The sequence below is a fragment of the Pseudooceanicola sediminis genome, from assembly GCF_003575965.1.
Lineage (GTDB): Bacteria > Pseudomonadota > Alphaproteobacteria > Rhodobacterales > Rhodobacteraceae > Pseudooceanicola > Pseudooceanicola sediminis.
The window spans coordinates 1-57671 of sequence record NZ_QWJJ01000015.1 but is presented as its reverse complement, the minus strand read 5'-3'; the positions used below and the strand labels follow the sequence as shown (position 1 = coordinate 57671).

Annotated in this window: 48 protein-coding genes and 2 tRNA genes (1 of these 50 running past the window's edge); 23 read left to right on the top strand and 27 right to left on the bottom strand. The window is 63.2% G+C overall.

Annotated features, from left to right (window positions below):
* Positions 1–141, top strand: the end of a protein-coding gene (locus tag DL237_RS16025; RefSeq protein WP_119400103.1) for an acetyl-CoA carboxylase carboxyltransferase subunit alpha. It extends 822 nt beyond the left edge of the window; the window shows 141 of its 963 coding nt (coding positions 823–963); its start codon lies off the left edge, out of view; its stop codon occupies positions 139–141.
* 101 nt (positions 142–242) lie between these two features.
* On the opposite strand, the gene DL237_RS16020 is transcribed toward DL237_RS16025, so the two are convergent.
* The 10 genes from DL237_RS16020 to DL237_RS15975 form a co-directional block, all read right to left on the bottom strand.
* Positions 243–815: an NADPH-dependent FMN reductase gene (locus DL237_RS16020; protein ID WP_119400102.1), complete on the bottom strand. Its 573-nt coding sequence runs from the start codon at positions 813–815 to the stop codon at positions 243–245.
* 27 nt (positions 816–842) lie between these two features.
* The gene (locus DL237_RS16015) at positions 843–1436 is read right to left on the bottom strand and encodes a hemerythrin domain-containing protein (protein ID WP_119400101.1); all 594 of its coding nucleotides are present in this window, start codon (positions 1434–1436) and stop codon (positions 843–845) included.
* Between the two features lie 494 nt (positions 1437–1930).
* Positions 1931–2626, bottom strand: a complete 696-nt coding sequence (locus DL237_RS16010) for a YoaK family protein (protein ID WP_119400100.1) — start codon at positions 2624–2626, stop codon at positions 1931–1933.
* A gap of 218 nt (positions 2627–2844) precedes the next feature.
* Positions 2845–3231: an ester cyclase gene (locus DL237_RS16005; RefSeq protein ID WP_119400099.1), complete on the bottom strand. Its 387-nt coding sequence runs from the start codon at positions 3229–3231 to the stop codon at positions 2845–2847.
* A 126-nt stretch (positions 3232–3357) separates the two neighbouring features.
* Positions 3358–4137, bottom strand: a complete 780-nt coding sequence (locus DL237_RS16000) for a maleate cis-trans isomerase family protein (RefSeq protein ID WP_119400098.1) — start codon at positions 4135–4137, stop codon at positions 3358–3360.
* Entirely contained in the window at positions 4128–5441 is a 1314-nt protein-coding gene (locus tag DL237_RS15995) for a TRAP transporter large permease (RefSeq protein WP_119400097.1), read from the bottom strand. The genes DL237_RS16000 and DL237_RS15995 overlap by 10 nt, the downstream gene beginning before the upstream one ends.
* Before the next feature lies 1 nt (position 5442).
* Positions 5443–5988 carry a TRAP transporter small permease gene (locus DL237_RS15990; protein WP_119400096.1) on the bottom strand — a complete coding sequence of 182 codons (546 nt, stop codon included), beginning with the start codon at positions 5986–5988 and terminating at the stop codon, positions 5443–5445.
* 13 nt (positions 5989–6001) lie between these two features.
* Positions 6002–7012 carry a TRAP transporter substrate-binding protein gene (locus DL237_RS15985; protein WP_119400095.1) on the bottom strand — a complete coding sequence of 337 codons (1011 nt, stop codon included), beginning with the start codon at positions 7010–7012 and terminating at the stop codon, positions 6002–6004.
* Between the two features lie 39 nt (positions 7013–7051).
* Positions 7052–8542 (bottom strand): aldehyde dehydrogenase, encoded by a 1491-nt coding sequence (locus tag DL237_RS15980; protein ID WP_119400094.1) that lies wholly within the window; start codon positions 8540–8542, stop codon positions 7052–7054.
* A 178-nt stretch (positions 8543–8720) separates the two neighbouring features.
* Positions 8721–9893, bottom strand: coding sequence for an FAD-dependent oxidoreductase (locus DL237_RS15975; protein ID WP_119400093.1), 1173 nt, complete (start codon positions 9891–9893; stop codon positions 8721–8723).
* Between the two features lie 148 nt (positions 9894–10041).
* Between DL237_RS15975 and DL237_RS15970 the strand changes: the two genes are divergently transcribed.
* Both DL237_RS15970 and DL237_RS15965 read left to right on the top strand, forming a co-directional pair.
* On the top strand, positions 10042–10839 hold the full coding sequence (locus DL237_RS15970) for a GntR family transcriptional regulator (protein WP_158585667.1): 798 nt from the start codon (positions 10042–10044) through the stop codon (positions 10837–10839).
* A 72-nt stretch (positions 10840–10911) separates the two neighbouring features.
* Positions 10912–11520, top strand: a complete 609-nt coding sequence (locus DL237_RS15965) for a cysteine hydrolase family protein (protein WP_119400091.1) — start codon at positions 10912–10914, stop codon at positions 11518–11520.
* A 64-nt stretch (positions 11521–11584) separates the two neighbouring features.
* On the opposite strand, the gene DL237_RS15960 is transcribed toward DL237_RS15965, so the two are convergent.
* Positions 11585–12445, bottom strand: coding sequence for an isocitrate lyase/PEP mutase family protein (locus DL237_RS15960; protein WP_119400090.1), 861 nt, complete (start codon positions 12443–12445; stop codon positions 11585–11587).
* Positions 12442–13266, bottom strand: a complete 825-nt coding sequence (locus tag DL237_RS15955) for a GntR family transcriptional regulator (RefSeq protein WP_119400089.1) — start codon at positions 13264–13266, stop codon at positions 12442–12444. Before DL237_RS15955 ends, DL237_RS15960 begins: the two co-directional genes overlap by 4 nt.
* Positions 13267–13419: 153 nt before the next feature.
* Here DL237_RS15955 and DL237_RS15950 point away from each other — a divergent pair, with 153 nt between their 5' ends.
* The 5 genes from DL237_RS15950 to leuD all read left to right on the top strand — a co-directional run bounded on the left by DL237_RS15950 (position 13420) and on the right by leuD (position 18710).
* A complete protein-coding gene (locus tag DL237_RS15950) occupies positions 13420–14433 on the top strand; it encodes a tripartite tricarboxylate transporter substrate binding protein (protein ID WP_119400088.1) in 1014 nt (337 codons plus the stop codon).
* A gap of 213 nt (positions 14434–14646) precedes the next feature.
* Positions 14647–15138, top strand: a complete 492-nt coding sequence (locus DL237_RS15945) for a tripartite tricarboxylate transporter TctB family protein (protein WP_158585666.1) — start codon at positions 14647–14649, stop codon at positions 15136–15138.
* 53 nt (positions 15139–15191) lie between these two features.
* Positions 15192–16703, top strand: coding sequence for a tripartite tricarboxylate transporter permease (locus tag DL237_RS15940; protein WP_119400086.1), 1512 nt, complete (start codon positions 15192–15194; stop codon positions 16701–16703).
* Positions 16704–16716: 13 nt separating this feature from the next.
* Positions 16717–18093, top strand: coding sequence for a 3-isopropylmalate dehydratase large subunit (gene leuC, locus DL237_RS15935; RefSeq protein ID WP_119400085.1), 1377 nt, complete (start codon positions 16717–16719; stop codon positions 18091–18093).
* A complete protein-coding gene (gene leuD / locus DL237_RS15930; protein WP_119400084.1) occupies positions 18090–18710 on the top strand; it encodes a 3-isopropylmalate dehydratase small subunit in 621 nt (206 codons plus the stop codon). The genes leuC and leuD overlap by 4 nt, the downstream gene beginning before the upstream one ends.
* Before the next feature lie 163 nt (positions 18711–18873).
* On the opposite strand, the gene DL237_RS15925 is transcribed toward leuD, so the two are convergent.
* Positions 18874–18950, bottom strand: a tRNA-Arg gene (locus DL237_RS15925).
* Positions 18951–19206: 256 nt separating this feature from the next.
* Between DL237_RS15925 and DL237_RS15920 the strand changes: the two genes are divergently transcribed.
* The 3 genes from DL237_RS15920 (at position 19207) to DL237_RS15910 (ending at position 24023) form a co-directional block, all read left to right on the top strand.
* Complete coding sequence (locus tag DL237_RS15920; RefSeq protein WP_158585665.1) at positions 19207–21585, top strand: methyl-accepting chemotaxis protein; 2379 nt, start codon at positions 19207–19209, stop codon at positions 21583–21585.
* Between the two features lie 187 nt (positions 21586–21772).
* Positions 21773–22798, top strand: coding sequence for a LacI family DNA-binding transcriptional regulator (locus DL237_RS15915; RefSeq protein ID WP_199672121.1), 1026 nt, complete (start codon positions 21773–21775; stop codon positions 22796–22798).
* A gap of 13 nt (positions 22799–22811) precedes the next feature.
* The gene (locus DL237_RS15910) at positions 22812–24023 is read left to right on the top strand and encodes a winged helix-turn-helix domain-containing protein (protein ID WP_119400082.1); all 1212 of its coding nucleotides are present in this window, start codon (positions 22812–22814) and stop codon (positions 24021–24023) included.
* A 35-nt stretch (positions 24024–24058) separates the two neighbouring features.
* On the opposite strand, the gene DL237_RS15905 is transcribed toward DL237_RS15910, so the two are convergent.
* The 3 genes from DL237_RS15905 to DL237_RS15895 are packed head-to-tail and all read right to left on the bottom strand — an operon-like array spanning position 24059 to position 27807.
* The gene (locus DL237_RS15905; RefSeq protein WP_119400081.1) at positions 24059–24844 is read right to left on the bottom strand and encodes an FAD binding domain-containing protein; all 786 of its coding nucleotides are present in this window, start codon (positions 24842–24844) and stop codon (positions 24059–24061) included.
* Positions 24845–24897: 53 nt separating this feature from the next.
* On the bottom strand, positions 24898–27264 hold the full coding sequence (locus DL237_RS15900; protein WP_119400080.1) for a xanthine dehydrogenase family protein molybdopterin-binding subunit: 2367 nt from the start codon (positions 27262–27264) through the stop codon (positions 24898–24900).
* Positions 27265–27324: 60 nt separating this feature from the next.
* The gene (locus tag DL237_RS15895) at positions 27325–27807 is read right to left on the bottom strand and encodes a (2Fe-2S)-binding protein (RefSeq protein WP_119400079.1); all 483 of its coding nucleotides are present in this window, start codon (positions 27805–27807) and stop codon (positions 27325–27327) included.
* Between the two features lie 233 nt (positions 27808–28040).
* On the opposite strand from DL237_RS15895, the gene DL237_RS15890 reads away from it, so the two are divergent.
* Genes DL237_RS15890 through DL237_RS15880 form a run of 3 tightly spaced genes read left to right on the top strand, consistent with a single transcriptional unit; the run spans position 28041 to position 31723 of the window.
* Positions 28041–28709: a LuxR C-terminal-related transcriptional regulator gene (locus tag DL237_RS15890; RefSeq protein WP_119400078.1), complete on the top strand. Its 669-nt coding sequence runs from the start codon at positions 28041–28043 to the stop codon at positions 28707–28709.
* A gap of 36 nt (positions 28710–28745) precedes the next feature.
* Positions 28746–29921, top strand: a complete 1176-nt coding sequence (locus tag DL237_RS15885; RefSeq protein ID WP_119400077.1) for an FIST N-terminal domain-containing protein — start codon at positions 28746–28748, stop codon at positions 29919–29921.
* The gene (locus DL237_RS15880; protein ID WP_119400076.1) at positions 29918–31723 is read left to right on the top strand and encodes a sensor histidine kinase; all 1806 of its coding nucleotides are present in this window, start codon (positions 29918–29920) and stop codon (positions 31721–31723) included. The genes DL237_RS15885 and DL237_RS15880 overlap by 4 nt, the downstream gene beginning before the upstream one ends.
* A 55-nt stretch (positions 31724–31778) precedes the next feature.
* Here DL237_RS15880 and DL237_RS15875 read toward each other — a convergent pair whose 3' ends face one another.
* Positions 31779–33041 (bottom strand): glycosyltransferase, encoded by a 1263-nt coding sequence (locus tag DL237_RS15875; protein WP_119400075.1) that lies wholly within the window; start codon positions 33039–33041, stop codon positions 31779–31781.
* Positions 33028–33948 carry a glycosyltransferase gene (locus tag DL237_RS15870; RefSeq protein WP_158585663.1) on the bottom strand — a complete coding sequence of 307 codons (921 nt, stop codon included), beginning with the start codon at positions 33946–33948 and terminating at the stop codon, positions 33028–33030. Before DL237_RS15870 ends, DL237_RS15875 begins: the two co-directional genes overlap by 14 nt.
* Before the next feature lie 278 nt (positions 33949–34226).
* On the opposite strand from DL237_RS15870, the gene DL237_RS15865 reads away from it, so the two are divergent.
* Positions 34227–35543: a glycosyltransferase gene (locus DL237_RS15865; RefSeq protein WP_119400073.1), complete on the top strand. Its 1317-nt coding sequence runs from the start codon at positions 34227–34229 to the stop codon at positions 35541–35543.
* Positions 35540–36874 carry a glycosyltransferase gene (locus tag DL237_RS15860; protein ID WP_158585662.1) on the top strand — a complete coding sequence of 445 codons (1335 nt, stop codon included), beginning with the start codon at positions 35540–35542 and terminating at the stop codon, positions 36872–36874. The genes DL237_RS15865 and DL237_RS15860 overlap by 4 nt, the downstream gene beginning before the upstream one ends.
* A gap of 407 nt (positions 36875–37281) precedes the next feature.
* Here DL237_RS15860 and DL237_RS15855 read toward each other — a convergent pair whose 3' ends face one another.
* Positions 37282–38160, bottom strand: a complete 879-nt coding sequence (locus DL237_RS15855; protein WP_119400071.1) for a sulfotransferase — start codon at positions 38158–38160, stop codon at positions 37282–37284.
* A gap of 251 nt (positions 38161–38411) precedes the next feature.
* Here DL237_RS15855 and DL237_RS15850 point away from each other — a divergent pair, with 251 nt between their 5' ends.
* Positions 38412–41273 (top strand): S8 family serine peptidase, encoded by a 2862-nt coding sequence (locus tag DL237_RS15850; RefSeq protein ID WP_158585661.1) that lies wholly within the window; start codon positions 38412–38414, stop codon positions 41271–41273.
* Between the two features lie 52 nt (positions 41274–41325).
* Here the strand turns inward: DL237_RS15850 and DL237_RS15845 are convergent, their stop codons facing one another.
* Entirely contained in the window at positions 41326–43878 is a 2553-nt protein-coding gene (locus tag DL237_RS15845) for a CheR family methyltransferase (protein ID WP_233545022.1), read from the bottom strand.
* 132 nt (positions 43879–44010) lie between these two features.
* Between DL237_RS15845 and DL237_RS15840 the strand changes: the two genes are divergently transcribed.
* The gene (locus tag DL237_RS15840; RefSeq protein ID WP_119400068.1) at positions 44011–44373 is read left to right on the top strand and encodes a response regulator; all 363 of its coding nucleotides are present in this window, start codon (positions 44011–44013) and stop codon (positions 44371–44373) included.
* A gap of 114 nt (positions 44374–44487) precedes the next feature.
* Positions 44488–47052 (top strand): ATP-binding response regulator, encoded by a 2565-nt coding sequence (locus tag DL237_RS15835; protein WP_158585660.1) that lies wholly within the window; start codon positions 44488–44490, stop codon positions 47050–47052.
* A 78-nt stretch (positions 47053–47130) separates the two neighbouring features.
* Here the strand turns inward: DL237_RS15835 and DL237_RS15830 are convergent, their stop codons facing one another.
* From DL237_RS15830 to DL237_RS15820, 3 genes are all read right to left on the bottom strand, one after another.
* Positions 47131–48936, bottom strand: a complete 1806-nt coding sequence (locus tag DL237_RS15830; protein ID WP_119400066.1) for a putative bifunctional diguanylate cyclase/phosphodiesterase — start codon at positions 48934–48936, stop codon at positions 47131–47133.
* A gap of 520 nt (positions 48937–49456) precedes the next feature.
* Positions 49457–49879: a GFA family protein gene (locus tag DL237_RS15825; protein ID WP_119400065.1), complete on the bottom strand. Its 423-nt coding sequence runs from the start codon at positions 49877–49879 to the stop codon at positions 49457–49459.
* Positions 49880–50125: 246 nt separating this feature from the next.
* Positions 50126–51028, bottom strand: coding sequence for an SDR family oxidoreductase (locus DL237_RS15820; RefSeq protein WP_119400064.1), 903 nt, complete (start codon positions 51026–51028; stop codon positions 50126–50128).
* A gap of 91 nt (positions 51029–51119) precedes the next feature.
* Between DL237_RS15820 and DL237_RS15815 the strand changes: the two genes are divergently transcribed.
* Complete coding sequence (locus tag DL237_RS15815) at positions 51120–51950, top strand: helix-turn-helix transcriptional regulator (protein ID WP_199672119.1); 831 nt, start codon at positions 51120–51122, stop codon at positions 51948–51950.
* A gap of 258 nt (positions 51951–52208) precedes the next feature.
* On the opposite strand, the gene DL237_RS15810 is transcribed toward DL237_RS15815, so the two are convergent.
* Positions 52209–52284, bottom strand: a tRNA-Ala gene (locus DL237_RS15810).
* A 132-nt stretch (positions 52285–52416) separates the two neighbouring features.
* Positions 52417–52743: a TIGR02300 family protein gene (locus DL237_RS15805; protein WP_119400063.1), complete on the bottom strand. Its 327-nt coding sequence runs from the start codon at positions 52741–52743 to the stop codon at positions 52417–52419.
* 115 nt (positions 52744–52858) lie between these two features.
* On the opposite strand from DL237_RS15805, the gene DL237_RS15800 reads away from it, so the two are divergent.
* Both DL237_RS15800 and DL237_RS15795 read left to right on the top strand, forming a co-directional pair.
* Complete coding sequence (locus DL237_RS15800) at positions 52859–53551, top strand: M48 family metallopeptidase (RefSeq protein WP_119400062.1); 693 nt, start codon at positions 52859–52861, stop codon at positions 53549–53551.
* Positions 53552–53614: 63 nt separating this feature from the next.
* Positions 53615–54262, top strand: a complete 648-nt coding sequence (locus tag DL237_RS15795) for a GntR family transcriptional regulator (RefSeq protein ID WP_119400061.1) — start codon at positions 53615–53617, stop codon at positions 54260–54262.
* Here DL237_RS15795 and DL237_RS15790 read toward each other — a convergent pair.
* Positions 54259–55704: an MFS transporter gene (locus DL237_RS15790; RefSeq protein WP_119400060.1), complete on the bottom strand. Its 1446-nt coding sequence runs from the start codon at positions 55702–55704 to the stop codon at positions 54259–54261. The genes DL237_RS15795 and DL237_RS15790 overlap by 4 nt on opposite strands.
* 131 nt (positions 55705–55835) lie before the next feature.
* A complete protein-coding gene (locus DL237_RS15785; protein ID WP_119400059.1) occupies positions 55836–57098 on the bottom strand; it encodes a glycerate kinase type-2 family protein in 1263 nt (420 codons plus the stop codon).
* Positions 57099–57296: 198 nt separating this feature from the next.
* Here DL237_RS15785 and DL237_RS15780 point away from each other — a divergent pair.
* On the top strand, positions 57297–57671 hold a 375-nt coding region (locus DL237_RS15780), incomplete at its 3' end, for an aminotransferase class III-fold pyridoxal phosphate-dependent enzyme (protein WP_147405367.1).

Below are 57671 nucleotides of genomic sequence, written 5' to 3'. Positions count from 1 at the left end.
GGGCCGGATCAATCCATGAAGGCCGTGGGCACCGAGATCCAGGGCCTGCTGGACAGCATGAAAGGGATGGATCGCAAGGCGTTGATCCATGATCGCCGCAAGAAATTCCTAGACATGGGCGCGCGCGGTCTGGCGGCCTGAGGCCGCTACAACCGGCTGTACAGCCATGGCAAAAGTGAAACAGCCGGGCCCCTGCGGGTCCGGCTGTTTCCGTGTCAGGGGCCGCAAAGAACGGCGGCTGATCAGGCGGGGCTGTGCAGCGGCTTGAGCGCGCCGGCCCAACGGGCCAGTTCATCGAACATCGCCTCGGCACCCTCGGTGACCTTTTCGTTGGGCGTGAACGTGCCATCGTCAGAGATATATTGCGAAAACAGCGGCAGCGGCACGCCTTGAGGGATGGCGACGGCCCCGACGTTTCCAAGCAGCCCGCGCAGCACCTGCGCCGAGCGCAGCCCGCCCGAGATACCGCCATAGCTGACAACGCCCGCGGGTTTGTATTTCCATTCCTTCAGCAGCACCTGCACCGCATTGACCAGCGCGGCGGGGGCAAAGAAATCGTACTCAGGCGTGACGAAGACAAACGCGTCCGCATCCCCGATGATCGCGCTCCAGCGCTTGGTGTGCTCATGTTCGTATTTCTGCATCGCCGGGTGGTTGGCTTCGTCGAGCAGCGGCAGGTTCATGTCTGCCAGGTCAACGGCCTCGACCTCGAATTTGCCATTTGCCTCAGCGGCTTGGACAGCCCATTTGGCAACGGTGGGGCCGACGCGGCCGGGCCGGGTCGAGCCGGTGATGACTTTGAGTTTAAGGGTCATGTCAGGTCCTGTTCCTGTGGGTATCTGTCAAAGGGCATCATGAACACCGAGCGCTTCTTCAAGCTCGGTTTCCTCGTAATGAAAGTGCGATCGGAGCGCGGTTTCAAGTGCAGTGAAGGTGGCGCGCAGATCCCCGTAGGCCGATGCGTCGGGTTCCGACAACACGCGCCGGGCCCCGATCGCGAGCTGTTCCAGCAGGGTATGAATGACTTCGTGTTCCTGGCGCAGCTTGGCCACGACGGCACGCAGACCGTCGCTGCCGCGTTGTTCGAGGATGGGAAAGACGTGCTGTTCCTCGGCGTCATGGTGGAACAGCAGGCGGTTGCATTCGCCACCGCACAGAGTGCCAAAGGTGCGAATATTGCGTGTCACTGCAAGGGCCTGCACCTTGTCGACCAGCTGGCCCGGGGCGCTGGTGTCGCTGTCGATCCGCGCGACGAGACCGCTGATTTCAGCGATGTCACGCAGATGCATCCGGTGGATCGCGGCCAGGTGGCGGCCTTGGCGGCGGTGCAGATCGGTGGCGCCTGGGATGGGCGGGGCGTGGGGACGGCCGGCTTCGTCCAGATCGTGGGTGAGCGAACCGGCCTTGGCGTGCCCGGGAGAATTGGAATTGGTCATGCGTCGCCCTTGGCTGAAGGTCCTGGCTGCGTTGCAAACGCCCGGCTTAACCTAAGCCCTTGACCGGGCGGCACAAGGTACCTTGTGGATACAATCGCACGGGGGCAGACCAAGATGGCGCGCGGGGGGCAAAGGGGCAATACCGACGTCGGCGCGGCGACTCGGCCAAAGTGCCATGTTAACAAGGGCCGGAGGCCATTTTGCAACGTCGGTATCTTGACGGTATCCGAGCGGTGAGTGAGCGGTGCGCGTGAGGTCGAACAACCCTGATTAACGCCGCGCACGGTGCAGCGGGCGCGTTTGCCGACCGGACCCGCCAACAGCAAGACCGGCCTCGGAGTGCGGCCCGGAGGTGAGATGGCCGGCGGTGAGGTGAGACGCCCGGCGGAGAGATGGCCGGAGCGCTGGCGATCAGATGCCCCCCGGATGCGGCGGAAGACGGGGGACGGGGGACGGGAGGTTTGCCGCAGGGGCGGCCCGTGCGCCCGCGCTGATCAGCGGCGCTGCCCCCGGATGACTTCGGGCAGGGCGATCAGCAGCAGCACGGCGGCGGCAAGGACGAACAGCCAGCGCCCGATCAGCGCGAACAGCAAGGCCCCGGCGACACCGCCCGCCGCAAAGGAAACCAGCGTCAGCCCATGCAGCCTGAGGTTCGGCAGGGCCGCGCGGCGCGCCGTGTCGCCCGCGACCAGAGCCGCCAGTTCGATGCCGACATCCGTCGCCATCCCGGAGACATGCGTGGTGCGCACCCGCGCCCGTGAAATCAGCGTGGTCACCGCATTTTGCAGCCCCATGATGAAGCTGAGCGCGATGACCAGTGGCACCTGCTGCGCATCGTCGGCGGTCGAGACCAGCGCCGCGCCGAGCAACAGCAGCAAGGCGGCCTCGGCCACGATGGCCAGGGCGTAGACCGAGCGCAGATGCCGTGCCTCGCCCAGCTGGATCGCCAGGGCGGCGGCCGCCGCGCCGCAGATGAAGGCCGCCGCCAGTCCCGCGAATGACAGCGCCAGCCCGACCTGCCCCCCGGCCAGGTGATCGGCAAAGGCCGAGACATTGCCCGTCATGTTCGCGGTGAACGACCCGGCCATCAGAAATCCGACGGCATTCAGCGCCCCGGCGATTGACGACAGCAACCCGGCCAGCATCAAGTCGATTGTCGCGGTACGCTGATCGCCAACCCTGTTCAGCATGTCGATGCCCCGTTGTCCTGTGACCCCTCTAGGTTAGGCCATCCGGCAGGGGATCGTAAGACCGCCCGCGCTGCGCGCAGGGTCGGGTGTGGCGACAGGGTGGCATTTCAGGCAGAGCCGATGCAGGAAGCGGCGCGGCTGCCAGCGGTGCGGGCGCCAGTGTCGTGGGGCGGGTCTGTCTTGGGGCCAGCTCGGGGCCAGTTCGGGGGCCAGACCTGTCAGAGCTGCGCCGCGATTGCCGCAGTGTCGATGACGGACCAGACCCATCTGATGCGCCCCTCGGCGACCTCGTAAAAGACATTTTCGCTGAACTGCACGCGCCGCCCGTCGACCGGCAGATCGAAAAGCGTGCCCACCGGGGTACAGTCGAAGGCCAGCCGTGCGGCGATGCAGGGCGGCTGCGAAGCGAGCTTGGCGATGTTGAACGTCAGGTCCGGGATGGCACGAAAGTCGTTTTCGAGCATCTGCCGATAGCCGTCCAGCCCAAGCGGCCTGTCGTTGTGTTCGACAGCGCCGTGCACGTAGAGGCCGAGGCGCGCCCAGTCCTGCGTGTTGAGGCAATCGATATAGCCCAGGTAAAACTGCGACAATGTTTCCGGCGTCATGGCATCCCTCCGTCGTGGCGCGACAGTGTTATCCCGTCGCGGCAGGGCGCGCCATGACCGATCTGCCGCCGGTCGGCGCAGGGGCGGCTGGCGGGGGTCGTACGCGGGGCTGTGGGGGTGGGCGGATCAGGGTGCGGGGTACATCACGTTCAGCCGGTCCGCCCATTGCCTGCCGGTGATCCATGCCTGCAAATCACCGTCCGACACCTTGTCCCACGTGGTCTTTTGCACGGCGGCCCAGACCAGCGCCACGTTGCATGAAATCGCCGGGATCAGCCCTTCGGCGTGGCCCGCGATCATGGGGTGCAGCGTGGCCATGCCGGTACCGAGCATGAGAACCGCATCCGCGCCGCTGTCTGCCGAAAGCCTGCGATAGGACGCCAGGACGCCCGGCCCCGTCATTGCATAGATCGGATGGAACGCGCTGGTTTCCAGTTCGGGCCCGGCCTTGGCCACGACCTGGAAACCGAAGCTTTCCCAGTACGGTGTCGAATGGACATTCAGGCTTTCGGGATAGGGGGTCAGCAGGGCGATCTTTCTGGCGCCCATCGCCCTGAGGGCCGCAACAGACGCCAGCGCGGCGGTCAGGAAGGGCAGATTGCGCCGGGCCTGCACCTGGTCCACGAGGCGCGCCTCGGCCTGTTGGCCGATCAGGTAGGAGGCCCCGGTGCAGGCCGCTGTCAGCACGTCGACCGGGGCATTGGCGAACTGGCCCGAGGTTTCTGCGAACTTGGTGGTGTAGTCGACCAGCCGGTCCTCGATCGTGCCCTTGTCGGATGTCAGGCGCGCGTTGAGCATGGACCAGTGCGCGGGCAGCAGCGCCCAGAGTTCGGGTTCGACGGTGGTGTTGGCCTGCGGGGTCAGGACCCCGATCGTGCCTGCGTTGCCATATTCTTTCAGAGCCATCCGAGTACTCCGGGGAGCCAGAGGCTGAGGGGTGGGAACAGGATCAGGATGACCAGTCGCACCACGTCAGCGATGATGAAGGGGACGACGCCCCGGAAGATCGTCGAGAGCGGCAGGTCGCGCGCCATGCCGTGCAGGACGAAGACGTTGATGCCGATGGGCGGTGTGATCATGCCCAGTTCGATCACCACGATGTTGATCACGCCCCACCAGACCGGGTCGTAGCCCAGCCCGATGATCAGCGGGTAGACGAAGGGCAGTGTCAGCACCATGGCCGCGATGGTGTCGAAGATCGCGCCGAGGATCAGGTAGAAGACCATCAGCAGGCAGAGCACCAGCAGCGGCGGCAGGGCCAGGCTCTGAATCCAGTCGACCGTGGCCATGGGTAGGCCGGACAGCGTGGCGAAGTAGGAAAACACCGAGGCGCCGATGATCATGATGAAGATCATGCCGGTATTGGCCGCGGTATCGCCGAGGGCCGCGAGGAACTTTCTCACCGTCAGGCGCCGCCGGAAGAGGGCCAGCAGCAGCGCCACGGTCGCCCCGACCGACGCCGCTTCGGACACCGTGAAGATCCCCGAATAGATGCCGCCCGAGACGATGACGGCCAGAAGCACCACCGCCCAGCCTTGCCCGGTGACCTGTCGGCGTTCGCGCCAGCTGGCCTTGGGTCCGACCGGCGCGGCGTCTGGATTGGCCCGGACGACGAAGTAGACCGCGACAAAGTACACCAGGACCGCCAGCAGGCCGGGCACGATGGCCGCGAGGAACAGCGCGATGATCGAATTCTCGGTCAGGATGGCATAGAGGATCATGACGACGGAGGGCGGAACGATCATGCCCAGCGTTCCGCCCGCCGCGATGGACCCCGCGGCCAGCGACTTGGCATAGCCGCGCTCCAGCATCTCGGGCAGGGCGATGCGGGCCATTGTCGCCGCCGTGGCGACAGAAGAGCCGCAGATCGCGCCGAAGCCCGCGCAGGCGCCGATGGTCGCAAAGATCAGCCCGCCGCGCTTGTGACCGAGGTAGACATGCGCGAGGCGGTAGAGTTCGCGCGACAGCCCGCCGACGTGGGCCAGGTTGCCCATCAGCAGGAACATGGCGACGACGGCAAAGCTTTCCGACGCCATCGAGGAGGACGGTTCGGTCGCCAGCAGCGTCAGCGCCGGGGCGAAACCGATGATCAGCCCGCAACCGACGACGCCGACGATCCCCATGGCGATGCCCACGGGCACCTGAAGGAAGATCAGCACGAACATGGCCAGAAGACCCAGAAGGCCGGTGGTAAAGGGATCGCTCAGCATGTCAGCCTTCCAGTTCCATCAGCTCTTCGGCGTCGTCGCGAAGGCTGGCGATATCGGGCAGATCGCCCTTGACGGTGGCCACCAGCCAGGACCAGGCGACAAAGGCCTGAACCGGGACGCAAATGGCCATGATGGCGGTGGTCACGTACCACCAGGGAGCCAGCATCACGCCGATTGTCCTGGTGGTGCGGCCGCCTGCCTCGAACTGGCCCGTGAGGCGGATGAACTGCCAGGTCAGCAGGCCGAAAAAGGCCAGCGTCAGCACCGCGCCGAAGGTTTCCAGCGCGGCATGGACACGCGGCCCGCCGAGATTGCCGAACACCCGTACGGTGACGTTGGTCTGGCGCAGCAGCCCGGCGGGAAAGCAGCTGGCGATGACGATGGGAAAGACGACTTCGCCGTAGTCCGAAAAGCCCGAGATCCGGGGCAGCCACATATAGCGCGCTGCCCCGTCCCAGGTGATCAGCAGCGCCATGATCACCAGGCCCATGAAGCCGATCACGGCGGCCTTCTGGGTGATGCGGTCAAGTCTTGCAGAGGTGGTCATGGCGCCCTGTCCTTCAGTCCTTGCCGCGGATTTCGCCGAGCAGCTTTACCGTTGCATCATAGACGGCCTGCCCGTTCGGGGTCGCCGCGATCCAGTCGTCGTAGATCGGCTGGACGGAATCTTCGTAGCTGGCCAGCTCTTCGTCGGTGAAGGTCATGAGAGAGATCCGGCCCTCGGCCTCGACCTCTTCGCGGATCGCGGCCCCGGCAGAGGCATAGGCGTTGCCGCCGGCCTCGGCGAAGGCGGCACCGCCATGCTTCATGACAATCTCCTGCAACTCGGGCGAGAGGCTTTCCCATTTGCGTTCGTTCATCAGCAGCAGGAAGGGGATCGCGCCGGCGGGGGCCTCGATGGCCTGTTCGACCAGCGGCAGCGACTTGAAGGTCTTCATCCCCGTCCAGCCCTGAATGGCGCCATCGACCGTGCCACGCGACAGGCCTTCGTTGAATTCGGCCGACGACAGGGTTTGCGGCGCGGCGCCGAGGCTTTCAAGCCACTTGGCCTGAATCGAGCCTGCCGAGCGGATCTTGAGGTTGGCCAGCCCTTCCAGGCTGTCGACCGGCGTGCTGAGGAAGATGGCGTTGGGTTCGGCGGCAAAGAAGCCCACCATGTGAACCCCGTCGAGGCCCGTCAGCAGGCCCATCTCGTTAAGCTTCCAGCCGACCAGAGACGCCTCCTGTGCCGTGCGGAACAGGAAGGGCAGTTCGAAGATGCCCATTTCCGGGAACTGGCCCGCCGTATAGCCCGGCAGCACCCAGGTCGCATCCGCGACACCGTTCTGTACCAGTTCGAATTGCTTGTAGGGGTCCTTGCCCAGCGTGCCGCCCCAGAAGGGTTGCATGCGCACGGTATCACCGGCCTCGGCCTGGACGGCCTCGAGCCAGGGCTTGATGACCTGGGCCACGCCGGTGGATTGTTCCGGCACGAAGGTGCCGACCTTGATGCTTTCCTGGGCCTGGACGGGCGCGGCAAGCGCGGCCACCGCAAGCGCGGCGGACATGGCGAATGTTCTGATATAAGACATGTGCGTTTCCTGATTTCCCTGTTGGATTTTATTGTACGCTCAGGCCCCGAACCGACGCAGCGGCGGGGGCGAAAGCGGGATCGTCGTGGTCTTCTCTTCTGTGTAGAATGCCTCGCAGGAGGCGCCGCCTTCGCGGCCCACGCCCGACGTCTTGAACCCACCGAACGGCGCGCGCAGTTCGCGCATCATCGGGGTGTTCACCCAGACCACGCCAGAGCGCAGACGCGGGGTCGTCGCCATGACGGTCGGCATGTGATCCGACCAGACATAGCTGACAAGGCCGAAGGCCGTGTCATTCGCGATGGCCACTGCCTCGTCCACGCCGTCGAACGGGATGAAGGTGGCGAAGGGGCCGAAAATCTCTTGCTGGGCGCAGCGATCGGCATTCGAGCGGGCCAGCACAGCGGTGGGAGAGATGAAATACCCCTCGCCCAGATCGTCACGCCGGGTGCCGCCGATCAGCAGGCTGCCGCCGTCCTCTCGGGCCGTGTCGGCAAAGGACAGGACGCGGTTCATGTGCGACAGCGAGGCAAGGGGGCCGACCTCGGTCTCGTCTGCCAGCGGATCACCGACGCGGACCTTTGCGGCGCGATCGCGGAAACGGGCGACGAAATCGTCGAAGATCGGGCGTTCGACCAGGATCCGGGACCCGGCCAGGCATTGCTGCCCGTTGTTCGAGAAGATCCCCTGAAGCGCCCCGTCGAGCGCGCGGTCGGGATCGGCGGAAGCAAAGATGATATTGGCGGATTTGCCGCCCAGTTCCATCGTGCAGGGCACAAGGTTGCGCCCGGCCGCGGACATGATCGAACGCCCGGTTTCGGTGCCGCCGGTAAAGCTGATCAGGTCCACGCCCGGATGCGCCACCAGCGCAGCCCCGGTGACGGTGCCCCGCCCGTTGACGAGGTTCAGCACCCCTTCGGGCAGCACCTCCTGAAGCAGTTCGACCAGGCGGGCCAGCGCCAGCGGCGTCTGTTCCGATGGTTTCAGCACGGCGGTGTTTCCGAAGGCCAAGGCGGCGGCGATCTTCATCGTGGCCAGCGCGATGGGGGCGTTCCATGGCGCGATCAGCGCGGCGACCCCCACGGGTTCGCGGGTCACGTAGGTCATGTAGCCTTCGGTCTGGGTATAGCTCTGGCCGGCGGCCTGCGAGATATATTCGCCAAAGAAGCGAAAGTTCGAGGCAGCGCGCAGCATGTGGCGGGCCTTGAGTTCCTTGAGAACGAGGCCGGTCGCGGCGCATTCCAGTCGCGCCAGTTCGTCGACGTTGGCAAGGATGGTGTCGCGGCAATCCTCCAGAACCTCGATCCGTTTCGCGACCGACAGGCCCGGCCAGGGGCCACGATCAAAGGCGGCGCGGGCGGCCAGGACGGCGGCATCGACGGCGGCGGCGTCATCTTCGGTCAGGGTTGAGATCTGCGCGCCGGTGGCCGGGTAAAACACCGGCAGATCGACGCCGCCGCCAAGGGACGGCTTGCCGGAAACCAGTCCGGCAACACGGGACGGCGGCGTGATGGGAAGGGCAAATGTCATAGTCTCGGGTCTTTCATGGCAGGTGGGCGCCGCCGTGCGAAGACTGGGCGCGCCCCGTGGCAGGGACCGCTGTTTCCGACGGCGGGAAATGGATGGGGCCGGCGAGGTCTGCGGGCGCGGCGGGGCGTGCGACAGCCCGCACAGGCAAACAGGACAACAGGCAGGCGGGGGTGCACCGTCATGCCAGTTCACGCGTGCGGCGCAGGCCGCTGATCATGGACGAGCGCAACAGGAAGTCACGCGCCTTTGCCGGGTCGGCGGCAATGGCCTGGAGGTTGCGCAGGTGGGTCAGTCGTTCGGTCTGGTCGGTCGTGTTCATGCGGCGGCGGTTTTCATCTGCCTGGGCGAGGATGTCATCGCGGGCCACCGGGCGCCGCTGCGCCTCATAGCGATCCAGCAGCGCGTCGTCCGCGCCGGCGGCCACCCCGGCCAGCTTTTCCGCCAGGTTGAAGGCATCGTGCACGCCCCCGTTCAGCCCCATCCCGCCCTTGGGTGAATTGAGGTGGGCCGCATCCCCGCACAGAAAGACCATCCCCTTGCGATAGGTCGAGGCGACACGGCGGTGCACGCGGTAGATACGCTTTTCGACGATGTCGATATTGCCCGCCTCCGGCACCACGGCAAGGGTCTGGGCCCGGATGGAGGCATCGCTCAGCGCGTCTTCGGGGCTTTGCCCGTCTTCTGGGTGCAGCGAGACGCGCCAGAGATCGGGCAGGCGCAGCAGGGAGTAGGTGCCGCCCGGTTTCCAGATGTAGTTCACGCCGGACAGGTCATCGAGGTGCTGATCGAAGGGGAAATGCGTCGTCACCAGAATGGTGCTTTCAGGATAGGTCGTGCCCTCGAAATCCGCGCCGACGGCGTGGCGCACCAGGCTGCGCGCGCCGTCGCAGCCGACCACCGCCCAGCCCCGATGCGTTTCGCCGTTCGCGACGACACTGACGCCCCTTGTGTCCTGGGATACCGCGCTGACCTCTGCGCCGAAGTGCACCGTATCTGCGGGCAGCATCGCCAGCAGGGCACGGCTGAGGTTCGCCTGGCGGCATTGCAGCCGATAGGGGTGCGCCGTGTCATCGGCCAGCACGCCAAGGTCGAATTCGGCGCGCTCTCCCGTTTCGTGCATACGGATCTGCCAGGTGGGCGTGATCCGGCCCGCAGCGATCAGCTTGGCCGTGATTCCGGAGGCATCGAACATATCCAGTGTCGGCGGGTGAAAGGTCGAGGCGCGCAACTGGTCGGAAATTTCGCTCTCTGCCTCGAAAACCTTCACGTCGAACCCGGCGCTGACCAGTTGCCACGCAAGGGTAAGCCCGACAGGGCCCGCTCCGACGATGAGTATTGTCCTGTTCGCCACGCGCGTCTTTCCTTCCGTACATCAGATATGGCCCTTCCCGGGCAGGGTTGATATAATGATATATCAATAGGTCATTTAATTGGTATATAGATATATCAATGAGTCAACGTTAAAGATGACAGGCCAGACAACATTCGCGGGACGGAACGTGACAGCCCAAAATAACGCCACGCTGGATTCGGCCTCTCCGGTCCCGCTGTACCAACAGCTTTTTCTGCTGTTGCGAAACCAGATCCATGCCGGTGCGCTGCGGCCGGGCCAGAAGGTGATGGGCGAGGCCGAGCTGTGCGATACCTTCGACGTTTCGCGGATCACCGCCAAGCGGGCGCTGAACGAACTTGCCGACAGTGGGCTGGTGGTGCGGCAGCGTGGACGCGGCACGCTGGTGTCGGACCGCCTGCCCCCGCAACCGATGAGTTCGAGCATCGACGGCCTGTTGGAAACCGTGGGCCAGATGGGCCGCCACACCTCGGTGCGGGTGCTGTTTTCCGATATGGTCATCGCAAGCCAGGAAGCCGCCGCCAAGCTGCGGCTGGGCGGCGGCGACCGCGCCCTGCTGACGCAACGGGTGCGTTACCTTGCCGATCAGCCGATGTCGTATCTGGAGGTCTGGGTGCCAGAAGACATCGGAGCGATGATCCTGGGGCAGAAACCATCGCAGACCCCGGTGCTGATCCAGTTGGAGCAGGCGGGTGTTGCCGTCGCCTCGGCCACACAGACGATCAGCGCGACGCTGGCGGACGGGACATCGGCGTCGGCATTGGGCGTGCCCATGGGCGCGCCGCTGATCGATTCGCGGCGGGTGGTCTTTGATGCCGGCGGGCGGCCTGTCGAATTCATCCGGGTTCTCTATCGCCCCGAACTTTATCACTACGAGATTTCGATGCAGCGGGTCGAAGGCGACAATGGCCGGTCCTGGATACCCGGTTCTGCGCCGCAGGTCTGACCCGCCGCATCGCCCCCCCCCCCCCACTCCCTCTCTCTCTCTCGCCCCTCCCCGCCCCCAAGGAGACATTTCATGAGCCACGCGTTTGACCCTGCCCGCACCGCCCTGCTGACAATCGACCTTCAGAACGATTTTCTGGATCCGAAGGGGGCCTATGGGCGTGCAGGGCAGACCGCAGACGAGATTCTGCCCCTGCCCGGCCGTATCCGTCCGGTGGCAGATGCCCTTCGCGCGAAGGGGGGCAGCTATGTTTCTGCCCAGTTCACGCTGGTGCCGCACCAGGGGCGTGATCCGCTGATTGCGCCGCACCTGAAGGAGCTGCGCCCCTTTCTGGGACGGGGCGATTTCGAGCCGGGCGCATGGGGGCATCACCTTGTCGACACCCTGCAACCGGCGGATTTCACCGTCGAAAAGATCAACTACTCGGCATTCTACCAGACCCGCCTGGAATACATCCTGCGCCATATCGGGGCGGATACGCTGATCGTTGGCGGGATCGTCACAAATGGCGGTGTGGCCAGCACATTGCGCGATGCGCATCTGCGCGGGCTTCACACGATCATGTTGTCGGACGGTTGCGCGGCCTTTCGGCAGGAGGTGCACGATGCCACGCTGGTATCGCTGGGATCGGTGACGGAGATCATGACCTGCGCGCAGGCGACAGACATGATCCTGGCCTGACACCGGGATATGGCGGGCGCTGACGAAGGCGAGGCGTGCGCCGCACCGCCTTCGAGAGCACGGATCATTCGTAGCGCGCGCCGTTTTCCAGCATTTCCGGCAGGCCGATCGCGCGGTTCAGTTCGTCGAAATCCGCCATCCGCGCCTTGAACGGTGCGTTGCTGCCATTGTCCCTGAGCGAGGCATAATAGGCCTGGCCCTGACGCAGCATGGCGCGGGCGATGCCACCGGGAAAGATGACGAGGCGGAACCCTCTGGCGTGCAGTTCCTGCGCGGAGCCCATCGGCGTCTGGCCGCCCTCGACCATGTTCGCCAGCAGCGGCAGGCGGTCGCGGAAGCGCGCGGCGATCTGATCCATCTGCGCCAGAGAGCGGGGTGCTTCGATAAAGAGCACATCGGCACCGGCTTCGACATAGAGTTCGGCGCGGTCGAGCGCTGCATCGAAATCTTCGACGGCGATGGCATCGGTGCGGGCGATGATCTGAAAGTCGCTGGACTGACGGGCATCCACCGCTGCGCGGATCTTGCCCACCATCTCCTCTGCCGGGATCAGTTTCTTGCCGGCCAGGTGCCCGCAGCGCTTGGGAAAGCTCTGATCCTCCATCTGGATCGCCTGTGCGCCTGCGCGTTCGAACCCGCGCACCGTGCGCTGGACATTCAGCGCGTTGCCAAAGCCGGTATCGCCGTCGACGATGACCGGCAGACCGACCCGGTCGGTGATCAGCTCGATCGTGGCGATCACCTCGGAGACCGAGACGAGGCCGATGTCGGGACGACCGAGACGCGTGTAGGCGATCGAGGCCCCGGAGAGGTACAGGCAGTCGAAACCCGCCTGTTCGGCCAGCAAGGCCGTGAAAGCGTCATAGACCCCGGGGGCCACGATTCCGCGGTCGGCATCTGCCAGCAGGGTCTTAAGATTGGTCATGTCACAGCTCCGGTCGTGGTGTCTTTTGTCGTCCAGAAATCCGCCGCCGAGGTGCGGCTGCGGTCATATTCCATCTCGTGTTCATAGGTATCGGGGCGGTAGAGGCCGCTGATGTATTCCACCAACTGGCCGGCATCGTCGTAGACCTGACGGCGCACCGACAGCAGGGCCTCGCCCGGTTCGATGCCCAGCAGGCGGGCCACTTCGGGGGTGGCCAGCTTGGCCGTTATCGCCTGACGGGCGGTGGCGATCCGATGGCCGGCGCGTTCGATCAGACGTAGCAGCGGGGTGCGCTGCATTTCTTCTGCCGTAAAGCTGCGTCCGATGTCTTCGGGCAACCATGTGGTCAGGTGGCTGAACGGCACGCCTTCGTGACTGCGCACGCGCACCGCGCGCTGCATCACCGTTCCCGGCGCGGCCCCCATCATGGCGCAGACCGGCCCCGGCGCGACGGCGTAAGTCAGCTCGATCAGCTCCACATCCGTCTGGAGCCCCATGGCCACGAGGTTTTCGATATTGCCCGAAAGGCTGGCCCCGACATGCGAGGGCGCGGCGCGGGTGCGCACGAAGGTGCCCCTGCCGCGCTGCCGTTCGACCCAACCTTCCTGCGTCAGCCTGTCCATCGCCTTGCGAACCGTGATCCTGGAGACGTCGAACCGTTCGGCCAGGGCCAGTTCGCCCGCCATGGTCGCGGCATCGGCATAGACCCCGTCCTCGATTTCCTGGCGGAGGATCAGGTAGACGCGGTGATGCTTCGGCAAAAGGCCGTCGTCACCATTCTTGCCAGCTCCGGCGAGGCCGGGCCGAGACATTTCTGCCATTGGGTTCCCCTTCGTCTCCTCCCATTCCACGACAGGGATAGCGGCATTCCAGATCAAACCCAAGCCCAAATGTTATATTGACATGACAATAGGACTTGTTAGCTTCTGCCTCAGACCGATGAACCGATCAGTCGATGTTTTTGGGAGGAAACCATGTTCAGATATTCCGGCACACAACGCCGCAGCTTTCTAGCGCTTGCCGCGGCGACCTTGGGGTTTGCCAGCCTGTCGATCGCCGCCGGCCCCGCCGCGGCCCAGACCGCGTGGCCGGAAGACCCGATCACGATCGTCGTGCCCTTCAATGCCGGTGGGTCCGCCGACCGGATGGCGCGCACGCTGGCCGAACCGCTGAGCGAGGAACTGGGCGTGCCGGTCACCGTGGCCAACCGCCCCGGTGGCGCGGGCGGGCTGGGGGCGACCTATGTCAGCCGGCAGAAACCCGACGGCAATACCCTGTTGCTGATGCAGGCCACACCCTACCTGGCCAATGCCATCCTGGTCGGCGGTGCGCCGGTCAAATGGGAAGATTTCAGTTTCCTGAATGCCCAGTGGAACGATTATGCCATCGTCGCCGTGCACCAGGACAGCCCCTATCAGAGCTTTGAGCAACTGGTGGAGGCGATGAAGGAGCCCGGCAAGGTTTCGTCCGGCATCATCTATGGCAACGGCGGCCACCTGCAAACGCTGGTGTTCATGGATGCGCTTGGCATCGCGCAGGACAATGTCCGGTTCGTCACCTATGACGGCGGCGCGCCGTTACGTACCGCCCTGGCGGGAAACCAGGTCGACTTTGAAGTGCTGGCCGCCCGGGGCGCCGCCGCAATTCAGGACAGCCTGCGTGTGCTGGCCGTGGTCAACGACAGCAACCCGGACGGCATGGACGCGCCGCTGCTGAACGAAGCGCTGGAAAGCCTGGGCGCCGAGCGTCAGCCGATCATCGGCGGCAACGTGACCGGACTGTTGGCGCCCGCAGCCTTTGAGACGGAATACCCCGATCGCCATGCCAAGCTGGTCGCGGCCTACGAGGCTGTCGTGACCTCGGCCTCCTACAAGGAGGCTGCGGCAGAAGCAGGCATCGGCGCGGACTGGGTCGGCCCCGAGGCGAGCCAGAAGATGGTCGACGATGCGTTCGAGGCGCTGTCCGGCCTGTCCGACGTGGTCAACTGATCAGACCACGTTGCGTCGTATCGGCCGCCGCCGCGCGGCACGAACCCGGCGCAGGGTCCCGGAGCGGGGCGGGTGACATTTCACCCGCTCCGGCCTGAAACGGAGTTGGCCTGAAACCGGATCCGGGCCGAACACGAATGAAGACGCGCCGGGGTGGTGCCGCTGCATCAGCGGTACGCAATGCCCTTGAAATGGCGCTTTGGGGAGGGACAGATGCCTGAGAACAGCGAGAGGATCGATCATGCCGAAAGGCCCGATGCACCACGCCGCCGGTGGGGTGCGCTGGTGTTCGGTCTTTGCCTGCTTGGCGTCATGGCCTTTTACGCCTGGTCCGTGATCGAAGTGTCGCGCAGTCTGACCGACTATCTGCTGATCGTGCCCGCCGCCATCGTCGGTGCGCTGGCCGCGCTTTGGGCCGGGATAACCGACCTGAAACCGCCAAGGGGACTGATGGCTATCGCGCGCCCCAGGCTGCGTGACGAGGCGAAGCCACTGGCGCTGCTGGTGCTGACGGTCCTGTACGCCTGTGCCGCGCCCTTTGCGGGCTTTGACATCGCCACGGCCCTATTCATCGCAGGCGCGCTGTTCGTGCAGGGCGAACGGACGTGGTGGAAGATTGCGCTGGCTGCCCTGCCCGGCGCGGCGCTGATCACATGGGCCTTTACCGACCTTTTGCTGGTGCGCCTGCCGGTCACCTTTCTGTAAGCACGGGCGCCAGCGCGCACACGACCATTCGATGACATTCCAGGACATGCCCCATGATCGACTTCACCGCGTTTTCCGATGCCCTGATCCTGCTGGGCAGTGATCCACTGGCCTGGCTGGTGGTAATCCCAGGATTGCTGATCGGTCTGGTCTTCGGGTCGATACCCGGGCTGTCGATCTCGATCGCGATGGCCGTTTTCCTGCCGGCGACCCTGTACATGGATTTCCTGCCCGCGATCCTGTTCCTGACAGCGATCTTTACCGGCGGCGGATTTGGCGGCGCGGTTCCGGCGATCCTGATGAACATTCCCGGCACCTCGTCCGCCGTGGCCACGGCGTTTGACGGGTATCCCATGGCGCGCAAGGGGCAGCATGGCGAGGCCCTGGGCGCGGGTCTGATCGCATCGGTCGTGGGCACGTTGTTCGGCTACGTGATCCTGTTGTTCCTGGTGGGTCCAGTGGCCAATTGGGTGTTGCGACTGGGCCCGACGGAAATGCTGGTCGTGGCGATCTGGGGCCTGCTACTGATTGCGGTGCTGAACGACAGTTCTGTCGCCAAGGGCCTGGCCGCTGGCGTGCTGGGGATATTGATCAGCACCATCGGCTATTCCGACACCGGACTGATGCGCGGCACCTTCGGCTCGATGTACCTGATCGACGGCATTCCCGCGATTCCGGCCCTGATCGGTCTGTTCGCCGCGTCGGAGATGATCAACATGGCCGGGCGTGATTACCTGATTTCCAACCGCGACCTGCGCCGCGTCAGCCTGAAGCCGATCCTGGCCGGAGCCGCCGCCACCCTGCGCAGCTGGCCGCAGGTCCTGCGGGGGTCGGCCATCGGGACGTTGATCGGCATCATTCCCGGCGTCGGGGCCTCGGTCGCGAACCTGGCCTCGTATGCCGCCGCCAAGAATCTGTCGGACGCCCCCGCGACCTTTGGCAAGGGCAACCCCGAAGGTGTCGTGGCATCTGAGGCCGCGAATTCCTCCTCCGAAGGTGGCGGCATGGTCACGCTGCTTGCCCTTGGGCTGCCCGGTGGCGCGGGAACGGCGATCTTGCTGGGCGCGTTCGCGATGCACAATGTCACGGGCGGGCCACGGTTCATTTCCGAGAACATGGACATCGTCTATGCGCTGATCCTGGGCAACATCGTACAGGCGGTGCTGCTGCTGGTCGTCGGGCTGATCTTTGTCTTCCTGGCGAGCTCGATCGTCAAGATCAGGCTGAGCTACCTTATCCCGTTCGTGCTGGCCGTTTCGATGATGGGCACGTTCGCGATCACCGGATCAATGGTCGGGCCTCTGACTGTCGCGGGGGCGGGCGCCCTGGGCTGGGTCATGCGGCGCTATTCATACCCCGTGACGGCCACGGTCGTGGGTCTGTTGATCGGCCCCATGGCCGAAGGGGAACTGACACGGTCGTGGCAGATTTCCGGTGGTGATCCGTCGTTCCTGCTGGGCCGTCCAATTACGCTGGTGCTGCTGGCGACGCTGGTCATCGTGATGGCGATCCTGCTGTTCAGCCGCGCGTATGGCCGGGCCAACAGCGCCCGACACCAGGCCTGAAAGGGAGAGGACCATGCAACAGGCGCCCCGCAATACCATCGAAAAGATCCGCGATTCCCATCGCGTCCTGAACGATGACGGCAGCGATCTTCTCTATGTCGACCGGCATTATCTGCATGAAGGGTCGCATCATGCCTTTGCCCGGATGCGAGAGGCAGGACGACAGCTGAGACACCCCGAACTGACGTTCGGTGTGGCCGATCACTATGCGCCCTCCAGCAGCACGCGGGCGACAGATGTGACAGGCACCATGATCTCTCGCTTGCGCCGCAACGCCGCCGATTTCGGGATCGACAGTTTCGACATCGGGGATCCCCGCCGCGGCATCGTGCATGTCGCGATGCCTGAACAGGGGCTGACCCTTCCCGGCATGACCATCGTCTGTGGCGACAGCCACACCGCCACGCACGGTGCCTTCGGGGCCTTTGCGTTCGGCATCGGCGCGTCTGAGGTGGCACATGTCATGGCCACCCAGTGCCTTTGGCAAAAGCCCACGCCCGTGATGCGGATCGACGTGACCGGGCAGCTGCAGCAGGGCACCACGGCCAAGGACCTGGCGCTTGCCATCATCGGGCGCATCGGCACTGGCGGCGCCACGGGCCACGCAGTGGAATATGGGGGGAGCGCGATCACCGCGCTGAGCATGGAAGAGCGCATGACGCTGTGCAACATGACCATCGAGATGGGCGCGCGTTCGGGGCTGGTGCCGCCCGACGAGGTCACTTTCGACTGGCTGAAAGGCCGGCCCCTGGCCCCGTCCGGCCCAGCGTGGGACAGCGCCCTGTCGCATTGGCGTACGCTGACACCGGACGAAGGCGCGCGCTACGACCGCAGGTTCGAGATGCAGGCCGCAGAGGTGGCCCCCATGGTCACCTGGGGCACCAGCCCCGAACACGTCGCGCCGGTCAATGGCCGGGTGCCAGAGGACGCCGACCCCGATGCACTGGGTTACATGGGACTGATCGCCGGGATGCCCGTCGAGGGCCTTGGCGTTGATCGGGCTTTCATCGGGTCCTGTACCAACGGCCGGCTGCGCGATCTGCAGGCAGCGGCGAATGTGCTGAAGGGGCGCCGGGTCGCCGTGCCCCTGCTCGTGTCGCCCGGTTCGGACGCCGTGGCACGCGCTGCCGAAGACAGCGGCATCGCGGATATCTTTCGAAATGCCGGCGCGGAATGGGGCGCCAGCGGGTGTTCGCTCTGCGTCGGCATGAACGGCGACCAGGTCGCCCCCGGCGAGCGCTGCGCCTCGACCTCCAACCGCAATTTCCGCGGCCGCCAGGGCCCGGGCGCGCGGACCCACCTGATGAGCCCCGAAATGGTCGCGGCTGCCGCGGTGACCGGGCGGATCACCGACGCCCGGACACTGCTGCAAGAGGAGCTACCGGCATGAAACCCATCACCACGCTTTGCGGTGCCGCCGCCGCGCTGCCCCTTGGCAACGTCGACACCGACCAGATCATCCCGGCCCGCTTCATGAGCAGATCCCGCTCGGAAGGCTACGGCGAGCAATGCTTTCACGATCTGCGCTTTGACGGCGCTGGCAGACCGCATTCCGACTTTGCGCTGAACGCCCTGCCCCGGCCCCCTGCTGTTCTGGTTGCAGGTGACAATTTCGGCTGCGGTTCGTCCCGCGAGGCCGCCGTCTACGCGTTGCTGGATTACGGTGTGCAGGCGGTGGTTTCCTCTTCCTTCGCCGATATCTTTCGGTCGAACGCGGGCAAGAACGGATTGCTGACCATCCAGCTGGCCGAAGCGGAGCTATCGCGGATTCTTGCGGCGCTGAAGGCCGACCCCGGCAAGGATGCCGAAGTGGATTTGCCGGCACAGACCCTGCGCATCGGCGAAATGGAGACCATGACTTTTGACATCGACGCAGGTCTGAAGCACCGTTTGCTGAACGGTTTGGACGATCTTTCGGCCACGTTGCAAAACGAGGATCAGATCGCCACATTCGAAGGCCGATATTTTGCAAACGCCCCTTGGGTGCGCCCCGATCCGCGCAGCTGAGCCCGTTTGCACCCTCAGCCGATGCCAAGCCCGGTAAGCGGCGAGGGTTGGTCCGGGCGTGGCAAGAGGCGGGCCGCACAGCAACAGCCAATCGAACGGAGCTGTTGACTGGCCGGGCGGCTCATCGCGCAGCACTGACGAGTGCATTCTGCAACGCGGAGAATGGTGACCCCGGCAGGATTCGAACCTGCAACCTGCCCCTTAGGAGGGGGCTGCTCTATCCAGTTGAGCCACGGGGCCACGGACGCGGAGGTCCGGTAGGCCCCTCATAACCGCTAGCACAGGGCTTGTCATCGGTCGATTCCCGACTTCGATGCGTTGAATGCCCGCTAATTTTGTCCTGCCATCGCGCCCAATTCGTACGAGTTTAAGGTGTCTTTAGGACGTGCCTGTCATCTGTGTCTGCAAACCAGAAGCCTCCGCGATCCTTTCGTCGGAGATTTCATGCTCACGCGTGGCCGGTCATCGGCCGACCATGTTCAAGAGGAATGACGGAATGACGGTAGTTTCAGGATCGGACGGATCAGGCCCCGCAAAGAGGTCCGGCTTTAACCCGCTGGGCAACATGAGACTTTCGGTCAAGCTGCCGCTGCTGATCACCGCCCTAAGCCTGACCGTCGGCGTCATACTGACCTATACCGCCTATCAGGATGCAAAGGCGATCATGGAATCTCAGCTCAAAAGCAATTTTGAGCTGACGATAGAAACCCGCACCAGCGGTATCCAGGGCCTGCTTCAAAACCTCGACCAATCCCTTCTGACACAGGCGGAAAACCCAATGGTGGTCGCCGCCCTCAACAGTTTCAGATTGTCATGGTCCGCGCTGCGCGAAAACCAGACGCAAGAACTCCAGGCGGCATTTATCGACAATAATCCCTACCCGCCCAGCGAGCGAGAAAAGCTGAACTCAGTCGGAGATGGCAGCCAATATGACAAGGTGCACGAAAAATATCATCCGTACTTCCTCCGGTTCAAACAAGCCCTTGGTATTTACGACATATTTCTGATCGATCTAGAGGGGAACGTCCTATACACGACGACCAAGGAGACGGATTTCGCCACGAACCTCCAGGATGGCCCCTGGAAGAACACCGACCTGGCGAATGCCTATCGCACCGCCATTGCCAACCCGCTTGGCACGCTGTCTTTCTTTGATTTCGCCAGATACGGGCCGATTGGCGAAGCGCCGGCGAGCTTTATCTCTACCCCCGTCGTCGGGCGTGACAACGCCCCGATCGGGGCGCTGGTCTTTCAGCTGCCGGTGAGCCGGATAAGCGAGGTCATGACCAATCCGTCGGGTTTGGGACAAACCGGCGAAGCCGTCCTGCTTGGCACCGACATGCGCCTGCGCAGCACGCCCCGCAACGTGGAGGGTCTGGACATCCTGAGCATGGTCCCCGAGGCCGACTTTATTCAGAAAATGCTGAGCAACCAGGAAAAGAGCTTTTCCGAAATGATCGGACTGTCGGGGAACAGGGTGCATAGCATGATCGCGCCGTTTCGCTACAATGACACCACCTGGGCCGTCTTGATCGAACAGGATTCCGAGGAACTGCTCGGCCCGATCAACGCACTGCGCGAGAAACTGTTGATCCAGGTGGCAGGCTTGATCCTGGTGATCACCCTGATCGGGTTGTTGGTCGGCAGATCCATCTCTCGTCCATTCGTCGTGATAGGCTCATCAATTCACAATGTTGCGGAAGGCGATCTGCGCACCCCTATTCCGATGACGGAACGCCGCGAAGATGTCGGTAATCTTGCACGCAACCTCGACAATTTGCGGGGCAAACTGGCGATCGCCGCTGACCAGAGGCAGCAGCAGGAACACCAGACACAACAGCAGCGTGAAGTCGTCGAACACCTGACCAGCGCGATTGCGCAGCTGGCTGATGGCAACCTGACCAATCCGATCAATTCAGAGTTCGCCGCGGAATACGAAAGTCTGCGTCAAGGTTTCAATGCCGCCCTGACGAAGCTGAATGACACGATTTCGGAGTTGGTTGGCGCAGCCCATGAAATTGACAGCAATGCCCACGACGTTGAAAATGCCTCCAACGACCTGAGCCAGCGGGCGATCGAACAGGCAGCAAACCTGGAGCAGACCGCCGCGGCCATCACGCAGCTGTCCGCGTCGGTCAAGATGACGGCAGATTCCGCCACCCAAGCCGACGACGTCATGCGCCGCGCAAAGGAAAACGCCAAGACCAGCGGCGCTGTGGTGACGCAAGCCATGGTCGCCATGGACAAGATCGCAACGTCCTCGCAAAAGATCACTCAGGTCACATCGGTTATCGAAGACCTGGCATTCCAAACCAATCTGCTGGCGTTGAATGCTGGTGTCGAGGCCGCGCGAGCAGGTGAGGCAGGGCGTGGTTTTGCGGTTGTCGCATCGGAAGTGAGAGCGCTGGCACAGCGCAGTTCCGACGCCGCAAAAGAGATCAATACGCTCATCCAGGAATCCGCCGAAAACGTCACTGGCGGGGTGGAAATGGTTGAACGTGCGGGGAAATCTTTTGAAAGCCTGATTGGCGAATTCGATAAGGTGTCCGTTTCGGTCTCCTCCATCGCCACAGCGGCACGAGAGCAATCGGTCGGGCTGGAAGAGATCAATACCGCTGTCGACCAGCTTGACGGCGTCACGCAGAAAAACGCCGCCGTTGCCTCGCAGGTCCATGGCACAGGCCGTGTCATGGTAACCGAGGCTGCCAAGCTGAACAGGATCTCGCAATCCTTTGTTTGTGACAATTCCAGTGTTCGGCGCGGTGTCGAAAGCAACGCGGCGCACACCGTTCCGGTCAAGGCGAAGGCGGTCGCCAACGGCGCGCCATCCGGAGGGACGCAATCCAGTTCCGGAGACACTTGGGCGGAATTCTGAGGAAAGAGAACCCCTCATCAGAACATAAAAAAAGTTGGACAGATGCCTGGCGGATCAGCATGGCATCTGTCTTTCTACGGGAGCAATTTCGATCAACACACCAATCGGCCACAGGCGCGGTCAATGGCAACTTGAAGAGAAGGCACGACGCGGGATAGCATCGTGAAAAATCAACAGGAATAGCCCCTTGTCAAAACCGCCCCTGCGCCCCCTGACCCTTCGCGACGTCTCAGAAGCATCGGGTGTCTCGGAAATGACGGTCAGTCGCGTCCTGCGAAACCGTGGCGACGTCTCAGAAGCAACCCGCCAAAAGGTTCTGCTGGCCGCGAAACGTATGGGGTATGTGCCAAACAAGATTGCAGGCGCATTGGCGAGCCAGAGAGTGAACCTGGTTGCAGTCATTATCCCCTCCATGTCGAACATGGTCTTTCCCGAGGTGATGACCGGGATCTCTCGGGTTCTCGAGACATCTCCGTTGCAACCGGTGGTCGGGATCACCGATTACCAACCCGAAAAAGAAGAGAAGGTTCTGTACGAAATGCTGTCTTGGCGTCCGTCAGGTGTGATCATCGCGGGGCTGGAGCATTCTGACGCATCACGCGCGATGCTCAAGGCATCGGGCATTCCGGTGGTCGAGATCATGGATACCGACGGAACGCCGATTGACGCGGCGGTGGGGATTTCCCACCGCAGGGCCGGGCGCGAAATGGCCAAATCGATCCTGCGCGCGGGCTATCGCAAGATCGGCTTTCTCGGCACGCGGTTGGGTGCGGATCATCGCGCGCGCAAGCGTTTCGAAGGCTTTACGGAGGCCTTGGCAAAGGGCGGCATCGAGATCTCAGATACAGAGTTTTACACCCAGGGGTCCGCACTGGGCAAAGGCCGCGAAATGACCCAGCAGATATTGGCGCGCAGCCCAGAACTCGACTGCCTGTATTATTCCAACGATATCGTCGGAGCGGGTGGGCTGCTGTGGATGATGGAACAGGGATATGATATCCCCGATCGCATCGGCCTGGCCGGGTTCAATGATGTCGAGCTGTTGCAGGGTTTGCCGCGCAAGCTTGCCACGATGGACTCCTGCCGGACGGAAATCGGCCGGCAGGCCGCAGAAATCATACTTGAGCGCGTCGAAGCCCCAGATACACCGCCGCGCGGCAAAGTCGAACTGACCCCCCGGATCAATTTTGGCGACACGCTGCGGATGAGTTGAGGCAGCAACGACCATGACCGAACCAGCCACGCGACCACTTTTGCGTAACGCCGCTGCGCGCCGCCTCTTTTTGCATCGCCATGAGCTGGGCACGTCGCCCAAGGGGAGCGGCAAGGGTGCCGATCTTCTGTCGCTCATACGGGCACTCGGCTTTGTTCAGGTCGACTCGGTCAATACGCTGGCGCGGGCGCACGACATGATCCTGTTCGCAAGACGGCCCGCCTATCGCCCAGGGAACCTTGCGCCATTGATTGAACGCGATCGGGCACTTTTCGAACACTGGACACACGACGCCGCGATCATTCCTGTCGAATTCCTGCCCTACCTGCGCCTGCGGTTTGCACGCGACGCGGCGCGAATGCAGGCGCGTTGGCCACGGTGGCAAGGCGAGGCATTTCTGGCGGAATTGCAGCAGGTGCGTGACCATGTGGCACAAAGTGGCGAAGTTTGCTCGGCGGATCTGAAATCGGCGGAGTCGGAGAAATCCACGGGTTGGTGGGATTGGCATCCTTCGAAAGCCGCGCTTGAATATCTGTGGCGCAGTGGGGAGATGGCGATTTCGCGCCGCCAGAGCTTTCGCAAATATTATGACCTCGTCGAACGGGTGCATGGTCATCCCGAAGTTCTGCCCGACGCTATATGCCTGGACTGGCTGAACAGCGCCGCGCTCGACCGCCTTGGCTTTGCCACCAGCGGAGAGCTGGCTGCATTCTGGGACATCGCGACACCGGCAGAGGCAAGATCCTGGTGCCAAAAAGAATGCGCAGCAGGCCGCCTGCAGGAGATCGACATCGAAAATTGCGATGGCGGTTTGCGCCGCGCATTCGCACGCCCCGGCGCGATAGAGGAGGCCGCCGCACTGCCGGAGGTGCCGTCCCGATTGCGTGTGTTGAGCCCGTTCGATCCGGCGCTGCGAGACCGCAATCGCGCAGAACGACTGTTCGGGTTTCGCTATCGAATCGAGATCTTCGTACCAGAGGCAAAACGCGAATACGGCTATTACGTCTTCCCGCTGATGGAGCGCGACCGGATGGTGGGAAGAGTGGACATGAAGGCAGATCGGGATGCAGGCGTGCTGAATGTAACGCGCCTTTGGCCAGAGCGGGGCGTTACCTATGGCGTTGGACGGCTGCAAAAACTTGCGTCGGAACTTGATCGGGTCGCGCGCTTTGCAGGGGTTGATCAGGTAAGCTTTGGCCCCGATTGGCTTGCCGAGGCCAAGTGATGCGTGGCCAGTTTCCCGGCCACGCAAACCGGGGTTCAGCTGATTGCAGACACCGCCCGACCAGTCAGAACCTTGCAAAGGTGGGCGCGGTATTCAGCCGTGCCGTGCAAATCTGTGATCATGTCATTGGCGGGCACGGCAAGCGCAGAAAGCGCCTCGGCGGAAAATGAATTCGACAGCGCGTCTTCCGCCTCGGCCCAGCGGAACACCCCCTCCTCTGAGGCGCCCGTGATAGCCACGCGCACGCCATCGGCGTACTTGGCCACGAAAACAGCGGTCAGCGCGAACCGCGAAGCTGGTTGTTCGAATTTCTGGTAATTTGCCGCTTCGGGGATTGGAAATTTGACCGCAGTGATGATTTCGCCCTCCTCAAGGTCCGTCGTGAACATCCCCTGAAAAAAATCATCTGCCGCGATTTCGCGCGTATTGGTCACGATGGTGGCACCCGATGCCAGCGCCGCCGCAGGATAGCAGGCGGCCGGGTCATTATTGGCGAGGCTGCCACCGATGGTACCACGATTGCGTACCGCCGGATCCCCGATCTGACCCGCAAGGTAGGCAAGCGCGGGATAGGCATCGGCCTGCGCAGCCACGGTGGCGTGGGTGGTTGTGCCACCGATTGTCATCACACCATCGGACACCGAGATGCCTTTCAGCGCCTCGATCCCCAACAGGCTGACCAACGTACCGGGTGCGTTCAGGCGTTGTTTCATCGAGGGTATCAGCGTCTGGCCACCGGACAGCGGCTGTGCCTCGTCATCCTGAAGCGCGGCAACAGCCTCTTCCACCGTCGAGGGTTTGACGAAGTCGAAATTATACATGGCTCTTCTCCCTTTGTGCGGACGGGCTTTTCCCGGCCCGCCACCCTGACGGTTCAGGCGTTCATCGCGGCCCAGACTTTGGCCGGTGTGACCGGCATGTCAATATGCGCGACCGGTTTGCCGGCCCTGTGCATCGCATCCAGCACCGCATTGATCACGGCGGGGGGCGATCCGATGGCACCGGCCTCTCCGCATCCTTTGACACCCAGCGGATTGTGCGTGCAAGGGGTCTGGCAGGAATGATCGACCGTGATCATCGGGACATCCGACGCCCTCGGCATGGCATAATCCATGTAGCTGGCCGAGAGCAGCTGCCCCTCGCTGTCGTAAGTGCAGTTTTCCAACAGGGCCTGGCCAATTCCCTGAGCGACACCACCCTGAACCTGTCCTTCGACAATCATCGGATTGATAACATTTCCGAAATCGTCAGCAGCGGTGAAGCGTTCGATGGTGACCTTGCCGGTGTCCGGGTCAATCTCGACCTCGCAGATGTAGCAGCCCGAGGGGTAGGTAAAGTTTGAGGGATCGTAGAAAGCGGTTTCCTCCAGCCCCGGCTCAAGGTCGGTCAACGGATAATTGTGCGGCACATAGGCCGCCAGCGTGACATCCCCCCAGTTCAGCGATTTGTCGGTGCCGGCGACCGAGAATTTGCCGTCCTTCAGCTCAATATCGGCGTCAGAGGCTTCGAGAATATGCGCTGCGATCTTCTTGGCCTTGGAGATGATCTTTTCCGTCGCGCGCACCATCGCCGAACCGCCAACCGCAATTGAGCGAGAGCCATATGTGCCCATTCCCATCGGTGTATTGGCGGTATCTCCGTGGACAATTTCAACCTGGTCAGGTTCGATCCCGATCATCTGGGCGATCACCTGGGGAAACGATGTCTCGTGACCCTGCCCGTGACTATGGCTGCCGGTCATCACCACGATGCCGCCCGTCGCATTGACCCGAACGGTCGCGGATTCGTACAATCCTGCCCGCGCACCAAGCTGACCGACAAGGTTGGACGGCGCGATGCCGCACGCCTCGATATAATGGGCAAGGCCGATGCCGCGCAGCTTGCCCCGCGCCTGTGATTCCGCGTGTCGGTTTGCAAACCCGGCATAATCAGACAGCTCCAGCGCCTTGTTCAATGTCGCCTCGTAGTCACCGGTGTCATATTCAACCGCGACGGGGGTGGCATAGGGGAACTGGTCCTTGCGGATGAAGTTTTGGCGACGCAACTCAGCCGGATCAACACCCAGTTCGCGCGCCGCCTTGTCGATCACCCGTTCAAGCTGAAAGGTCGCCTCGGGGCGGCCCGCACCGCGATAGGCATCGACGGGCACGGTATTGGTAAACACCGCCTTGACGTTCACGTAGATCAGGGGCGTGCGGTAGTTGCCCGCCATCAGCGTGCCATGCAGCCATGTCGGGACCGAGGGCGCGAAGGTCGAGAGGTAGGCCCCCATATTGGCATAGGTGTCGGTGCGCAGCGCCGTGAAGTTGTTTTCTGCATCCAGCGCGAGCTGGATCTTTGTCACATGGTCACGCCCATGGGCATCGGACATGAATGCCTCGGATCTGGTGGACGTCCATTTTACAGGCCGTTTCAGCTGCTTGGCTGCAAAGGTGCAAAAGGCTTCCTCGGCGTAGTGAAAGATCTTCGTACCAAATCCGCCGCCGACATCTGGGGCGACGACGCGCAACTTGTGCTCGGGGATGCCCAGCACGAATGCCCCCATCAGCAGACGGATCACATGCGGGTTCTGCGAGGTCGTATAGAGCGTCGAGCTGTCGTCATGCGCGGCATAGTCTCCGATGGCGACGCGCGGCTCCATAGGGTTGGCGACAAGTCGGTTATTGACCAGTTCCAGCGTGGTGACATGGTCCGCAGCTAGAAACGCCTCGTCGACAGCGGCCTTGTTCTCCTCAACGAAACCCCAATCATAGCACAGGTTCGACGTCAGATCGTCGTGCACGCGCGGGGCATCCTCCTGCACGGCGGCCTTCATGTCGATCACCGCAGGCAGTTCGTCATAGTCGAGCACGATCGCCTCGGCTGCATCACGGGCCTGATCCAGCGTTTCCGCAACCACGGCCGCGACGATTTCACCGACATGGCGAATCTTGCCTTCGGCCATGATTGGGTGCTTGGGTTCCTGCATCGGCTGGCCCTTGCGATCCGTGATCTGCCATCCGCAGGGAAGACCGCCAACGCCATCGAAATCCGTTGCGGTGAACACCCGCAAGACACCGGGCATAGAAGCTGCATCCTGCGTCTCAATACCGTTCAGCGTGGCGTGCGCAACATCTGCGCGCAGAAAATGCACATAGGCCTGACCATGCAGATTTATGTCATCTGTGTAGCGGCCCTTGCCTGTGAGAAATCGAATATCTTCGCGCCGCTTGGTGCTGGCGCCAATGCCGTCCTTGGGCATGGTCTATCCTCCCTGAGTGTGGTCCGGGGCGCGTTGACGCCCTACAAGATCGGGTCTGAGCTATTCCGCGGCGACCTGTGTCACCTGCTGGCCAGAGGCCGCCATCACCGCCTTGATGATATTGTGGTATCCGGTGCAGCGGCAGATATTTCCCTGCAGGTGGTGACGCACCTGCGCCTCTGTCGGTTCTGGTGTCTGTTCGAGCAGGGTGGCGGCGGCCATCACCATGCCGGGCGTGCAAAAGCCGCATTGCAGGCCATGATGATCCTGGAACGCTTGCTGCAACACCGAGAGAGAGCCATCCGCATTCGCCATACCTTCGATGGTCGTGACCTCTGCGCCGTCGGCCTCGGCGGCGAACATGCTACAGCTTTTCACCTGCAATCCGTCGACGTGCACCGTGCAGGCGCCGCATTGACTTGTATCGCATCCGGTATGGGTGCCGGTCAGTCCCTGCCCGTCGCGCAGAAACGTGACAAGCAGCGTACGCCCCTCCACCTCTCCCGAGACCTGGCGACCATTCACCCTCATCTGAACTTTCATCGTCAATCCTCCCTCGCTAGCCGTATCGCGGAGCCATGCGACTCCGGTCCTTCCCGTCTGCAGGCTAGGCGCGAGCAGGGGTTTGCATCTATGCGACCAAGGTCGCGGCGCAGCGCGCGGCATGGGACGAAGGCCCTATTTCCAAACAGGCCCGGGCCGCGCTAGGCTTTCTCCGCACGCCTTTTCTGCATGTAAAGGCGGGCAATGATCTGTGCGGCTTGGGAGGGACCGTCATGGAAGATATCCGCATGACCTCGGCGCTGGTTGTTGATGACCACCCGCTATTCTGCGATGCGCTGGCCATAACGCTGCGCAGCGTCGCCGGCATCCGCGACATCCGCACCGCCGCGACCCTGCAGGGCGCACTTGATGAACTGGGCGCAAACGGGACGCCGGATGTCGTGGTCCTGGACCTGAACCTGCCAGATGTGCGTGGTCTTGATGGCCTTGTGCGACTGCGCAACATCGCCGGCGTGCCTGTTGTCGTCGTGTCCTCCATGGCAGAGGATCGTCTGATTTCCTCAGCGCTGTCCGCCGGCGCGGCGGGGTATATCCCAAAGCACAGCCAGCGGGATGTATTTCGCGCAGCTTTTGACAGCCTGCGGCGCGGCCAGCGATTTGTCCCTGAGGGCTATCTTGGCTCAATCGAGGACGACGGCCTTAGCCGGGATGACACATTGGCACGGATCGCAACCCTGACAAATCAACAGGCCCGCATCCTGGACCTGATCACCAATGGAAAGCTGAACAAGCAGATCGCGTACGAGCTTTCGATCGCAGAAACGACGGTCAAGGCGCATGTCACTGCGATCATGCGCAAGCTCGGGGTGCACAGCCGGACGCAGGCGGCGCTGCTGGCCAGCGAAGCCAGCTTCTCGAATGTCTTGCGCCGCGAGGGGTGAGGCCGCACATTGTAGCGATGGGTGGAGGAGAGCCCGATGCGGATGCAGGCAGACAACGTCATCGAGGAGGTGACGCCACAGCCCATCGTCAGAACAGCCTCGCTGCGCGCGGATCATCCCGACGCGGCGCAGGAAATCGCGCGGCTGTTACGGCCAGACGATCTCGACACGGTGATCCTGTTCGCCTCTCCCCGCGCTGAAATCACGGCCTTGGTTGCCGGGGCGCAGCGGCATATGGGCCGTGCGCGGGTGGTCGGGTGTACGACCGCAGGTGAAATAAATGCCAGTGGCTATACCGAGGGCGAGATCGTCGCCATAGGCCTGCCCCGCAGCCAGTTTCGAAGCCGTGCCGTGCTGCTGGAAAAGCTGGAGGATATCCCGACCACAGAGCTGGTACCGCGCCTGTTGTCCGCCCGTAGCGACCTGATCAGCGAGGCCCCCACATGGGACCATGAGTTCGCCTTTCTGATGGTCGACGGCATGTCCCTGCGCGAAGACGTTCTGGTCACGCAGGTCGCAACGGCCCTCGGGCCGATCCCGCTGTTCGGCGGCTCGGCTGGCGATATGAATCGGTTTTCGCGCACACAGGTCTTTGCCGCGGGAAAGGCGCTGCAAAAGGCGGCCGTGCTGCTCATGGTGCGCAGCCGCTGCCCGATCCGGGTGTTTCGCACCGACCATTTTGCCCCGCTCGACCGTCACATGGTCGTCACGCGTGCCGACCCCGACGCCCGGATCGTGAGCGAGATCAATGGCGCCCCCGCCGGACCGGAATATGCGCGCATCCTGGGCAAGGATCCCGCCCAGTTGGACACCTTCACGTTTGCGTCGCATCCGGTGGTCGTCAAGGTGGGCGGGCGGCATCACGTACGCGCCATCCAGCGGGTCGCCCCGACCGGCGATCTCCACTTTTTCTCGGCCATCGGCGAGGGTCTTGTGCTGACGCTGGCGGGGTCAGAGGACATGCCGACGCACCTCGATCGCGAACTGGCAGACCTGGCCAAAGGTGTCACGCCCGATATCGTACTGGGCTGCGACTGCATTCTGCGACGACTCGAGGCCGAGCAAAAACAGGTCACCGGCGCATTGTCCGCAATTCTGGCAAGGCATCGCGTGCATGGCTTTTCGACATATGGGGAACAGCATGGCGCCATGCACGTCAACCAGACCCTGACCGGCGTCGCGATCTATCCCCCGCCGGAGGACCTGCCATGAGCATCAGCGACCTGGTCGATCCCGCTGACCCGCCAGCCCGCCAGATCGAAAAGCTGATGCGCATTGCCGGCGCGCTGATGACGCGGGTTCAGCAGGACAGCGACACCTCCAGCGAGGCCTACGCGCAATTTCAACGCGCCGCCCTGCTGGAACAAGAAGTCCGAGTCCGCACGAGAGAGCTGGAAACGGCGCTGGACCTTCTGAACCAGTCCAATGACCACCTTGCGCAGGCCAACCGCGAAACCGAAGCCGCGCGGTCCAACCTCGCCAATGCCATCGAGGCCGTGGAGGAAGGGTTTGCCCTGTTCAGCCCGAACGAAACGCTGATCCTCTGCAACGCGCGCTTTGGAATGCATATGCCAGATCTGCGGCCCAAACTGCTGCCCGGCCTGAGTTTTAGCGACTACGTCACTCTGGTCAGCCGCAGCGCACACCTGGCGCTCCCCCCAGATGAAACGCCCGACATCTGGCTGGCACGACGCATGGCCCGACATCACGAGCCACACGTGATGTTCAACGTGCGGCTGACGGGCCATCGCTGGTTGCAAGTCAGCGAACATCGCACGCCCGACGGCGGGATCGTCATCCTTCAAACCGACGTCACCGACATGATGCGTGTCGAACGCAAGGAACGGGCGCGGATGCTGGATGATCAGGCCCAGTTGGTGCGTGCCACCCTGGAACATCTCGATCAGGGCGTCTGCATCTTCGACAAGACCGCCCGCCTGGTCGGGTGGAATCGCCGCGTGGGTGAACTCCTGTCGTTCCCGATGCGCCTGTTATCCATGGGAATTCATGCTGAACGGCTGATCGGCTGGATGTCCGGCCGCTTTACCCTCGGCGACGGCAGCAGGCATGTCGATCTGAGGAGCTGGATTTCGCAATCGAACAACCGTCCGCCGCTGCAATTCGAGGTTACGCGCAGCGGTACACCGACGCTGGCGGTCTTTGCGCAGGAAATGCCTGACAACGGCTTTGTCATCAGCTTCACCGATGTCACCGCCGAACGTGCCGCCGTGCGGGCGATAAGCGGCGCGAATGAACGCCTGGAGGCCCGCGTTCTGGAGCGCACGATCGAGTTGGAGGCCGCGCTGGCGGAAGCCGAGCGCGCCAATGCCTCGAAATCACGGTTCGTCGCAGCTGCCAGCCATGACCTGCTGCAACCGTTATCCGCAGCCAAGCTGTTTCTGGCATCCGTCGAAGAAAGCGACACCAACGCCGAAACCGCGCCGGTTCTGGGCAAGGCCCGGCGCGCCCTGGAAAGCGTCGAACATCTGATGGGCGCGTTGCTGGATATCTCCAAGCTGGATTCGGGCCGCGCCGAGGTACATGTTACCGCCGTGTCGCTGCACCGCCTGATGCAACAATTGGGGGATGAAATGGCACCACTGGCCCGCCAGAAGGGACTTTGCCTGAACGTCGTACCCAGCAGCGCCGTGGTGGCAAGTGACGCGACCTACCTGCGCCGCATTCTGCAAAACCTGCTGAGCAACGCCCTGCGATACACCGAAAGCGGCACGGTTCTGCTAGGCGCACGCCGGCGCGGCAACCATGTCATGATCGAGGTCCGCGATACCGGCCTCGGCATCCCAGCGGACCAGCAAAAGGAGATATTTCGCGAATTTTCACGCCTGAACGCGACGGTCAGCTCTTCTGACGGGATGGGCCTGGGCCTGGCAATCGTCGAACGCGCCTGCCTGTTGCTGGGCCACACGTTGACCCTCGAGTCCGAAGAACGGCGAGGCAGCATCTTTCGCGTCGCCGTCCCGGTGATCCGTTTCGGCACCCCGCCACGCGATTGATGATCGTGAACGCGGCCCAATCTCGACCGGGCGTGCGCGTTGTCGCAGGTCACCTTCAGTGCCGGTGTGCTGCCGTTTGCGGGGCAGAATTCCAAGCCTGTGCTGCTTTTGTCGGAAGGAGGTCCTGCACCAGCAGGCGGCGCATTTCCGGCGCCCGCGCCGCAAACGAAAACCGGCTGCGCCAGGCGTCGCTTATCTCTGCCTGTGCCGCCGCGCGCTTGGCGCAGAAATGCTCTGTCAGGGCAACAATGCGCAGGGCGTCCTCCTGCGGTGTGTCATCGCCACGATCGCTGAGCCCCACGCACAACGGGTGCTGCGCCAACAGATCGACCGTTCCCGGAATATTGCACAGCGCGAGGGGTAGACCCGCCTCGAACGCCTCTAGCGCACCGACCGGCATCCCCTCATAGAGTGAGGTGAGCAGGTAGCAATCTGCCCCCGCCAGGATTGGCCGAACATCCGCCACCTCGCCCAGGAAATCGACACGGCCCAGCCCGCATTCGCCCAGGATACGACGCGCCTTTTTGCGAAAGTCTGCGCTATCGGTCCCTGCCCCACACACCGACAGTCGGTAATTCCCGGGTAACTCAACCAGGATGCGCAGGGCGCGCATGAGGTTTTTCTGTCGGGCAACGCGGCCGGTCATCACGATGTGGCGCACGGGCCGCCCCAAGCGTGACACAGGCATCGGTGGTGACCATGCGGCCTCGGTCATGACCTGATCGAGGTCGGAGCAATTCGGCAGCACGTGGCAGATGTGGCGCGCGCAAAGCGACGCGCCCACGGCTTCGCGATAGTGTGCCTGGGCTGCTTCCGATAGAAATATCAGGTGCTGCAACGGGCCACGACGCAAGCTCAGCCGCTCAACCCGACGCGCAATCGCTGCCAGAATCGCATGGTGCCCCGGCCCGAACGGCAGGCCATGAAATGTAATTGCGACGAGCGGTTCGTTGCCTTGGCGGCCAAGCTGCCCCGTCAGGATCAGCCATCGCAACAACAGCACCCCCATCCGTGAATGCGCCCAGACCAACGCCGGATCTTCGCGCATCAGGATTGCCTTGAGGCGCCGCGCGCCCCTCAACCACCATAGCGGCGACAGCCGGGTCCGAAGGCCAGCGATCTGGACATGGCGCGCCGCGCCCTCGGACAGAAAGGCATAGCCGCCCCGATCACGGTCCGACACCACGACCAGCTCGGCCACAGTGTTGCATGCGCGCACGACTTGGCGAAGATGGCGCGGAACACCCGAGAACCCTCCGTCCCCCCCAATCAGGACAACTTTCTGCCGTTGCGGTTGAGGGGGGTCAGATACGCCCAAGCAGCACCGCCCCCCAGAAACCCACCGTGCCGTCCAAGCTCTGACGAAAGATGCCCGCGCGCCGCATTTCCCGAACGCGGCGCGGCCAGGGGGCTTGTCGCGCAGAGATGAACAGGCTCAGAATCTCTTGATTTTCGGGTGTCAAAAAGGCCGAACAGCTCTGCAGGGCATTCAGCTGGGCCTGCACCCGCTCCGCATACAGACCACGCGCCACACCGATCTTGCGACGGGTCCAGTCGGCAAGCGAGCCCTGCGCGCCGATCGCATTACCCTCATGCTGGCGATACAGCACCGAAGGTTCACGATCCATCAGACTGATGGCGCCGGCGCCGGTCAACAGCTGGTAGAGCCACCAATCGTGCGAATAAATGCCGTTGGCCAGAGGGGCCGCCTGCCGCGCGATGCGCGCCGCCGCCCCGTTCAAGACCAGGGTGTTGCCGAAGGCCACGTTTTCGACCAGCGCATTTGCAAAGCAGGCCCGCCCCCGTGGCAACCGCGAGGGACGCATGCGTCCCGGTTTCGGCCCCCAGTCGAAACGCCGTCCGTACACGAACGCCGGCACCGTCGAGGGCAGGCGATTCAACATGCGCACCGCCCGGCCCAGCCGTTTGGGCAGCCAGATGTCATCTTGGTCCGCCAGCGCCACGTGGCCGGGGACATCCGGCAGATCTGCCAGCATTGACAGGTAATTGGCGGCAAAGCCCTGTTGCGGACCATGCCGGGTGACAACGCTGCATGGGCCATCCTCCAGGGTCGATGCGAACCGCTGAATCATGGCAAGGCTGCCATCGCTGGAGCCATCGTCGCTGGCCCAGAGCGTCCAGCTTGCCACGCCACTTGTGCGCAGGCTGTCCAACTGCGGACCAAGGAAACGTTCACCGTTGCGCACCCCGATCAAGATCAACATCGATGTTCCCTCCTCAGGGCGCCTGCTCCGACAGCAACGGCGGCCGGGTCTTTTTGCCGGCCGTGGCGCAATGTCCCGCACACACCGGCCTTGCCACCCTGCGGCGCGCAGGCTGGCAATATCGGCTCGTGCATCAGGCACCGCACTCAATTCACGCATACTTCGGGGCTCCGAGGCGAGAGGTTTATCGACTCGGATGATTAAATTGCACCCGTAAAGACTTCGTTCACCAGCAAGGGCCTATCACCGGAAAAGCGATCCAGAACGGAAGTCGGCAGATGCACCCCAGGCAGATCTCTCCTCAACACGTGCAACGTTTCTTTTACTACCTGCGCCGAGAGGGGTGGCGCAGCACGCTGCGTCGCACTCGGTTCTGGTTCAAACTGGCGAATGTGGGGCATCGCCCCTCGATCGCGCCGGAGGTCACGTCCGGCGGGCTGCACACTGCTTTCGCCGCCGTCGACGACATCCAGTCGTTCTGGACGGAAAGCGCCGAAAAATCGGCGTTCCAGATCGCCACTCCACCGGTGCTGCACCAGAAACGCAAAGTCGCCATGATCGGTGATCTGAATCTGCCGCAATGCCGCAAGTACAGGGTTGAACAGATCGCCGAAGTCCTGGCAGAGGCTGGCACCGAATATGCCTATTCGCACTACGAAGACCTACCGCGTTGCATGGACATCATGCAGGATGCCACGCATCTGACGCTCTATCGCCTGCGCAGCCACCGTGACGTTTCACGCCACCTCTACGAGGCGCGGCGATTGCGCCTGCCGATCCTGTACGACATCGACGACCCGCTGTTTTCGGTGCCCGCCTATGCAACCTATGGCAATATGGATGCCTTGCCGGGCGATTTCAAAACACGCTTCATGGCCGAGGCGCCCGGATACGCCGACGTCATGAACATGGCCGACGTGATATCGGTTTCGACGCCGGCCTTGCAGGATCATGCGCGCGAATTCACCCGGCGTCCGGTATTCTTACGTCGCAACTTTGCGGACCGCGCCACGCTTGATGCAAGCACCCCCGACGTTCCGCGCGCGGCACAGGGCGGCTTTCGCATCTGCTTCGCCAGCGGCTCACACGGGCACGAAGTTGATTTTGCCGTGATCGAAGCCGATGTGATGCGCTTTCTGGCCCGTGACAAGCTGCGAAAGCTGGTTATCCTCGGCCATTTCGACAAGACGCGCCTGCCGCCGGAAATTCGCGATCAGGTCGAAACACACCCCTTCAGCGGCTACGCCGACTACCTTGCCCACCTTGCCTCCTGCCACGCCGCGATCATGCCGCTGGCCGATGACATCTTCAATCGCTGCAAGAGCGGTGTTCGCGTGATCGATGCCAGCTCGGTCGGCGTCCCGAGCTTGGTTGGCAAGGTTTCCGACATGGCCGCGCTGGTCGACGATGGTGTGACCGGGCGCGTTCTGGGCACCAGCGGCAACTGGGCGGCAGCGCTCGAAGATCTCGCCAATGATCCCAAACTGGCCCGCAAGATGGGACAAACCGCCCGCAAGCAACTGGAAAACCGATGGAGCGCGCGCCTGGACATGCCCGTCATCGACCCCGAAATGGTCCGGTGGATGACAGCATGAACACCCCTCATCTTCTTGTCGGAAATATCTTTTTCGCGCCCTACACCTACGGCGGCGCCACAATCGTCGCCGAAGAGGTCGCCCGCAGCCTGCAAGCGCGGCACGGCTGGCACGTTTCAGTTCTCTCTGCCGTCTCACGCACGGATCTGCCGGAATATGCCATCCGAAAGCTTCAGTCCGACGGCATTGCGAATTACGTGATCAACCTGCCGCCATCCCGGCGCTATGCCGAAATGTATTCCAACGCCCAGGTCAGCGAGGCGGCGAGCAGGCTGATCCAGACGCTTGATCCCGATCTGGTTCACCTGCATTGCATCCAGGAACTGGGAACAGGCATCATCCAGGCGGCGCGCCAGGCGAAATTGCCCGTGGTGGTTTCCGCGCACGACTTCTGGTGGATTTGCGAACGGCAATTCATGATCCGGCAAGATGGGCGCTATTGCGGCCAATCCCCGGTCGAAGTCGGCGCCTGCCGGTCCTGCGTCATGGATATCACCCAGACCCGAACGCGCTTTCTGCACCTGCAAGATAATGCGGCCGAGATTGATCTGATGACCTACCCCTCCGAATTTGCCCGTGCGCTCTGCGACCAATCCGGAATCCGGCCGCGCGACCAGGTCGTCTGGCAAAACGGCGTTACCCTGCCTCAATCCGACTTTGCAGACCGACAGGCCCGCCGACGCGCAGCCGATCCTCGGCTGGTGTTCGGCTATTGTGGCGGCCCCTCCGACATCAAGGGCTGGCCTCTGATCGAACGGGCATTTGGCGGGCTGAAGCGTAGTGACTTCCGCGTGCGGCTGGCCGATGGCAGCGTGTTTGGCAGTTGGTGGAAAGAAACCGACCTGGCAGCCCTGCCCGGCGACTGGTCCGTGCATCCCCGCTACAGCCAGTCGCAGATGGATGATTTCTGGTGCGAAGTCGATGTGCTGCTGTTCCCCTCTCAATGGAAAGAGACGTTCGGCCTGACCATCCGAGAAGCGTTGGCACGCGGCGTGCGGGTCATCCAGACTGACAGTGGCGGCACGACGGAACATCTGGGGCCGGACCGCACTCGGATGCTGAAAATCGGGGACGGCCATGATCGGCTGCGAGAGGAGCTGATGTTTGCACTCGACCGGCCCGATCCCTATTCCTCTCCATTGGAGATCGCTGATTTCGATGCTCAGGCCGACCGCTTCGTGACCCTGACCGCGCCGCTTCTCGCACGCAGCAGCGCGGCCAAGGCGGCACAGATCGTGGCAATGCCAAAGGGCAAGGACAGTCGGACAAAGACGGCCCGGCACGCAGCCGAAGGAGGGACGATACACAGTCTGCACCGCTCCCAAACCTGAGAACGTACCACCGATGCCCACATCTCATGCTCTGTGGCGCGCGCCGATGGACGGATGGCCAAAGCATCTACACTTCTAGGGAACCAGGTTAATTAAATGTTTCAATTGTCCGACACGGCCCCGGACCCGAATAGATCGACTGCGCCCTTGGGTGCACGAAACAGGGCTATCGTTTAGACTTCATTCGCCAGTTTCATGACAAACGGCAGGTCCCTGGAAGCTCTCCTCACGCATCCCGCGCCGCCTCAGGACCCTAACATCCAAGAGTCGACACCATCGGTTGCGCGTGCCGCTGTTGAAAGCTGAAGCACAGCCATTGCGCAGGACAAGCCTGCCACATCCTTTTCACCGTCCGTATTTCAGGGTGCGGCGTGTTCATTCGCGGGGAAGTGTCGCGGCCCGCCCTCTCAGGCAAGCCAGGCTTTGGGTGGTTCCAGCCCTTCGGCACGGATTTCGTCGATGATGCGCGCGAAATCCTCGGCAAACATCTCTGCAAATTGTGCAGGCATCGCGATCGTCGCCGATGGGTTGACCTTTTGTCCCAGAAGTCCTTCGTCATAAGTGTGATGCGGGATTTCCAGGAAATCCTCGATCCCGGCCAGGACGCCACGCGGGTCGCTGCGCATGTCCTCGTAAAACAGCGGCAACAGACATTCTCGGGGCAGCCCGGCTTTCATCCGTCGCAGCGCCACGCCGTATTCCGCATTGTCCCAGATAAACGGCAACTTGGCGAAATCATGAATCTGCCGGGGGGACCAACTGGAAAGCGCGTCCAGCTTTCCGGTGACCTGAAGATGAAATTTCACGTGGCTCCACAGGCGCTTGACGGGGTGGCGCATGGTGTAGACCACCCGCAGCTTGGTGCAATCGGCATGAATGCGTGGCCAGGCCTCCTGCGGCAAGTGGGTATACAAGTTTGAAAAATCGCAATTGTAGGTTTCGCCCCGCATCCGGGTGAACAGGTTGCGGTACCACAGGTCGTCGACCGGACGTTGCAGGTAATTGGTGACCCAGTGCAGGTTCAACCGCACGCGATCCGGATTGGCACGCGCAGGATCAAAAGGTTCAAGGTAGCGTTCCTTGGCCAGTGTCAGCCGACGGCGGTCCGAAAGCTGCCGGTCGTCGACATAGCGGTGATAGAAATAGTGCAGTTCTTTTTCCGGCGTGAAATGCAATTCAGGGTGCTTTTCCAGTACGGAATAGAGCCATGTCGTCCCGGCCTTCATTGCCCCGACGCTAAGGAAAAGGTGCCCGAAAAGCCCGGGTCGTCTGCCTGTCTGTGTCATGTATGCCTGCCGGTTCGACGTTCTGTGCCCTTTCGGTGTAGCGGGAATTCCTCAATCAAAGGTTTACCAATATCGGGTCCCGCTACGGATCCGTCTGTCGCGCGACTGCTGTCAATCATGGTTTCCCGCCCCCTACCCGGTCTCTCGAAATGCGCGGCATTGACTTTGCCGATCTGACCAGAGCGAGGGGCGGCGTTAATCTTTGCTCCGGTATGGCTAAGGGCAACTTTCGTGTATCGCGGAGCGCCCCCATGCCCCAAGGCACCAACCCGCTGTTTGCCACGCAATGGCATTTTTCGCTGATCGGAGACATCAAGGCCGTCTGGGCCGATTATTCCGGCGATGGCGTGACCGTCGCCGTCTACGATGACGGTGTGCAGGGGCAGCACGTCGACCTCAGGGATAATTATGATCAGACGCTGGAAATCGAACTGGTAGGATCGGCGCCCAACGACCGGTACGACGGTCACGGCACCGCCGTGGCTGGGATCATTGCGGCGACGGATAACGACAGGGGCGCGATCGGTGTGTCCTTCGGGGCAACACTGGTCGGTGTCGATTATCTGAACGATGCCTTCACCCTGTCGATGACCGATTACCTCGGCGTGCTGGGCGCAGCGCAAAAATTCGATATCGTCAACTTTTCCTGGGGGGCCTATGCGTCGTTCCTGACCGAGGCCGACATCGGCGACGCCGATGCGCAGGCCGGACAAGAACGCGCCGCACTGGAGGAAGCGGTGGCCCTTGGCCGCGATGGTCTTGGCACGATCATCACCAAGGCCGCCGGAAACTTTGCCCACGATGCAAATTATCAGCGCGTCGGGATCTGGGGCAATTCCCAGGCCGATGGGATCAGCAACATGCATGAATCCATTGTTGTGGCGGCGACGGATCGCGGTGGAAACGCGATGAGCTACTCAAGCTGGGGGCATAACATCCTGGTGGCCGCACCTGCCGCCTCTGTTACCACTGACCTGTCGGGCAGCGCCGGCTATGCGTTCGGGGACACGACCGGCACCTTTGGCGGAACCTCTGCGGCCACGCCCGTGGTCTCCGGCGTCGCTGCGCTGATGCTCGAGGCGAATGCGAACCTGCATTGGCGCGATGTCCAGAATATCCTTTCGGCCTCTGCGGCGCAGACAGGGTCCAGTTTCGGTCACGCAGCGTCGGGGTACGAGGTGGACGGCTGGTTCTCCAACGGTGCCGAAAACTGGAACGGCGGCGGCATGACCTATAACCAAAGCTATGGATACGGCATGGTCGACGCCTTGGCGGCCGTCCGAATGGCCGAGGTCTGGAGTTATATGTCCCCCGACACGGCCAACCAGACGACATCGGTTACCCTGTCGAACACCCCGGCGCAGGCGCTGGCCATTTCCGATTTCGGCACTGCCGCACTGATGATCGATGTCGATAGCGCCAGCCTGCGCATCGAACATGTCTACGTGACGGTGTCGTTCAGCCACAGCTGGATGGCGGATATCACAATCACTCTGATCGCCCCCGACGGCACGCAGGTGCGCATTCTGGATCACGATGGTCAGAACGGTTTTGACGACGACTGGACGTTTGGCGTCACCTCGCTGCGTGGCATGACCGACGCAGGCGTCTGGCGCGTCGAGGTGGCCGACACCGTGGCGGGTGATGTCGGCGCGCTTGACGGCATCACTCTGGAGTTTGAGGGCGCCGCGATTTCCGACGATGATATCTATACCTTCACCAATGATTTCCAGACCCTGCTGACCCGAGAGGGCGAACGGGGCGAAATCACCGACAGCAATGGCGGAGACGACTGGATCAACATGGCTGCCGTCACTGGTAACGTTCACCTGTCGATGCAGAGTGCCAATGCGACTCTCAAGGTGTCGGGCAATACCTGGAGCGAAATCGACGGCCGGATGGAGCATTTCGCCGGCGGCGACGGCAACGATACCGTGGCGGGGAACATCGCGGACAATCACCTGATCGGTGCGCGCGGCAATGACGTTCTGCTGGGCGGCGACGGTGCAGATACCCTGGACGGCGGCGATGGGGCTGATTCCCTTGCTGGGGATTATGGCGACGACCTGATTGATGCAGGGGCGGGAGACGACACCATCACCAGCTCGCGCGGGCATGACACGATCACTGCGGGCGACGGGAACGATGCCATCTATGCAGGGTCTGGCGACGACGTGATCGACGCGGGACGCGGCGCTGACGAAGTACAGGCGGGCAAGGGCAACGACTGGGTGTCGGGCGACGAAGGGCGCGACAGCCTTTATGGCAGTTACGGGGATGACACGCTGGATGGCGGGTATTCCGCCGATGTGCTGTACGGCGGCAGCGGCAACGATTTGCTGATCGGCGGCCAGGGCGAAGACAACCTGCACGGAGAATCCGGAGACGATACGATGCTGGGCGGCAGCGAAAATGACAAGCTGTACGGCGGACAGGACAACGACCTGATGTACGGCGGCAGCCAGCAGGACCGCGTCTATGGGGGCGCAGGCGACGATACGCTGTATGGCGACGCCGGTTTTGACCGCCTCGAAGGGCAGACCGGCAATGATCTGCTCTACGGCGGGGCGCAGGCCGATAACCTCTACGGCGGATCGGGCCATGATACCGGCTACGGAGGGGATGGTCAGGACCGGCTGTTTGGTGGATCAGGCGACGACGTGTTGTACGGCGAAGACGGGCGGGACGGCATGTTCGGTGACCGGGGAAATGATTATCTGAATGGTGGCGCCGGGGGTGACAATTTTTTTGCCGGATCGGGCAATGATTACCTGGTCGGTGGGTCGGGCGACGATACGCTGAATGCCAATTCCGGGTTCGACACCCTTGAAGGGGGAAGTGGCAATGACGTCCTGTGCGGAAACTTCAATGCCGATGTCTTTGTCTTCGCAGGTGGGTTCGGCAATGACACAATTGCCGATTTCGATGCCTTCAATCCCTGGGAACGGATCGATCTGCGGCAGGTCACCGCGATTGCCGATATCGAAGACCTGTTTGCCAACCACCTGACCGATCTCGGCCATTCCACCGAGATATTCGACGGTCTTGGCAACACCATCCTGTTGAAGGGTGTGCAGATCAGCGATCTTGATTCATCCGACTTTCTGTACTGACGATCATTGCGCGGCAGACGGGCCCCGACCCACCCGGCGCCGCACGCAGCAATCACTCGAACACGCCAGTACCGGAAAACAACAGCACGACGCCCTTCTGGTCCACGTCCTCTGTTTGGCGATCGAAGGGAAAGGCACCGATTTCCAACGTCGATCCGTCGTAGTCGCCTACCCTTTTGCTCGCGTCGCCGGTTTCCAGCACGTCCCGCACCAATGTGGCCAGATCGACGAAATCGGGACGCGGGCCAACGACTCCCAGCGTCCGGTCGATATCGTGCGCCTCCAGCTGAAAGGTCGTCCCGATCAGATGGCTGAACCGGCGGATCCGCAGCTGATCGTCCAGCACGATCACTCCGACCCGCAGAATATCCAGGATGACCTCGGTATCGCGGTTCAGTTCCGAAAGCAGTTCGATCTTGCGCTCATGCTCGGCGGAAACCGACACAAGCTCCTCGTTCACCGCATGCAGTTCCTCGTTGGAACTCTGCAACTCCTCGTTCGATGCTTGCAGTTCCTCGTTGGACGCCTGCAGCTCCTCGTTCGACGCCTGAAGCTCCTCGCCACTTGCCTCCAACCGTTCCGTGACGTGCTGAAGCGTCTCTTCGGTCAGGCGCAAATCGCGTTCCAGCTCCTGTATTCTGCGCGACAGCAGGGAATGGTCCTCTCCCGCGAAGGCGGTGCGCGCCTGGGCTGCGCCGGGGGCAGCGGTATCCTCGGGGATATCCTCACGCTTGAGCCCGACCAGCAGGAACCGCGACTTGGAATGCAATTCAAGCGGCTCGACCTTGATCGTCAGCCTCTGCTTTTCGCCATTCGCCATGTCGATCGCAATGCTGCGGGCATAACTGTCCGTCTGGCCCTGCCGCAGTCGCTCGATCCCGACGTTGATCGTGAAATGCAGATCAGGGTGCACGATATCCTCGACCGTCCATTCGGCCAGGTTGTTCATGGTGTCGATATAGGCGCTGGCAGAGCCGAACCAGGCCAGCACCGTCCCATCCGTCGTGATCAGGATCGACGACGGCGCATAGCGTTTCAACAAGGCGTCATAGCTACGGATCAGGTTGTCGCGTTCGCTGCGATGCACCGGTTCCGTCAGCATCGCAGGGGGCAGGGGGCGGCGCGGAGGAATCTGTTGTTCGGGGAAATTGGTCTCGATCCGACTGCTGGCGTGCATCGTCCCGGACAGGATCGACCGATCCAGAACACGCTTGCTGGATGCGTTCTGAAACAACCGCCAGCGGCTGCTGATCACGTTGAACTGATCCGCATACCGCCCCAGGCTCTCGGACGGTCCCAGCAGCAGATACCCCTCCTTGCGCAGGCCGAACAGGAACATCGAAATCATCCGGTTTTGCGAATCGTCATTCATGTAGATCATCAGGTTGCGGCAGGAAATCAGATCCAACTGCATGAACGGTGGGTCGCTCAGGACATCATGCACCGAAAAGACGATCTTTTGACGCAGCACCGGGTCGATCACGTATTGGTCGCGGTGTCGGGCAAAATAACGCTCCAACAGCGCGGGCGGCACCTTCTGCACAGCCGAGCTGGGAAAGATCCCGGCCGAGGCGAGGTCGATAGACCGACGGTGCACGTCCGTCGCGATGATGCGGAACTTGCGCTGGATACCGGCCGCCCGCAACGCCTCGCTCAACTCGATGGCGATGGTATAGGCTTCCTCGCCGCTGGCGCAGGCGGGTACCCAGACCCTGAGAGAGCTTTCCTCGGTCGATTGGGCCACCAGAGCATCCAGCGTCTTGGTGCGCAACACCCGGATCGAATCCGGGTCGCGGTAAAACTCGGTCACGCCGATCAGCAGGTCCTGATAGAGTTCATCCAGCGCGTTGGGATTGCCGCTCAACAGGTCCCGGTACCCCTCGATGGTCTCTATTCCGCGCAGGTGCCGCCGACGCTCAATGCGGCGCAACACATTGGGGGCCTTGTAGGCCGAGAAATCGACATGATGCACCCGCTCCAGCAATTCCAGAATGGACTGCGCGGAATCCTGGGACAATACGGCCTCCGACGTGGCGATCTTTCCGCCCTTGTGCAGCAGCCCGCGGATCGCATCGGGAATTTCCGCCGCGACCAGAACCCTGTCGACGGCATCCGCCATCAACGCCGATTTCGGCATCGACGAAAACGTCGCCTCTTCGGGCGATTGAACGAATACACTGCCGCCTGCCGTGTGAAACGCCTTGGCGCCCCGCGTGCCATCCGACCCCGAACCGGACAGGATGACGGCAAACGTATGCTCGACCGAGCGCGTGGACAGGGAATGAAACAGCACGTCGATCGGTAGCAGCGGCACCGGTTCCGCCGCATCATAGCAGCGCACCCGCAGCGTACTTCCCTCCAGCGTCACGGCAGTATTGGGGCGGTTCAGGAACACGGTGTTCGGGGTCAGCTCCATACCGTCCTGGATGTGTGCGATGCGCATCTTGGTGCAGCGGCCCAGCAATTCGTCCATCATCGACCGGTAATCCGGCGACAGATGCTGCACGATGACAAAGCTCCAGCCCGCCGTATCGGGGGCCTTTCTGAAAAATTCCTCCAGCGGCTCAAGCCCGCCAGCAGAGGCGCCAATTGCAATCACGGGCATCACCTGCCCTCGCGCTTCGCTGTCTGATCCGCTAGTCTGCATCGTGATCGCACCCCCTACAGTCACCAATTCGTGCCATCAGCGTAGCACGGACAAAGCGCAACCCAACCGGGAAATGACAAGGAGATCAACTTGGCACGCATTCTCATCGCCGATGACGATCCTGACTACCTTGCCGCCTTCTGCGACGGGATGCGCGCGCTCGGCCATCGTGTCACGGGGGTTCAGCAGGGCAGCGAGGTCGTTCCAACCTTGCGCACCACCCAGTATGATATCGTGTTCCTGGACGTTCTGATGCGCGGCGGCGGGGCGATCACCCTGATACATGCGGTGCGGGCCTGCGATCCCGACATCCCGGTCATCATCATCACCGGCAATTCCGAAATCATCGAATCCGCCGTGTTCGAACAGGGCCTGCGCCAGGCACAGGCCAAGGTCACCAAAACCGCCAGCCTGGTGGATCTGGAACGTCTGATCCGCCAGTTCGCGCACTGACGCCCTGGGGCAGCGCGCCCCCTGCACTGCCTGTCACGGTGATCTTCACGAAATTTTCTGTGTGATTTGCAGAAACATCGTTAGACTTCGCCAATGTCCAGTGATGACGCACCAATGGCGCCCCACCGCGCAAAGGGTGGACCAGACCTGCCGTTGCGGTCCTGGGCATCGGGCCTGGCGCTGGCCACAGGTGTGGTCGCGCTGACATATCTGATCGGCGGTCAGAGCACAGGCATCGGGCTACAGCCCGGCCCGCCTGCGGGTTCCGCCGGTATGCCCCCCACGACAGCCGCCAGCCTTGTGCTGACCGCGTTGGCGATCATCTTGGCCACCACCACCACGACCGGGCGACAATGGCGTCTGATCGGCGGCGTCCTCGGCGCTCTTGCCGGCGCAGTCGCACTGTTGGGGCTCGGGCTCGATCTCGGTCTCGGCGCGGCCGGTCTCTCCGCCCCCCTCCCCACCTTGCCAGGTGTGGCCATGGCAAAGACACTGGGCCTGCTGCTGGCCGCCTTCTGCGCGATGACACTTTCACTCGCCACGCCGCCGCTCGATACGGGGCTGGGCCGGATCTGCCGCGCCGGGTCTGGCCTCGGTCTGATCCTGAGCTTTGCGATGATCCAGGGGGTCGTGTTCGATCCCACCGCCGGCCAGGCCCTCGCGATCGTTCCTGCCCTCGGCCTGCCCGGCCTTCTGTGCCTTGCAGCGATGTTTGTCGCCCTCTGCCTTGGCAACGCAAGCAAGGGTTGGGTCGCGCGTCTGTTCGCCCCCTCTGGCCAGGTGGCGCGACGGCTGCTGCCGCTGGTCCTCATCCTCCCCCTGCTGGTCGGGCGATTGCCGCTGGTCCGCTTGGAAACCGCCCTGGATGTGACGCATTTCCAGTTCGGCCTGATCACCATCGCGCTGACGCTGCTCTGTGCTGTGGTCCTCGTCCTCCGGTTGCCACCGGCGCGCCTGCGCCCGGACCGGCTGGATGAACAGATGCTGCGCCGCGTCCTCGATGGGCAGGACACAGCCGTCTTCCTGCTGGATCAGCACGGAGAAGTCCGTTTCGCCAACCAGCGTGCCGCCGACCTTGCCCGCATATCAGAGGCCGCTTCGCCCGCCGCATGGCTCTATGACACGCCCTTCCACACGCTGGATGGCGCGCGGCGCGTCCTGCGGCCTGCCGAACGGCCCGCAGCCCTTTTCCTGTCTGCACACAACACCCCCCCACGGCATCCGATGTCACGGATGCAGAACGACGCGCGGCTACGGACCGAGGCCCCACCAGAGGCGATCGAACTCGGCTGCCTGGATGCCGCTGGCAACGAACAGATCCTGCACTTTTCGGCCCGGCCCCTTTCCGATGGGCACGACGGCGACCTGTTCGTGGTCAGTGTCCAGGACCGTACCGCAGACCGGGCGGTCCCGGCACTGTCGCTGGGCACAATCACTCCGACCATGTCACGGGGCCAGATACCCGAAGTCATGGCCCACAACATGCGCAACATCTTCGGTGCGATCCGGCTGTCGGCGGATGCCGGTCTGCTGCGTGATGACCCCAACATGACACGGCGCTATTTCAATGCCATCAGAAAGGCCTGTGAAAAGGGCATCGGCCTGACGGATGCCATGACCGACGGCACGACCCCGCACCTTGTCGCGACCAGCGCGGGGCCGGTCTTTGACGTCACGATCGCGGTGGCCGACGCAATCGAACAGTCGCGCAAGCTGATGCCACCAGAGCTGCTGGTGGAATGCGAACTGCCCCCCCTTTCGTTCTGGGTGCAATGCGACCCCGGCGCGCTGAATGCCGTCTTGCTGAACCTGTTGATCAATGCGCGCAACGCCATCGTCACCTCGGGGCGTCGCAACGGCCGAATCCTCGTCTGCATCGAGGACCGCCCCCAGGTCACCTGCATCACCATCATCGACAACGGCCCCGGTATGTCCGAGCAGGTGCTCGCCCGCGCGACCGAGCCGTTCTTTACCACTTCGGACACCCAGGGCGGGCTCGGCCTGGCCACGTCGCTGGCCTTTGCGCACGATAACGGCGGGCACTTCGAACTCTCCTCACAAGAGGGTCATGGCACCACCGCCCGCCTTATGCTGCCCACGGCGCACGCGCCCGACCGACCCGACCCGCACCGGATCCAGCGGTCAGACGCCATCCGCATTCCCGACCGCCACGCCCCTTCCCGCCCCTCTGCCGGCAGCAAAACCGATGAGAGCACCCCCCGGATCGGCCCCAGGGACGCCCGGTCGGTGCAGCCTGCCGCGTCCACGCTGACAAGCATCGGCATCAGCCTGGCAGGCCTGCGGGTGCTGGTCGTGGAAGATGACCCCCTTTATGGCGAGATCCTGGCGGAATCCCTCAGGATCCTGGGGGCCGAAATCGAGATGTGCGAAAGCGGCGCACAGGTTGCGACCCTGCTGCAAAACGCCACCGACACGGCCCCCTTTGACGTGCTGGTGACCGATATCAACCTGCCCGGGCAATACGATGGATACGAGGTTGCCGACATGTTGCGCCGGTATCAGCCCGGTATCAGCGTCGTATTCATGTCGGGTTTCGGAGCACCGGCCCCGGGGATAGATCCATCGACCAGGGGCACGTTCCTGCGCAAGCCCGTCAGTGTCGCCGACATGGCCAGCGCGATTGCAGCCTCGGCGCGCAATGGCGATATCCCGGCCTGACACCACGTTGCCACAGGGCTCATCGTCACCGGGCGCATTCGAACGCGGTGCAAGACAAGACGGCCCGGCCAGGCTGCCTCAGTCCCGCATCAGGCGCGTTGCGAACCCCATGGTTCCCTGCGGACGGCCATAGATAAATCCCTGACCGAATTCACATCCCATCGCGACCAGATGCGTTGACTGGTCGCGGGTCTCGATCCCTTCCGCCACGACGCTGAAGCCAAGTTCCTTGGCCAGGCGGATGATCGAACTGACGATGGCACGGTCCCGGTAATCCGTACACAGATCGCGCACGAACGACTTGTCGATCTTGACGATATCCACCGGCCAGTTCTTCAGATGCCGCAACGCACCATACCCGGTGCCGAAATCGTCCAGCGCGATCTGCGCGCCGCGCCGCCGCAACTCTTCCAGCGACCGAAACACCTGGCCGTTCTGTTCCCCCATGACGACCGTTTCCTGCACCTCGATGATGATAGAGGACCAATCGACGTTGAAATCCGACAGGGCTGCCTGGAAATCAAACACGAATTCCCGATCCATCAGGTCGAAATAGGTGACGTTCAACGACATCTTTGCGGGCACTTTCAGACTGCGCTGGCCTTCGGAGAAATACTTCAACGCGCTCTGGATCATGTGCCGCGTCAGCAAAGTGGCAAGGTTATGGTCCTCGAAGATCGCTGAAAACATCTCGGCGGTGATCACCCCGTGGCGGGGGTTCTCCCAGCGGCACAATACCTCGAAAGCGCGGGCTTCGCCGGTGGCCAGGTCGATGATCGGCTGGAAATACGGCACCACCTGCCCCGCACGACAGGCGGTCTGAAACGTCTTGGCCAGCTCCGACTGATCGAACCGGTTGCCGACCTCTTCGCTATAGACAGTCGCCATCCCCCGCCCCGACGCCTTGGAGGCATAAAGCGCCAGGTCGGCCTTCTGGTACAGGTGTTCATATTCCGTCGAATGATCGGGGAAATGCGCCGCGCCGATGCTGACCCGGCCCAGCTCTGGCTTGTTCAGATACGCCGTCGCGCGCAGGATCGTGTTGCGACAGCGCGACAACAGCGACCGCAGGTAACTGTCCCCCAGCTTCGGCAGATCGGTCAGCACCCCGAACTCGTCCCCGCCCAGACGCCCCACGACCGACCCCGACTGGAATGAATCGTAGATCGCCTTTGACACGGTCTTCAGGTAGGTGTCCCCGAACTGGTGGCCGTACAGATCGTTCACCATCTTGAAATGATCGATATCGATCAGGATGAACGCCGAAGGCTGGTCCGGATCGGTCAGCCGTTCGCGCACCTTCCCCTCGAAGGTCGAGGTGTTCTCAAGCCCTGTAAGCGGGTCCGTCTCGGAAATCCGTTGCAGCCGCAGCGCTCGTTTGCGGCTGTCCGACAGATCCTGTTCCAGCGCGAAACGCGCCCACCAGCCATCCAGCAGAAATTCGAAATTCGCCGCCACCTGATCCAATGCGGGCGGCGGGGCATCGCTGCCGTTTTCCGGCAGGCCGATCCCGACGGCGCCGATACATTCGCCTGTCCGCAGAAACAGCGCCCGCCCGATCCCGGACCGCGTCTGCGTTTCGCCCAGTTGGCAGACGGCATAGCTTTGCGCATCTGGGTCCTGTCGTGCCATGCGGCCCAGCGGCTCGTACCGGTCGGTCAGCGCGTTGGTCATCTTGCGCAGCGCCGCCACGTCCTCGGGGTCGCCCGAAATGCAGTCGGTCACTTCGACATCGGGCAACAACCCCGAACACAGGTGCAGCACGATCGTGCGCGCGCCCGTCACCGTTTCGGCCAGCGTCGCGGCGGTGCTGAGCGCATTCATAAGGTCCGGCAGGTTGCCGGTCAGTTTTTCGATCTGTTCGCTATTGTCGATACGGATCATCGGCGCACTCCGGCCACGCCAGTTCGGCCCCGATGCAATCGCGATACGCCGGGGGCGAAAATGACACCACCAGCGGTCATTGCGCCGCTGCACATGCCGTCATCCGCCTTTCGGAAACATCTCCGACGCATCCTTACTCCCGCTCGGGGGCTCTCCCCCGGAAAATCGTAACCAGTACCATGCAGCGCATCCGCAGTGCCAAACCTGGCGGTTCACGGATATTCGGTCGGGGAACGCGACAGCACGGCCTCCCTTCCGACAGCGTTGGCCAAGTCTGCATGGAAAACCTGACGAGTCGAGTGTCTTCATCACTGCTTAAGATTCGATTAAGACTTTCTCAATCATTCCTTCTCGCTTGCAGAACATGCCCCTTGCCATGCCCGTCCGCCGACGCGGCATCCCGAAGAAGGGCACATCGCAGCGGGCGGCCCTGCGCCCAGGACCGAAATCAGGACCGGTCACGGCCCTGCCGGTCGCCTGTTGCCCCAACAGCGCGCGCCCTGTCGCCGGGCCGGCCATATCAATTTTCGCTAAAGCGCAGGACACCTGCCACCCGCGGTGCCGAGGGCATATCCGATGGGTGATTGACGCCATCGTTCACGATGACCTCGGGAAAATCGAACGGGCTCACGCCCTCAAGGCAGGACACGTTGATCCCGAACTGCGTCGGATCGGAGCGTCTCTGGTGATGGGTGTAAATCCCGCAGATCGAACAGAAAAAATGCTTCGCCGCCTTCGTGTTGAATTGGTACAGGCTCAGCTTGTCCTCTCCCGCCAGGAATGTCAGCCCATCCAGCGGCGCAGACACGGCAATCGCGCCTCTCATACGGCAATAGGAGCACGAACAGCGGCGTATTGTCCTGAGCCCGTCCGTCAACTGCACCTCGAACTGCACCGCCCTGCAATGACAGGCGGCCAAACGACGCTCCGACCCTGCTTCCATGATAAGTGACCCCTTCGCGCTTTCCACACGGCTGCTCGCACCCGGACGCGAACCCCGTCCCGCCAAGGCCCGCCCGCCACCTGTACGTCTTCCCGACAGCGCCGGGCCTCATGCGATCGGTGGCGCCCCTTGGAATAGCACGATTCAGCACATCAGCCACATCCCAAACGCCAAGGGCGCCCCACAGGCCGGGGGCGACCGACACGACGCCCCCGGCAAGCACACGCGCCTCGCGGACAAGGAAAATCACTGCGCCGAGGGCACGGCATAGTCCATGTTTTCCAGGTCTGTCAGCAGGTCCGGCCCGGTCGGCAACCAGCCTATTTGCGCGCGGGTCGCGGCGCTGCTGGCGGGCATGTCCAGTCCGACAAACCCCGCGAACCAGCCAAAGTGCGCCGCGACGTCCGCCTCGGGCACGGACACAACCGGCATCCCGAGGCCCCGCCCCACAACCTCGGCGATCGACCTCACCGAAATCCCCTGCTCCGCCACCGCGTGATAGCGGACCCCGGCATCGCCCTTGTCGAAGGCAAGCGCGTAAAGCGCCGCCACATCGGTGACATGTGCCGCCGGCCACCGATTGTCGCCCGCACCAACATATCCCACGACGCCCTTTGCCCGCGCGATATCGATATAGGGCGAAATCAGACCCTGACGGACGGTGTCATGCACCTGCGGCAGACGCATCACCGCAACGTTCACCCCCTCGTCCAGCAACCGCGCAGCCGCCTGTTCCGACGCGATGCGCGGGTTGGGATGGCTCTGGCTGAACACGGCCTCGGTCGCAGGCCGGCCGTCCCCGGCATCGCCCATGCCCGTCCCCGAGGTGATCATCAATCGCCGATCGGACCCCTTCAACGCAGAACCAAGGGCCCGGATCACACGGCGATCCTTTTCGCAATTCTCGACGAAATTGGAAAAATCATGGTCAAAGGCAGTGTGGATGACCGCATCCGCGTCGGCAACGCCGGCCACGATCGCGGGCAGGTCCTCCAGGCTGGCACGATGCACATCGGCACCGGCGGCCACCAACGCCGCCGCGCCGGCCTCGGATCGTGTCATCCCCACGACCTCATGCCCCCGCGCGCGCAGCTCGGGCAGAATCCGTGACCCGATGAACCCGGTCGCCCCTGTCAGGAATATACGCATCTTCACTCTCCGTTGTTGTTCGAAGAGTCATGTCGCGCTAAACTTTATCCTATTAAAGTAGTGACCTTATACTGGTATAAAAAGCAACAGGATGCCGATACCCCCCACCGACAACCCCCTCGGTACGTTTTTGCGCGACCGCAGGATGCGCCTTGACCCGGCGGTCTTCGGGCTTGCCGGGGGCCGCCGCCGCACGCCCGGTCTGCGCCGGGAAGAGGTCGCCCAGCGTGCCAATATCAGCCCGACGTGGTATACGTGGCTGGAACAGGGGCGCGGCGGCGCGCCGTCGGCGGACGTGCTGGAACGGATCGCGACCGGCCTGATGCTGACCGAACCCGAACGCGAACACCTGCATATCCTCGCCTTCGGGCATCCGCCCGGCGGTGCCCACTATCAGCCCGAAACCGTCATTACCCCGCGGCTTCAGGCGGTTCTAGACGCCATCCCCCACAGCCCCGCGATGATCATCTCGGCCACCTGGGATGTTATCGCGTGGAATCAGGCCGCGGTCTTGCTTCTCAAGGATTATGCCGAGCTTTCGCCAAAGCAGCGCAATATCATGCGGCTGATCTTTACCGACTCCCGGACCAAGGTCGCCCAGCAGGACTGGCTACATGTTGCGCGGTCGCTGGTCGGATCGTTTCGGGCCGACGTCGCGCGCGCGGGTGCCAGCGCCGAAGTCAGTCAGCTGGTCGAGGAGCTTTGCGAGATGAGCGCGGAATTCGCGACCCTGTGGAGCGAGAACGAAGTGGGCGGCCATAGCGAAGGGATCAAGCGTATTCATCACGCAGAGATCGGCCCCATCGAACTCGACTTCTCATCGTTTTCGGTCAAGGGGCGACCTGACCTGACGATGATGGTCTACACCCCTGCCACCCCCCAGATGGCCCAGCGGATCGGGGCGTTCCTGGCCAGCAGGTAGTCCGGCTGCCCTGGCCCGAATCCCGTGCGCCGGGGGGGGAGGGTCCGCCACCGCCCCGCAAGACGTCTCTGCCCCGTGTCACCTCGACAGGCGCACCCGGTAACAGGCGCACCACGCCAACCGCCCACGCGGGCAGACTAAGCACCACAGGCCACGAGCGGCGGAAATATCAGGGATAAACGGCACCAGACATGCGAAATCGCGCAACCACCCACATCCAGGGCCGGCGCGTCGCTTGTCGGTAATATGAAGGTAGAATGGTGGAGCCTAGCGGGATCGAACCGCTGACCTCCTGCATGCCATGCAGGCGCTCTCCCAGCTGAGCTAAGGCCCCATTCTACAAGGTCATTCGACCCTGTGCGGCGCTATCTATGGGAAGCCCGGGGCGGGATCAAGCGAAAAATCGCGCCCCCGGCGAAGTCTTTGCAGCACCCCTCTGGCACCACAGATCCGACCTTGCTTTCGCTCAGTCGTCGTCGTCGTTTGCGACGTCCGCGATATCGTCAAGCGAGACGTTATCATCGTCGTCGTCGTCTTCCAGGACATCATCGCCCAGATCGACATCGACATCATCATCGTCCAGAACGTCGTCATCGGCCTCTGCCTTGGTGGCGGCGGCGGCTTTCTTGGTCACGGCGTCTTCGTTGTCGGCTGCGATCATCCGGCTCTTGCCGGTGTCGAGCGTCACGACTTCGCCGGTGTAGGGGCTGATTGCAGGGTTTTGGTTCAGATCATAGAACCGTTTGCCTGTGGTCGGGCAGACACGCTTGGTGCCCCATTCTTCCTTGGGCATTTGGGTTCCCCTTTTGGCTGACATCTCTTGTCCACGATCTGCGCCACCTGCCATAACGACCGGGGGGTGTCAAAACCTTTTGACGCCACTTACCGCAAACGTAACGGGAGAGCATATGGGCCAGCACGTCCTGCCGGGCAACCCCCCGGTGCCGCTTATTCTGCGCCGCTCGGCGCGCGCGCGCCGGATCTCGTTGCGCGTGTCGTCGCTGGACGGCCGCGTGACGCTGACCCTGCCCAGCCATCTGCCGGACCGCGCCGCGCTGGATTTCGCTGCCGAAAAGGAAGATTGGCTGCGCCGACACCTCTCTGCGCGCAGCCAAGATGTCGTGCCCCTGACCGGTGCGTCCCTTCCGGTCGAAGGGATCACGCGTGTGATCACAGCCGGCACGGGGCGCTCGGTGCGCCTGCTGCCGGACCGGATCGAGGTGCCGGGCGATCCGGATCGCGTTCCCGCACGCCTGTCGGGATACCTGCGCGCCCTTGCCCGCGACCGGCTTGCCGCCGCCTCCGATCACTATTCGGCGCAGCTCGGCCTGCCCTATTCCCGGCTGACACTGCGCGACACGCGGTCCCGCTGGGGGTCCTGCACGCAGGATGGTGCGCTGATGTATTCCTGGCGTCTCATCCTGGCCGCGCCGGAAATTCTTCAATACGTAGCGGCACATGAGGTGGCGCACCTGGCCGAGATGAACCATTCGCAGGACTTCTGGAACGTCGTGCAGCGGCTTTACGGCGACTACCGCCCGCCCCGCATCTGGCTGCGCCGCAATGGTGCCGACCTGCACCGCTACCGCTTTGACGGCTGACGCCTGCCGACCGCGAAATCATGCACCCTTGACGCAACCGCATTTTGTGATCACATCGCCTTCATGCTGATCAACACCCGCCCCGATCCCTCGCCCTCGGCCCATGACCGCACCTACCGCGGATTGCGCACGCGCATCATGCACGGAGAGATCGAGCCGGGGTTCTCCCTGACCCTGCGCGGCATCGGCAAGGAATTCGGCGTCTCGATGACCCCCGCACGCGAGGCCGTGCGCCGTCTTGTCGCCGAAGGGGCGCTGTCGCTGTCCTCCTCCGGGCGTGTCGCCACGCCTGACCTGTCGAATGAACGGATCGAGGAACTGGCCGCCCTGCGCTCCCTGATCGAGGTCGAGCTGGCCTCGCGCGCCCTTCCCCGCGCCCACATGGCGCTGATCGACCGGCTGCAAGCGATCAACGGCACCATCTCCTCCATGGTCGAGAATCATGATTCGGTCGGCTACATCCGCACCAACCTGGAATTTCACCGCACGCTCTACCTGCGCGCCCAGGCCCCGGCGATGCTGGCCATGGCCGAAACCGTCTGGCTGCAACTCGGCCCGACGATGCGCAAGCTCTATGGCAAGATGCGCCGCAACGAGGCGCCGCATTTCCACCGCCACATCATCGCCGCGCTCAAGGCCGGCGATGAACCCGGCCTGCGCCTGGCGGTACGCTCGGATGTGACGCAGGGCTTGCGGATGCTGACGACCTAGGCGCGCCTGCGACTGCCACGGGACACGACATCACCCGCATTGCCCGCCAGCCGCCAGCAATCCACCACCGACAGCAGCGAAATCACCCCGACGATGGCAAAGGCGAAGCGGAACGCCGCGACCTCGCCTGCCTCGGGGAACAGCACCTCACCCAACCGCCAGCCGATCGCGCCAAGGGCAATCCCGACACCGCGCGACAGTTGCACGACCGTGTAGAACAGCGTGTTGGCATCGCTCATCCCGGCCTGTTCGACATCGGCAAAGGCGATGGTGTTCAGCGCCGTGAACTGCATCGACCGCGTCATCCCCGCCACCACCAGCAGCCCGATCAGCACCGCAAAGGGCCATGTCGGGCCGATCAGCACCATGGCCAGAATGGTGCCCGCGTTCAGCACGCCATTGACCACCAGCACCCGCCGGAACCCCCATCTGCGCAGGATCCACGAGGTAAAGGGTTTCAACAGGATATTGCCCAGGAACACCGCCATCAGCATCAGCCCGGCGCGAAAGGCGCTCCAGCCGAAGGCAAGCTGGAACATCAGCGGGATGAGAAACGGCACCGCGTTGATCCCGAGGCGGAACAGCGTCCCGCCCAGGATCGTCACCCGGAACGTCGGGATCTGCATCGCCTCCAGCCGCAGCACCGGTTGTTCGACCCGCCGGATGTGGCGCAAGCCCAAGGCCAGCAGCATCAGGCCCGCACCCGCCAGAACCGCCTCCAGCAGCCAGTTCACCTCGTCCCCGCTCAGCATGTCGGCGGCAAACAGCAGACAGAACACCGCCGCCCCCAGCAGGATGAACCCCGGCAGATCGAACGGTTTGTCCGGCTGGCGCGCCACCTGCGGCACGATGCGCAGCGCCACCAGCAGCGCCAGCGCCCCCAGCGGCAGGTTCAGCCAGAAGATCCAGTGCCAGCTGACGTTGTCGATGATCAGCCCGCCCACCGGCGGCCCCAGAACCGGCGCGACCAATCCCGGCCATGTCAGCAAGGCAATCGCGCTCATCAGCCGGTCCTTGGGTGTCATCTGCAACACCACCAGCCGCCCCACGGGCACCATCATCGCACCGCCCAGCCCCTGAAGAATGCGCGCGGCGACAAACTGCGGCAGGGTGTGGCTCATCCCGCATAGCGCCGAGGCAAGCGTGAAGATCAGGATCGACAGCAGGAAAACCGGTCGCGCGCCGAACCGCTGTGCCAGCCAGCCAGAGGCGGGGATAAAGATCCCCACCGTCATCATGTAGGTGCTGACCCCGATGTTCAGATCCACCGGCGCCACACCGAACCCCGCCGCCATGTCGGGGATCGCCGGCGTGATGACCGAGGCATCGAGGTTCTGCATGAACAGCGTCGCCGCCACCAGCAAGGGCAGCGCGATGCCGCCGCCAAACTCTGTCGCCTCGGGCGTCTTGGGTCCGCCGCCCGCATCGGTCTTGCCGTCCATTCCGTCGCCTGCCTCTTGGTGCCGCGCCCTTGCCCGTGTCAGGCCCGCGGCGCCTTGCTATCGTCTCATCCCGCCTACCCCGAAAGCCCGGCAGAGTCCGCGCGCGTTTTGTCCCTCAAACGCCGATCCTCCTAGCGCAGCAGGATCGCCCGGAAATCGTTCACATTGGTCCCGGTCGGACCGGGCGCGAAGATCAGCTCTGCCGCCTCAAAGGCGGTGTAGGCATCGTTGCCCGCCAGCGCCTCGGCCGGATCGACCCCCGCCGCGCGCATCTCGGCGGTGCTGTTCCCATCGGCAAAGGCCCCGGCATTGTTTTCGGATCCGTCGATGCCGTCGGTATCCGCCGCAATCGCCGCGACCCCCTGCCAGCCCTCCATTTCCAGTGCGAAGGACAGCAGGAACTCGCTGTTGCGCCCGCCCCGGCCCTTGCCACGCAGGGTCACCGTCGTTTCGCCGCCCGACAGGATCAGAACCGGTTTGGGAAAGGGGCGGTCGCGGCGCAGCACCTCGCGCGCGATGGCCGCCTGTACCCGCGCCACCTCACGCGCCTCGCCCTCCATCGCGTCCGACAGGATCACCGCCGGAATACCCCTGATCTCTGCCAGCGCCCCGGCCGCCTCCAGCGACCTCGCGGCGCTGGCGATGACCCGCACCTCGTTATGGGCAAAGATATCGTCGTCCGGCGCTGGCGCATCCTCAGGCGCCGTTTCAAGAAAGCTCCGCACCCGTTCCGGCACCGCGATGCCGTAGGTGCGGATCGCCGCCATTGCCTCGGCGCGGCCTGTCCGGCTCGGAACCGTCGGACCCGACGCCACCTCGGATGGGGCATCGCCCGGCACATCCGACACGATCAGGCTGACCACGCGCGCGGGGGCCGCTGCCGCCGCCAGCCGCCCGCCCTTGACCCGGCTGACCTGCTTGCGCACGGCGTTCATCGCACCGATGGGCGCGCCGCTGGCCAGCAAGGCGCGGTTCAGCCCCTGTTCGTCCTCCAGTGTCAGCCCCTCTGGCGGGGCCGCCAGCAGGGCCGACCCGCCCCCCGTGATCAGCGCCACCACCAGGTCGTCCGCGCTCAGCCCGTCCAGCAGCGCCAGCACCTTCTGCGTGGCCTCTGCCCCCGCCTGATCCGGCACCGGATGCGCCGCCTCGATCACCTCCAAGTGCCGGCAGGGCACCGCGTAGCCATAGCGTGTCACCACGATCCCCTCGACAGGGTCTTCCCACGCCTCCTCGAACGCCGCCGCCAGCTGTGCCGCGCCCTTGCCTGCGCCGATCACGATCGTGCGCCCGGCGGGTTTCTCCGGCAGGTGGCCCCGCAATGCCTCGGCGGGGTCGGCGGCGGCGACGGCCGCCTCGAACAGCTCGGTCAGAAAGGTGCGATTGACAGTGTCCATGGCAAAGCGGCTCCGTGAAAATGCTGCGGCGCAGTACCGACGTGATACCGTCACGATACCGTTCGGATACCGTGCCGGTTTCTGCGCGCGTTTCGCCCCAGACTAGGCAGCGCCGTGCTGCGGCGCCACCCCCGATTGCCAAAGCCGCAAGCGCCGCCTAGGCTTACCTGAATTTCGCTGCAAATCAGGGGACACACCATGGACGGCGCACTCAACGAAAACGACATTTCGGGCATCATCGAGGCCGACCGCGCCCATGTATGGCACCACATGTCGCAGCACAAACCCTATGAGACCACAGATCCTAGGGTTATCGTCGAGGGCAAGGGCATTCACGTCTGGGACGCGACGGGCACGCGCTATCTCGATGGCGTGTCGGGCGGGGTGTGGACGGTGAACGTCGGGTACGGGCGCGAAAGCATCGCCGATGCGGTGCGTGAACAGCTGGTCAAGCTGAACTACTTCGCAGGCTCGGCGGGCTCGATCCCCGGGGCCCTGTTCGCCAAGCGGTTGATCGAGAAAATGCCAGGCCTTTCAAGGGTCTACTACAACAACTCCGGCTCCGAGGCGAAC

Bases quoted from the DNA above. Each gene is read 5' to 3' on its own strand.
- DL237_RS16020 (WP_119400102.1), bottom strand. From the start codon at position 815: ATGACCCTTAAACTCAAAGTCATCACCGGCTCGACCCGGCCCGGCCGC.
- DL237_RS16015 (WP_119400101.1), bottom strand. From the start codon at position 1,436: ATGACCAATTCCAATTCTCCCGGGCACGCCAAGGCCGGTTCGCTCACC.
- DL237_RS16010 (WP_119400100.1), bottom strand. From the start codon at position 2,626: ATGCTGAACAGGGTTGGCGATCAGCGTACCGCGACAATCGACTTGATG.
- DL237_RS16005 (WP_119400099.1), bottom strand. From the start codon at position 3,231: ATGACGCCGGAAACATTGTCGCAGTTTTACCTGGGCTATATCGATTGC.
- DL237_RS16000 (WP_119400098.1), bottom strand. From the start codon at position 4,137: ATGGCTCTGAAAGAATATGGCAACGCAGGCACGATCGGGGTCCTGACC.
- DL237_RS15995 (WP_119400097.1), bottom strand. From the start codon at position 5,441: ATGCTGAGCGATCCCTTTACCACCGGCCTTCTGGGTCTTCTGGCCATG.
- DL237_RS15990 (WP_119400096.1), bottom strand. From the start codon at position 5,988: ATGACCACCTCTGCAAGACTTGACCGCATCACCCAGAAGGCCGCCGTG.
- DL237_RS15985 (WP_119400095.1), bottom strand. From the start codon at position 7,012: ATGTCTTATATCAGAACATTCGCCATGTCCGCCGCGCTTGCGGTGGCC.
- DL237_RS15980 (WP_119400094.1), bottom strand. From the start codon at position 8,542: ATGACATTTGCCCTTCCCATCACGCCGCCGTCCCGTGTTGCCGGACTG.
- DL237_RS15965 (WP_119400091.1), top strand. From the start codon at position 10,912: ATGAGCCACGCGTTTGACCCTGCCCGCACCGCCCTGCTGACAATCGAC.
- DL237_RS15960 (WP_119400090.1), bottom strand. From the start codon at position 12,445: ATGACCAATCTTAAGACCCTGCTGGCAGATGCCGACCGCGGAATCGTG.
- DL237_RS15955 (WP_119400089.1), bottom strand. From the start codon at position 13,266: ATGGCAGAAATGTCTCGGCCCGGCCTCGCCGGAGCTGGCAAGAATGGT.
- DL237_RS15950 (WP_119400088.1), top strand. From the start codon at position 13,420: ATGTTCAGATATTCCGGCACACAACGCCGCAGCTTTCTAGCGCTTGCC.
- DL237_RS15945 (WP_158585666.1), top strand. From the start codon at position 14,647: ATGCCTGAGAACAGCGAGAGGATCGATCATGCCGAAAGGCCCGATGCA.
- DL237_RS15940 (WP_119400086.1), top strand. From the start codon at position 15,192: ATGATCGACTTCACCGCGTTTTCCGATGCCCTGATCCTGCTGGGCAGT.
- leuC (WP_119400085.1), top strand. From the start codon at position 16,717: ATGCAACAGGCGCCCCGCAATACCATCGAAAAGATCCGCGATTCCCAT.
- leuD (WP_119400084.1), top strand. From the start codon at position 18,090: ATGAAACCCATCACCACGCTTTGCGGTGCCGCCGCCGCGCTGCCCCTT.
- DL237_RS15920 (WP_158585665.1), top strand. From the start codon at position 19,207: ATGACGGTAGTTTCAGGATCGGACGGATCAGGCCCCGCAAAGAGGTCC.
- DL237_RS15910 (WP_119400082.1), top strand. From the start codon at position 22,812: ATGACCGAACCAGCCACGCGACCACTTTTGCGTAACGCCGCTGCGCGC.
- DL237_RS15905 (WP_119400081.1), bottom strand. From the start codon at position 24,844: ATGTATAATTTCGACTTCGTCAAACCCTCGACGGTGGAAGAGGCTGTT.
- DL237_RS15900 (WP_119400080.1), bottom strand. From the start codon at position 27,264: ATGCCCAAGGACGGCATTGGCGCCAGCACCAAGCGGCGCGAAGATATT.
- DL237_RS15895 (WP_119400079.1), bottom strand. From the start codon at position 27,807: ATGAAAGTTCAGATGAGGGTGAATGGTCGCCAGGTCTCGGGAGAGGTG.
- DL237_RS15890 (WP_119400078.1), top strand. From the start codon at position 28,041: ATGGAAGATATCCGCATGACCTCGGCGCTGGTTGTTGATGACCACCCG.
- DL237_RS15885 (WP_119400077.1), top strand. From the start codon at position 28,746: ATGCGGATGCAGGCAGACAACGTCATCGAGGAGGTGACGCCACAGCCC.
- DL237_RS15880 (WP_119400076.1), top strand. From the start codon at position 29,918: ATGAGCATCAGCGACCTGGTCGATCCCGCTGACCCGCCAGCCCGCCAG.
- DL237_RS15870 (WP_158585663.1), bottom strand. From the start codon at position 33,948: ATGTTGATCTTGATCGGGGTGCGCAACGGTGAACGTTTCCTTGGTCCG.
- DL237_RS15865 (WP_119400073.1), top strand. From the start codon at position 34,227: ATGCACCCCAGGCAGATCTCTCCTCAACACGTGCAACGTTTCTTTTAC.
- DL237_RS15860 (WP_158585662.1), top strand. From the start codon at position 35,540: ATGAACACCCCTCATCTTCTTGTCGGAAATATCTTTTTCGCGCCCTAC.
- DL237_RS15855 (WP_119400071.1), bottom strand. From the start codon at position 38,160: ATGACACAGACAGGCAGACGACCCGGGCTTTTCGGGCACCTTTTCCTT.
- DL237_RS15850 (WP_158585661.1), top strand. From the start codon at position 38,412: ATGCCCCAAGGCACCAACCCGCTGTTTGCCACGCAATGGCATTTTTCG.
- DL237_RS15845 (WP_233545022.1), bottom strand. From the start codon at position 43,878: ATGCCCGTGATTGCAATTGGCGCCTCTGCTGGCGGGCTTGAGCCGCTG.
- DL237_RS15835 (WP_158585660.1), top strand. From the start codon at position 44,488: ATGGCGCCCCACCGCGCAAAGGGTGGACCAGACCTGCCGTTGCGGTCC.
- DL237_RS15830 (WP_119400066.1), bottom strand. From the start codon at position 48,936: ATGATCCGTATCGACAATAGCGAACAGATCGAAAAACTGACCGGCAAC.
- DL237_RS15825 (WP_119400065.1), bottom strand. From the start codon at position 49,879: ATGGAAGCAGGGTCGGAGCGTCGTTTGGCCGCCTGTCATTGCAGGGCG.
- DL237_RS15820 (WP_119400064.1), bottom strand. From the start codon at position 51,028: ATGCGTATATTCCTGACAGGGGCGACCGGGTTCATCGGGTCACGGATT.
- DL237_RS15815 (WP_199672119.1), top strand. From the start codon at position 51,120: ATGCCGATACCCCCCACCGACAACCCCCTCGGTACGTTTTTGCGCGAC.
- DL237_RS15805 (WP_119400063.1), bottom strand. From the start codon at position 52,743: ATGCCCAAGGAAGAATGGGGCACCAAGCGTGTCTGCCCGACCACAGGC.
- DL237_RS15800 (WP_119400062.1), top strand. From the start codon at position 52,859: ATGGGCCAGCACGTCCTGCCGGGCAACCCCCCGGTGCCGCTTATTCTG.
- DL237_RS15795 (WP_119400061.1), top strand. From the start codon at position 53,615: ATGCTGATCAACACCCGCCCCGATCCCTCGCCCTCGGCCCATGACCGC.
- DL237_RS15790 (WP_119400060.1), bottom strand. From the start codon at position 55,704: ATGGACGGCAAGACCGATGCGGGCGGCGGACCCAAGACGCCCGAGGCG.
- DL237_RS15785 (WP_119400059.1), bottom strand. From the start codon at position 57,098: ATGGACACTGTCAATCGCACCTTTCTGACCGAGCTGTTCGAGGCGGCC.